We start from the raw sequence: 56939 nt of genomic DNA, 5'->3' as shown, positions 1-56939 counted from the left end.
AGCCACGCGGAGGCGCAGCGGTAGGTGAGTTCGTCCAGGTAGATGATGTGCCGTTTGCCGGGGCGCCGGACGATGAGGCGCTCACGGGACAGGTCGAGGTCGGTGAGCAGCAGGTGGCGGATGTCGGTGCCGCTGAGCGCATGGACGCAGACCAGCACCATCATGAAGCGCTGGAGGTCGTTCTGCGCATGGCTGAGGACGTCGGCCAGTCGGTCTGAGGGCACGGAAGGCGGGATCTTGTTGATCCCGGCGAAGACGAGGCCGCGGGTGGGATCGCGGAAGGTCACGCCCTCTTGCCGAAGGGCCCGGAAGACATTCCGCAGGACGATGTGGATTGAGCGGGCCGGCGTCCCCTTGCGGGTGGCGATGGCCCTTTTGACGTCGTCACGGGTGATCTCGCGCAGGCTCTCGACGCCGTCCGCGAGCCAGTCCTTGAGGATCGGGTCGAGGACATGCCAGTAGCGGGCGATGCTCCGATAGGTGCGGCCGGTGTGCTCCCACTTGCCCTCTCCGCGCACGACCTTGATCCAGACCGAGAGTTCCTGTGCGATTGTCTCGGGCAGTGCGGCGAGCTCCGCATCGAGTCGCTTCTGATGCGCGTCCCGGCGGAACTCGGCATCCGGGATCAGCAGCCCTCGGGTTTCGAGGAACTGTGTAACCCGCCTTCCGCTGAACTTCCGGGGACGGTTGTCGACGAGCGCCCGGATGTCGGTCTCCAGCAGCGGGGCATCGGCGCCGAGCCAGGACACCAAGACGGTCAACGTGTGCCGGGTCTTGGTTCTGGTGACCGTGGACCACATCTCCTGCTTCATCACGCTGTCGAGGTCGGCGAGCAGCTGCCGGGCCGAGTCCGTGAGCGTCGGCAAATCCTGCCGCGCCAACTCGGCCACCGGGCGCCAGTCTCGCCGGAGCTCGAACAGCCTCTCCTGCCCAGGGGCCGCCACGTGCTCCGAGACAGGGAGGCGCGGGGTAGGCGGGGCCACGTTTGAGTGACGCAGGCTTGTGGGTGCCGGGACCGGTGCACCGAGCCACAGCTGCGTTCCGAACCGGGCGAAGTCCCCTGGGCCATGGTCGGCCACGTGCCAGCGGCATCCGCGGCAGTGTCCGCCGGCGAGTGGCAGGTCGACACGGTGGCAGCGGTCGCACGCTCCCGTGGATACCGGGAGGTTTCCTCTCTTCCGGAAGGCGAAGGAGGAGCAGGGCTCGCAGGTGACTCTCGTCTTCGCAGTGAACCAGCAGCCGCACTGCCGGCAGGATCTCGGTGTCATGGTCCGGGGCGGCCAGAGACGGCGCGTAGTCCGCGACGCCCGTGGCCGCCGGGGGCGGTCAGGTTCGCGGGGCTCTGGCAGGAGCCTGAGCATTTCTGCCCGCAGCAGGATCGCTCGGACGGACCGGCCGTAGTTGGGGATGTCGTCAAGGACCAGCTCATCGACGAGGTCGTCGCCGTCTGCGTCGCGCACGGCGAGCGCGAGGCGCAGCATCTCGTGCAGCTTGCGCTGCATGGGCTTGCCGATGCCGGTCTCCGCCGCGAACGCCGCGGTGTGCTCGACGACGTCGCTATAGCCGACGAGTGGCCTCTGCAGAATGCGCCGGCAGACGTCGATGGACAGCATCCGGCGGACCGGGAAGAGCGGCAGCTGCCCCGGGACAGTGGGTGGGAGGACCGCAGGATCGTCCCGCGTCGGGGCGGCGGCCGCGCGTATGTGTTCCACCCAGTGCAGCCGCTCGCGCTGATCGACGCCGGTGCGGCCGGTGCGCCTGCCGTACTTCTTCAGACCCCACGTCCGGATTCCAACTCTCTGACTCGGTTCTACGACGATGTGTCACCGATGCCAAGAGTTGACGTTGGGCGTGACGTGTGCGTGCCGACCGTTGGCAACGCCACGCCAGAAGGCAATCCGCCGAAGAGCCGTAGCCCAAGCAAGTGCCTGTCTCTCCTCTGAGAGCGCAGGCGCCTTGGAGAGATACCAGATCCGTCAAGGCGACATCCTCATCGTGCGGACTGGTTCAGTCGGCCCCACGGCGCTCGTCACGGCGGCTGAAACAGGGTGGCTCCCGTCCACCAATCTCATGCGACTGCGCCCTGCCGACAGCGTCGACCCTCGTTACCTACTGGCGCTTCTGTCGTCGCCGACCGCCCAAGAATGGATCAAAGGACGAAGCGAGTCCGCGAGCGCCATTCCCTCTATCAGCGCTACAACACTCGGAACCATGCCGGTGATGCTGCCCCCGCTCGAAGAACAGCGCCGCATTGGCCTCGTCGTCGACGCCCTTGACACACAGATCACAGCACATCGTGCCCTTGCGAAGGCCGCCGGAGACACCCGCGCCGGGCTCACCGACGATCTTGTCAACGGCCTCCTGACCGTCAACCACCCTTCGGAAGGAGCGTCATGAACAATCCCCAACCCCAAGGAGCGCGAACCATCCGCACGCTGCTCGCTACAATCGCCCTCCTCCTCGGCGTCATCGCCGCACTGGTCGGCGGCATCCTGCAACGCCTCGACGGCAACTCCATCCCAGTCCGAGGACTGAGCGCCACCGGACGCACATGGCCCACTGCTATACCCAGCCCCATACACCGGATCCATGTAGCCTGACGGCTTGCCCTCCGACATACACGGTAAGCCCATGGCCCTCAGTACGCCGTCGGTGAAGAGCCGGCGGCGGGCTGAGCACCTCGGGTCCTGATGCGCCGAGGTGCTGGGCCTGGGGTCGGTACGGCGAGTGCGGGAGGGGCGGTCGGCACCGGCGACGGACATGGCGTTCAGGATGCCCGCGCCTCACACGAGTGGCCGGCCTGGCGTTGGAAGGACCGCAACCCGGCTTCCGGACCCCGCCTCACCTTGCAGAGCGCGGTGTGCGCCCTGGTCACGTGGCCGGGGTACCCGTGTCACCGAGTGGTCGCCGCCGCAGCGCCCACTCGTGAGCGGGCGGAGGCGCCCTGAGGGCGGGCGGAGGGGCCAGTGACTGGTTCTGCTCTACGCGAAGCCAACAGGACTCGAACGTGAGGTCTCCCTATGGTGTAGGCATGGCCTCCTCCATCCCGCCGCTGCGTCCGGCGATCGATCGGACCGCCCCCGAGTTCTCTCCGGTTCGCGAGCGGCTGTGGAGGCAGGTGCTCGGTGAGTGTCTGCGAGGCATTCGTCACGAGCGAGGCGAGAAGTTGAGCGAGACGGCGAGTCGCGCCGGAGTCTCACCGCAATATCTCTCCGAGATAGAACGAGGGCTCAAAGAGCCGTCGAGCGAGATGATCGCTGCGGTCGCCGGAGCGCTGGATGTGACCCTGGTCGATCTGACCCTTGCCGTGGCCGAGAGCCTGCGCCCCGCTCAGCACAGCGTGTCGAGAGGCGCTACCTGCTCGGCGGCGACGGCGTACGCACTGGCCGCATAGCGCGGCTTGCCGGGGTGTCCACGGGGTTAGGAGTGCTCCTCGATGATCTGGTCGAGGAGCCCGTACTCCAAGGCCGCGGTCGCGGTGAACACGCGATCGTGATCGGTGTCGGCGCGTAGGGTCTCGATCGTCTGGCCGGTGTGGCGTGACAGGATGCGCTCAATGTCCGCCCGGACACGTACGACCTCGTCAGCCTGCAAGATGAGATCGGGGATCGTTCCGCGCCCTTGAGCGGCCGGTTGGTGCAAGATCACCCGTGCGTGTGGGAGAGCGGCACGTTTTCCCTCGGCGCCTGCGGCGAGAAGAACAGCGCCCACGGCGACGGCCTGTCCGACGCAGGTGGTCGAGACCCGCGGGCGGATATGACGCATCGTGTCGTAGATCGCGAGCATCGCGCTCGGGTCGCCGCCTTCGCAGTTGATATAGAACTGGATCTCGGCATCGGGGTTGTCCGACTCCAGAAAGATCAGCTGCGCGATGAGCGCGTTCGCGACGCCCGCGTCAATGGCGGTGCCCAGATAAACGATTCGCTCGGTGAGCAGGTGCGAATAGACATCCATGATCCGCTCGCCGCGAGGATTCTGGGCGATTACGTTCGGGATCGTATATGAGGTCACTTGCCGACTCCTTCGGTGATGCCGAATCCGGGCCGCGGGCGATGGTGGGGCGCGATTTCGCCGAAGTTCTGCACGATCGCATCGATGAAGCCGTAGTCGAGTGCTTCTTGCGCTGTATACCAACGATCGTGCAGGGAATCCTCGAATATGCGCCCGACGGGTTGTCCCGTGTCCTCGGCGATGAGGCCGAGCACCGTGTCGCGCGTATGCCGAAGGTCGTTGGCCTGCAGTTCGATGTCAACCGCGGTGCCGCCGATTCCCGCCGAGCCCTGGTGCATCAGGACGCGTGAGTGCGGCAGGGCGCGGCGCTTCCCGCGGGCTCCCGAGGACAGCAGGAATTGCCCTGCGCTGTAGGCGATGCCCAACACGAGGGTCGATACGTCGCAGGGAATGAGTCGAATGACGTCGCGGATCGCCAGCATCGAGGGAACCGAGCCGCCCGGGGAGTGGATCCACAATGCGATGTCGGTCGACGCGTCCTGTGTGGCGAGTGTCATCAATTGCGTGGCCAGCAGCGTCCCGTTGTCATCGTCGAGAGGGCCGTCGAGAACGAGAACACGCTGCTCATAAAGCTCGCGTCTTACCTGCGCGTTCAACAGGGGAAGTTTTGATTCTTCGCTCATGCGTCCATCATGTGCAGCGATTCGGACCAGGGGTGACGCGATCTGCCTGGGGCAGATCTGCTGTGAGCTGATCGATCTCCTGAGCTGGGACGACTCGGCGGCCAACGGGTTGGGGAAGGTGGCGACGGTCAGCGGGGTTCAACTTGGTCGCGATCTTGGAACCCGGCGCCGCCGCACAGTGCGACCACCTGCGCGAAGGTCTCCAACCTGATCCGTCACGGACATCGTCAGGCCACATGAATGCGATGTACGGGAATAGAAATGTCGGCAGGGCATGGCGACCGGTGGTGCTCGCTCGGACACAGGAGTACCCCATGAAACCCCGCCCTGAGAGGTGGGCTCTTCTGTGTTGAGCTCAGTTACGATACGCCGTTGTACGGCATCGCCGAAGCTGCCGGCTACCTCGCGATCCCCGCCTCTACCTTCACCAATTGGGCCTTCGGTTACCAACGCCGTCAGCGCGACGGCCGTGCGATCCGCGCCAAGCCGATGATCACCGCCACCCGGGCAGAGCAGCCGAACGAGGCATCCGTACCCTTCATCGGGTTGGCCGAGGGATACGCCCTGGCCGCATTCCGGCAGGCAGGCGTACCACTGCAGCGCATCCGACCGGCGATCGACGCACTCCAGCGCGAACTCGGCCTGGAACACGCCCTGGCCAGCCGTCGGCTCTTCACCGACGGCGCCGAAGTCCTCTACGACTACGCCGAGCACGTCGGCGACGACTCGGCCCGCGAACTGGTCGTCGTCCGCAACAACCAACGCGTCTTCACCGAGATCGTGCAGAACTACCTGCGCCGCGTGGACTTCGCACACGACGGATACGCCGAAGTGATCACCCTTCCGCAATACCGCGTCGCCGAGGTCACGATAGATGCCCGCCACGCCTTCGGCCGGCCCCGATTCGCCCGCGGGGGCGCCAAGATCGAGGATGTCCTGCGTGTCGCCACCCGAACAGCCGCGTAGGTTCTTCGTCGATCGCAGTCTCGGCCGGGTCGCCGTACCCAAACTGCTGCGCGAAGCCGGGTGAGACCTGATCACCCTGGCCGAACACTACGGCGTCCCCAAGACGAGACCATCGAAGACACCCGCTGGATCGAGGACAGCGCCCTGCCCTGACGAAGGGCGACTCCTCTCCCGCCTTTGCGATCAGAATTCGCCACTAACGCCTGGTGATACGCCGCGCTGAGGCACCGTGCTTTCACCGCGCCCGCGGCTGGGCGCGCGATTCCGCAGTACCGTTCAGGAAGCAGGCCGCTCGGCCCGCACCATCCTGCTTGCCTCATCCGAAGGACCGGGGTCAAGGGCGTGTGTCCGGGTGGAGGGCTCGGGCGCACAGCGTGAGCGCTTCCGTGAGTGTCGTGCGGTCCGGGTCGTCGATCTCGGCGAGCATGACGGCTTCGATGCTGTCGAGGGAGCGGTCGCATCGCCGGAGGGTGCTCAAACCTTTCGGGGTAAGGCGGGTGCGCAGAGCGCGGCCGCCGCAGGGATGTGGATCGCGGCGGATCAGGCCGCGTTGTTCGAGATCGCGGATGACCAGGTTCATCGCCTGCGGAGTGACGAAGGCGATGCGGGCCAGATCGGCCGAGGATGGGGCGTCGCGCAGGCGCAGCTCGCTGAGCGCCATGTATCCGGTGGTCGTCATGCCGTGCCGGGCGAGCGCTTCATCCAGGCAGGCGCGGATGCGGCGTTCCAGCCGGAACACTAGGTAGCTCACACGGGGCGGCGGTGCGTCCGGCGCAGCGGCCGCGGGGACACCCGGATCGGTCACCAGGAGACGATATCGCGCCCCGTCAGGACGGGCTCCAATGTAAGTTTCTCACACCGTTATCAAGGACCTTGATAACAAGTTACTTGATAACCAGGGGAAACGGCTCATTGCCAGGTGAACTGGCGGGCATGCGCACCAAGCGTGCATTGACGGTGGATCGTGGCCCTTCTATTTTCCAGCGACCGACGTCAATACGCGGCGGACCTATCCGTGGCGCGCCGCGGATATGGAGAGGAGGAGCGCGAATGAGACGATTGACCACGGTGCTGGCTAGTGCCTGCGCCGCGGCGCTCTTTGCCGTCATGACCGTTGTACTCGGATCGCCGGCCGTCGCCGCCACCCTGGTGGAGGTGACCAGCTTCGGCAACAACCCGGGCAACATGCGGATGCACGTCTATGTGCCGGACTCGCGCCCGGCCTCGCCGGCGATCGTGGTTGCGATGCATGGCTGCGGCGGCTCCGGTCCCGGCTTCTACCAGGGCAGTGAGTTCGCCTCGCTGGCGGATCGATATGGCTTCATCGTCATCTACCCGACCGCCACCCAGTCGGCAGGGTTCGGCAACTGCTTCGACACCTGGTCGGACGCGGCCAAGCAGCGCGGCGGCGGCAGCGATCCGGTCTCGATCGCCTCGATGATCGACTACGTCGAGCGGAACCATCAGGGAGATCCGAACCGGGTCTACGCCACTGGAAGCTCGTCCGGCGGCATGATGACCCAGCACATGCTCGCCGTCTACCCGGACATGTTCAAGGCAGGGGCCTCCTTCATGGGTGTGCCCTTCAACTGCTTCGCCGGCGCCTCCGACTACCCGCCCGGAAGCAGCAGGTGCACCGGCGGGAGCATGGACCGAACACCCCAGCAGTGGGGCGATGCGGTCCGCCAGGCGTACCCGGGATATTCCGGCTCCCGCCCGCGCATGCAGCTGTGGCACGGCACCAACGACACCCTCGTGCCCTACTCGCTGCTGCGGGAGTCGATCGAGCAGTGGACCAATGTGTTCGGGCTGAGCCAGACCCCGACCAGCACCGACACCCCGCAGGCAAGCTGGAACCGCAGCCGGTACGCCAATCCGTCCGGCACCGTGCAGGTGGAGGCGTACAGCATCCAGGGCGCCGGGCATGCTCTTCCGCAGAGCGGTATGGCCCTCTACGCCATCGAGTTCTTCGGTTTGACCACCAGTCCGACCGACACCACGCCACCGACCCTGCCAGGCACGCCGGTCGCGTCCAACGTGACCGCCGCCAGTGCCACGCTGACCTGGACCGCGTCCACCGACCAGGGCGGCTCCGGCTTGGCCGGCTACAACGTCTATCGGGAGCAGGGCGCCACCGACCCGCAGCTCGGCCAGTCCACCACCACCTCGATCACCCTGACCGGGCTGAGTGCCAACACCCAATACCAGGTGTACGTACGGGCGCGTGACGGCGCGGGTAACCTGTCGGGCAACTCCGCGCCGGCCACCTTCACCACGGCCGCCACCGGAGGTGACACCATGCCGCCGACCGCCCCGGCCGGGCTCACCGCCTCGGGCACCACCACAACCGGCACCAGCCTGACCTGGGCGGCCTCCACTGACGACACCGGTGTGACCGGCTATGAGATCCTGCGCGCTCCCGGCGCGATGGGCGGCACGTTCACCCAGGTCGACACCTCGGCCACGACCTCGTTCACCGACACGGGCCTGTCCCCGGACACCACCTACCGCTACCAGGTCCGGGCGCGCGATGCCGCTGGTAACGTCTCGCCGGTCTCCAACACCGTCCAGATCACCACTCAGGGAGGTACGACCGGTGCCTGCTCGGCCACCCCGACCGTACAGTCCCAGTGGGGGAGCGGGTATGTGATCCAGCCGCTGACCATCACCAACACCAGCACCTCGACGATCAGCAGCTGGACCGTCACCTTTACCCTGCCGGCCGGGCACACCCTGACCGGCTCGTGGAACGCCACCATCACCACCAGCGGCCAGACCGTCACGGTCAGAAGCGTCAGCCACAACGGCACGCTCGCGCCGGGAGCCGGCACCACCAGCTTCGGCTTCCAAGCGAGCAGGCCCAACGGCGACACCGCCCTGCCGTCCGGCTACACCTGCGCCTGACCGTCAGCCTCACGCGGTATGGAGAACGTCATCAACGATGACCGGCTGGGTGAGCTTGCCGAGAGACCGGACGTCCTCACCCGCTGGGACTCGGCAAGGCCGGAACGCCTGGTGTGAACCCGTCGCCTTCGGCACTCGCAGGCGGCCGTCCCGTGAGCCCCAGCCGTGACATTCGTTGTGCATGCCCCGGTTGTTCAACTGGGCGATGACAGGTCACACTCGCGCACCGCCCACCCTGACGGGCGGGTCAGCACCTGGACCGGCTGCGGGTGGGTGACGTGCTGTGTTCGCCCGGGCTGGCGCGTACGGCTTCGACATCTCCACCACGCCTTCCGTCGCCGCAGGTCATCGTGGCGTAGCTAGCGCACCAGCACGGGGTCAGTGCGCAGCGGCGGTCAAGGTGCGCAGTTGGGCGAACGACCGGCGGATGGTGTCGCGGAGGTCGAGTTCGTCGGCGGCGTCCACCCATCGCTGGAAGGCCACGCGGTACACCGCGGAGCCGGTCTCGGCTGCCAGGCTGGCCTCCGTGTCGCCGATGCCGCGCCGTCGTAGCCCGTCGGCGACCGCGGCCGACATCTGTTCGAGTTTGATCAATTCGCGTTCCCGGAGCTCGGCGTTGGCCCTGATCACCGTGTGCCTCTGCCGGGCGAGGCCACGGTCGTGTCCGATGATGTCGGCCATGGCGTCGAGCGCCGCAGCGACGAGATCCAGCGCTGTCGCCGTGGTGGGCGCGGCCTCCAGCGCGGCCAGTGCCTTCTCCTCCAGCTCGGCCGCGGCATCGAAGAGGACCTCGCGCTTGTCGGCGAAGTGGCGGAAGAAGGTACGGGCGGTCACGCCGGCCCGCTCGGCGATGTCGGCCACCATGGTCTGCTCGAAGCCCCGTTCGAGATACAGGGCCAGCGCGGCCTCCTGCAGTCGACCACTGACTCCCGGCTCCCAACGTCCCATACGGCGAGTTTAGTGCCGCCCTGTGCCGAATCTCGTAGTGATGTCATCAGGTGACATCACCGTGCTACAGTGATGTCATCAGATGACATCACTGAGGGGTGTGTGCCATGACGACGAAGCGCATCCAGTACCACCGGTACGGCGGGCCGGAGGTGCTGCGGCTGGAGGATTTCGCGCCGGCGCCGCCCGGCCCGGGTCAGGTGCTGGTCCGCGTGAAGGCGGCAGCCGCCAACCCAATGGACTGGAAGATCCGCAGCGGGGAGATGAAGGTCATGACGGGCCGGAAGTTCCCGCGCGGCGTGGGGCACGACTTCGCGGGCGTCGTGACGGCGGTCGGCGCAGGCGTCACCCGGCTCGGCGTCGGCGACGAGGTGCTCGGCGGGACGGGCCTGAAGGCGGCGGGGGCGTTCGCCGAGATGGTCGTCGCCGAGGAGAACGCGGTCGCGTCGAAGCCGGCGAGTCTCTCCTGGGAGGAAGCCGCCGCGCTGCCCGTCGTCGGGCTCACCGCCTTCCAGGCCATGGTCGGCATCGGCGACCTACGCGCCGGGCGCGCCGTGTTCATCCACGGCTGCCTCGGCGGAGTCGGCCGATCCGCCGCGCAGATCGCCCTGGCGCACGGCGCGTCCGTGGCGGGCAGCTGCCGCGACACCGCCATACATGAGGCACGGGAGCTGGGTATCGACCCGGTCGTCGGATTCGACGTCGATACCAGGAAACACCTGCGGCGATTCGACGTCGTTTTCGACACCGCCGGCACGCTGCCGATCGGAACGGCGAAAGCGTTGCTCAAGCCCGGTGGCCGCATCATCGACATCAATCCCACACCGGCGAGATTCCTTCGCAGCGCTCTACCGGGACCGTACCGAGTGCTGATGGGCAAAGCCAATGTCGCGGACCTCGACGCGGTCGTGCAAGCTGCCGGAGAGGGTCAACTGCGAATTCCGGTTGCCCGCTCCGTGCCGCTCGGCGAGGCGATCGCGGCGCTCACCGAGCTGGAACAGCACCGCGCACCCAGGGGCGGCAAGCTCGTCATCACGACCGACTGACCATCACATCGTTCGAAATCCCGAATCGAAAGGACAAGGCCACGTCACCGACATTCACGGTGGTGGGAATCCTTCACGGGGACACGAACTTCACTGAATTCGCAGCACTTCGAGATGCCGAAGAGAAGCAGCTGCCGGACCAGGCGGAGACCGCCCATCAGGCGCGAACCTGGGTCGGACATTCACCCGAGGGAGAATAGGGTGTCAGATCGCAACCGCAGGAAGTTCCCGTTGGGGAAGGTGCTCATCTCCTTGTCCGCGGTGGGAACCGCAGTCGGCGCGTACATCGCCGACTGGAACGAGTCGCACATCTACAATCCGGCGTGGCCACCGCACGCGAAGTTCCATAACGCGCAGACCATGAGCATGGGCGTCGCACTGTCGTTGGCGGTCCTCTATTACCTGTGGAAACCAGACCAGACGCGCGCGTCGCTGGCAACTGCCGCCATCATTGCGAGCATGTACGGCGTCACCCAACTGTCCGTCGCGTTCTATCCGGGAATAGCCAGCGTCGACCCGCCCGGTGGAGACACCTGGCCGCAACTCATGACCACCCTGCCCAGCCTCGGGTTCGTCCTCGCCGGCTATCTGATCGAGCGCCGCCGCATCACCCGGAATTAGCACTCAGAGCAACCGTGCGTCACCGCCACGCCCTCCACGTCAGACAGGAGCGCCGTAGCAAGTAGAGCGACTTACGATCGCAGTGATGTCATGCCATGACATTACCGAAACCTCCCAGAATTTGGAGCGATGACCATGATCCTCGGAATCGCCGAGATGAGCGTAAAGCCAGGCAGCGAGAAGGAATTCGCGGAAGCACACGCCGCGGCCAGTGAGGCGTTCAGGCCGACCGAGGGAATGCTCTCGGCACGCCTCACCCAGGGGGTCGAGACCCCAACAAAGTTCGTACTTCTCGTGGAATGGACTGATATCGCGGCCCACGAGCGCTACCGCGACACCGAGCAGTACGCTCGTTGGCGCGCGGCGATCGGCCCGTACGTCGCCGGGCCCGCTGCCGTCCAGCACACCCGCGTCGTCGCCTGACCCGAGCGGACTGGCCGGCAGCCTGCCGCCGATAGGCGCGTACGAGTGCTCACGCGGACGAGGCCTGCCGCCATCAGCCCGGTTAAGGTCACCGGCAGCATCCGAGAGGGGGCTGGATCCCAGGACCGGCGGGAGAAATCATGGGAGGGTGCGTGAAGCTTTCGTCCACGAGGCGACGATCGTCATGGAAGCGCGCGGTGATGTGCGTGTCCCTGGGGCGGCGATCACGGTGGCTCTGTGCGGGGGCTGGGAGCACGAGCCGCCCTGCCCGATCGCTCCGCACCATACGGCTGCCGACCGTCGGGGCGGCACGGTGCGGGTGCGCGTCCTGTTCGCCGCGGAGCCAGAGGCGGAGAAGGAGGTGCGGGGTCGCATCGACGCCGCGCTCGCGCTGGGGACGCTCGACGGCCCGGACGGGACGACGACTCGATGGCGGCTTCTGGACGCCCGGCCCGGTCAGCTGCGCGCCGGGGAGTTGCCGCATGCCGCGCGCCTCAGGTGCGGCTGAATACGAGACCCGGGGCCCCGGCAGCGGGCGCGCACACCATGGCGAACCGCGTCACCTTCCGGTGTCCGGGGCGGGCAGGTGGGGTGGTTGCCAGCGCCAGGTGGCGTTGCCGTCGGGTGCCAGGCCCTTGCGCCACAGCGCGGCCGGCATCAGTCGCACCATGGTCGTCATCCATCGGTGGGCGGCGGGGGAGGCGGTGCGGCGGCCGTCGGCGCGGGCGCCTCGCACGGTGGCTTGGGTGCGGGGGCGGCGTTCGGTGTCGTAGCGGCGTAGCGCGGTCTCGATCGCGGGCTGCCCGGCAAGGGCGGCGGCCAGGACGACGGCGTCCTCGATGGACTGGCCGGCGCCTTGGCCGCGGTCGGGGCTCATGGCGTGCGCGGCGTCGCCGAGCAGCGCCACCCGCCCGTTGACGTAGGACGGCAGGGGGTCGAGGTCGTGGATGTCGAGGTGGATCACGGCCTCGTCCGGGGTGGCGGCGATGAGCTCCGGGATCGGATCGTGCCAGTCCCGTACGTGGTCGAGGACCGTGGCCTTCTCGTCGTCATGGCGGACGCCGGGCTGGGGGCAGGTGGTGACATAGGCCCAGTAGGCGCGGTCCCGGCTCACCGGATGGATGAGGAAGTAGGCGCCGGAGCCCATGGTGACGCTGCCCGGCAGCCCGCCGGTGGGGGCGATGCCCAGCCAGGCGGTCCGGCCGAGGTAGCGGGGTGGGGGTGCGTCCGGCCACAGCAGCCGGCGCACGGTGCTGCGGATGCCGTCGGCGCCGATCACCAGGTCGGCGGTGGCCCCACCGCCTGTCCAGGTGACCGTCACCTGGTCCCGGTCCTGGTGGAGGGCGGTGACTTCCGCGCCGGTGCGCACCCATCCGGCGGGCACCGCCTCCAGCAGCAGCCGGTGCAGGTCGGCGCGGTGGAAGGCGAGTAGCGGTGTCGGGTCGCCTGGGCGGGCCCGTTGCAGGTGGCGGCCGTTCGGCAGGCGCAGATTACCGGTCGAGTAGGTAGGCACCCCGGCCGCGCGGGCCTGGTCGCCGACGCCGAGTGTGTCCAGGCAGCGCATCGCGTTCGGCGCCTGGGACATGCCGGCGCCGATCTCACCCAGCTCGGCCGCCCGCTCAAGCACCACCGCCTGCCAGCCGATCCGATGCAGCGCCACGGCGGTGGCCAGCCCGCCGATGCCGCCGCCGACCACGATCGCCCGCCCGCTACTCATGAGTTCTCCTCGTCGTCGTCGGCGCGCAGGGGCGGCGCCTTGTCGAACACGTCGGCCATCCAGGCGAAGGTGGTGTGCGCCTGCTGGATGCGCGCGGAGCGGTCGTCGTCCGGGCCGACCAGGTCGAGGCCGTCGCGGGTGATGGCCAGGAACGAGGTGATCCCGGCGACCTGCTGCCGGACCACGACGGCCCACGCATCCTCGGCCATCCGGTAGTAGACGGTCCGCTCGCCCGGCCGGGTCCGCCATGTCAAGAACCCCATACTGGTCAGCAGGCGCAGGTTCGAGGTCAGCGAGGCCCGGCTGGCGCCGATGGCCTCGCTGATCTGCCCGGCCGACTGCTCCGGCGGATCGCACACCATCAGCCAGCCCAGCACCCGCCCGGCAATCGGCGGCACCCCGTCGCGGGCCAGGTACATGGCCACGCGCTCCACCCACTCCAGCAACGCTTCCTGCTCGTCCACAAGGTTCAATATACAGTTATTTCAGTATGAGCTGAAGCCCGTGTAATGAGGCGAGGCGTGTGGCGGTCCGCATTGCGGTAGCCCACCGGGCTTGGCCCTCTCCGCGGCCTGCGCGAACCGCCGGTCGGGCGCCTGCTCGGGGTCGTCCACGCGAAGGTAGTTGGCGATCGTGGCGAGCTCCGGTGGCGGGGTGCCGAGGAACGGCTCGCGGTGCCCGCGCGCCAGCTCATGGAGACCGCGTCCCGTGCTGGAGTCAGACGGCCAGGTCCCGGCGGCGGAGCCCGTACAGGCCGGCGGCTGTGAAACCGGCGGCGACGAGCGTGAGCCCGAGCAGGGTGCCCGGTCCCGGGTTGGCCAGCGTGGAGTAATGGACGTGTGCGAACGGGGAAATCATGAACACCGAGTCGCTCACCAGCCCGACTTCCCAGCTGACCTCCAGGGCGATGGCCAGCGCGAGGACGGCCCACACCATGACCGCGCCGGCCCGCCGGAACAGCCCGAACGCCGCCACGGCGATCCCGGCCATCACCCACACGCCGGGCAGGATGACCGTGGTGAGGGCCAGCGTGCCGGCGAAGTCGCCACTGCCGAGGCCCAGCCCGAGACCGGCGACCACCAGGACGACGACCGGTACCGTCACCGCGAAAGCGAGATGGCTGAGCGCCCAGCGCGTCCGGCTGACCGGGCCCGACAGGAAGAGCTCGGTGCCCTCCGCGCCACGCAGGCGCAGCACGGTCATGATCGCGTACAGGGAGACGGAGAACACCGACAGCTCGTACACGACGAGCCGGAAGAAGATCTCCACGGGGTCTGCGGCTCCGGTCCGCTCGGCCCAGAAGTCCAGCCCTCCGCTCTGACCGAACTGTTCGAGCGCGCCCTGCCCGGCCAGCCCGAGCGCCACGCCGATGAAGGCGGCGCCCGTGACCCACGCCAGCGCCATGCCCCGGTGCATCCGCCACGCCAGCCCGAGCGGCCCGCTCAGGCCGGGCGGCGCCTGGGCGGGGCCCGGCCGCGACGGCACGAGCCCGGCGCCGACGTCCCGCCGGGCCGACAGCGCGTAGGCCGCCCAGAGCAGGGCCACGACGAACACCGCGACCACCGGGAACACCCACCACTGCTCGCCGCCGAAGGCGCGGGCGCGCAGGATCCAGCCGTTCGGCACGAGCCAGCCCAGCCATTCCAGCCCCGGGCCGCCCAGGTCGCTGAACCCGCGGATCAGGTACGCGGTGAAGAACACCGTGAAGGCCAAGGATCCGGCCAGGCGGGCGCGCTGGGTGAGCTGCACGGCCACCGCGGCCAGCGCGGCCCCGACCCAGCCGGCCGAGGCGGCCGTCAGGCCCCAGGCGAGCGACCCTGCCAGGGGGAGCCCGGCGCTCACGCCGACCACGGTGATCGTCGCGGCCAGCACCAGGTTCGCGCCCAGCACGACGGTGAGGGCGGCGGTCAGCGGCGCGTGCCGCCCCACGGCGGCCGAGCCGACGAGCTCGCGACGCCCTTGCTCCTCGTCGGAGCGGGTGTGCTTGACCAGGAGGATGATGCTGGCCAGGGCGGCGAAAATCGTGGTGGCGGCGCCCCGCTGCTGTGCGGCGGCCGCGCCCACGCTGTCGCCGTACGCCGGCCCTTGCAGCAGCAAGATGGCCGGATTGTCGGCGATCTCGTCGACGTAGCGCCGGAGGGCGTCCGGTGTCGGGAGCAGCTCCCGGATGGTGGCCACCGTGGTCGCGACGAAGAGGGTGACCGACAGGATCCACAGTGGCTGCCAGACGCGGTCGCGGCGCAGGATCAGCCGGATCAGTGCTGTCCTGTTCACCGGTAGTGCCTCATGAACAGCTCTTGGAGGGTGGGGGGCTGGGCGGTGATGTCGCGGACGCCGTACTCGGCGAGCCGGGCCAGCACGTCACCGATGTGCTCGGTGTCCGCCTGGAATCGCACCCGGTCACCATCCGTGCTGAGCTCGTGGACATGGGGCAGGCGGTCGTCCGGAACTCTGGTCAGCTCCGCCGTGACCGAGATACGGGTCAGATGGCGCAGCTGTGCGAGTGTGCCGGCCTCCACGATCCGGCCGTCGCGGATGATGCTCACCCGGTCGCAGAGCGCCTCGACCTCGGCGAGGATGTGGCTGGAGAGCAGGACCGTACGGCCGGCGCGCCGCTCCTCGATGACGGCCTCGCGGAAGACCGCCTCCATCAGCGGGTCGAGGCCCGAGGTCGGCTCGTCCAGCAGCAGTAACTCCACCTCGGAGGCGAGCGCGGCGATCAGCGCGACCTTCTGCCGGTTGCCCTTGGAGTACGTCCGGGCCTTCTTGCGCGGATCAAGGGCGAAACGCTCGATCAGTTCGTCGCGCCGCTTGGCGTCGGCGCCGCCGCGCAGCCGGCCGAGCAGGTCGATCACCTCGCCGCCGGTCAGGCTCGGCCAGAGGGTGACGTCGCCGGGGACGTACGCGAGCCGCCGGTGCAGCTCGACGGCATCGGCCCAGGGATCGCCGCCCAGCAGCCGGGCCTCGCCGCCGTCCTTGCGCAGCAGGCCGAGGAGGATACGCAGGGTCGTGCTCTTGCCGGCGCCGTTGGGGCCGAGGAATCCGTGCACCTCTCCTTCCCGCACGGTCATGTCCAGGCCGTCCAGCGCGCGGACCCGGCCGAAGTTCTTGATCAGTTGATGGATCCGGATCGCATCAGGCATCGGGGGGCTCTTTCAGGTGAAAGTCGGTGACGGCCTGACGGAGCTGGTCCCCCTGCTCGGCTGCGATCCACTTCCCCATGTGTGCGTAGACATCGGCCAGGGCCGCGCCGATCAGACTGGAGTTCGCGCGCTGCAAGACGTCGATGCCGAGTCGCCGGGACAGGTGTTCGTGGAGCACGATCGTGCCCAGGTGCATCGCCGCCATCACGACGGCGCGTTCGCGTACCTTCGCTTCGCCCGGCGAGAACTCGTCCGGCCAGGTCTCCGCGAAGAACCGCTCGGCGGCTTCGGCGCCTTCGTCGAACAACGCCGCCGCCGCCGGCGAGCCCTCGACCAAGGCCCGAGCGAGATAGCGGACGCTGAGCTCGCTCGCGTCGTACATCCCTTTCATGAACTCGGCGTTGACGTCGGCGCCGTCCTGGACCTGGCCGGCGGCGCCCAGCACGGTGTCGCGGACGTGCATGTCGCAGGCTTCACGCAGCGCGTCCTTGGAGCCGAAGTGGTGCTGGACCAAGCCGACAGAGACGCCGGCGGCGTCGGCGATGTCCTTCAGCGTGGCCGCTTTGACGCCCCGGGCGGCGAACTGATCGAGGGCGGCGTCGCGGATGCGGGCACGCGCGGTCAGGTCTTCGGGCGGACGATCACCGGCACTCGACGGTATTGGCATACCGGGAACAATATATTCATATTGGAAGCCATATCAATATATTGGCGTCAGTGTTGCCTGAGCGGTGTCGTGCGGACGGGGAGCGCGTTCAGGGCCCGTGCCATGCCCGGTCGCCAGCCGATCTCTGACGGCGGCACGGCGAGCGCGAGGTCGGGGAAGCGGGTCAGCAGGCCGTGCAGGGCGATCTGGGTCTCGGCGCGGGCCAGGGCGGCTCCGAGGCAGTAGTGGATGCCGTGGCCGAAGCCCAGGTGCGCGTTGTCGGCGCGGGTGGCGTCCAGCAGGGCGGGGCGTTCGAAGCGGCGCGGGTCGCGGTTGGCCGCCGCGTACACCACCTGCACCGGCTCGCCCGCCGGGATGCTCACGCCGCCGAGCTCCACCGGCTGGAGCGTGTAGCGCATGACCGCGATCTCGGCCGGCCCGGTCACGCGCAGGAACTCCTCCACGGCCGCCGGGACGGCGTCCGGATCGGCGCGCAGGCGCGCCGCCAGGTCCGGGCGGGTGAGCAGGAGCCGGACGCTCTGGCTGATGAGGGCGACGGTGGTCTCGTGGCCGGCGATCAGCATGCTGATCGACAGTGCGATCAGCTCCTCGTCGGCCAGCCGGTCACCGTCGTCCTCCTGGACGCCGACCAGCGCCGACAGCAGGTCGTCCGCGCCGCTCGCGCGCTTGGCCCCGACCAGCTCGGCCATGTACGCGACCAGTCCCCGGGCTCCCGACGCGATTCGGCCCGGGTCGGGGGCGGTCAGGTCGGCGGCCCACGTACGCCAGGTGTCGCGGTCACGCGCCGGCACGCCGAGCAGCTCGCAGATGACCTGGATGGGCAGCGGGTACGCGAACCGCTCGATCAGGTCGAACTCGCCCGGCAGGCCGTCCAGCAGCTCATCGGTGATCTCCTGGATGCGCGGGCGCAGCGACTCCACGCGGCGGGCGGTGAACTCGCGCGACACCAGCCGCCGCAGCCGCGTGTGGTCCGGCGGGTCGTAGACGCCCAGGGTGCGCATCAGGTACGGGGCCACGTCGGCGGGCAGCCCGGCCGCCGACGCCACGTCCAGCTTCGACTGCTTGGTGACGTCGCTGCTGAACCGGGGATCGGTCAGCACGGCCACGCTCTCGTCATAGCCGGTGACCAGCCAGATCGGGGTGCCGTCCACGTACCGGCCACGACGGACCGGCCCGTCCTCGGCCAGGCCGGCCAGGAACACGTCCCGGTCGGACGCTGCCAGCAGGCCGAAGATCTCCGGCTCGGTGATGCTCATACTCGTGACTCCCAGACGGGGAAGATGACGGCCGACGGCCGTGCGGGATCGTGATGGATGAGGTGGTCGACCGGGCGCATGGCGGTCGCCGCGCCGGGAGGCTGTCCGGTGCCGAGGTTGCGGTCCCAGCGAGGGAAGGCGCCGCCGGTGATCTGCACACGGATGCGGTGCCCGCGCCTGAACCGGTAGGCGGTGGGCCACAGGTCAACCTCGACAGAGGAAGGCATGGGGGTGTAGCGCCTGAGCCCGTCGGACACGTACGTGGCCTGGCCGGAGGGCGCCAGATCGCATACCCGCACGTAACAGTCGGCGGCGGCGGCCGTCGACGTGACGTGCAGGCGTGCCTGAGGGATGCCGACGACGTCGAGGTCGGCGGGCAACGGGTCGCTGGTGTAGGTGAGCACGTCGGGGCGGCCGCGCAGGACCCGGTCGCCGTAGGCGCGCCCGGTGCCCATCAGCCGGGGCGGGCGTTCGGGGTCAGGGGTGGGATCAGTGGGATCGTAGGCGAGCCGGTCCGGGTCGCTCTCCGGCGGGACTCCGGCCGCCAAAGTGCCGCCCGGATGCAGGTGCATGGGGCGGGGCCGGACGCCGGGGGGCGGGTACCGGTCCAGGTCGAGCCACTCGCCGGCGCCTCCCAGGTGGATGTGGACGCGGGAGTCGCGTAGACGGGTCCGGTCGCCGAGCAGATGCGCGCGCAGCCAGATCAGCCCTTCGCGGGTCGCGGTGAGCGAGGCTTGGGTGTCCCAGTGGCTCCAGGGGCCGATCGTCAGGTACGGATCCCGGCCGGCGCGCTGGAGCTCCTGATAGTCGCGGATCAGAGCGGGCAGCATGAAGTCGCGCCACCCGCCGATCAGATGGTTCGGCGCGGTCACCTCCGCCACCCGGGTTCGGTGGTCACTGCGCGTCCACCAGGGATCGTCGGCCCGGTCGTGGGTCAGCCACTGCCGCCAGTGCGGTACCGCGGTACCGAGCGCGATCTCGTCGGCCTGAGCGAGCGGAAGGTGCCTGGCGGCGGCCGCACGCCGTTCGGCACCGCGCACCAGAGAGACGAGGTAGGGCAGCACCGGGCGTTCTTGATGGTGGACCATACTCGTCCAGCCCAGGAAGATCTCCAGGGCGAGCGCATCACCCGGATACACCATGCTGCGGAAATCCGAGCTGGTGAGCTGGGTGGACATGGCCTGCAGCATCGGTCCGGCCTCGGCGGCGACGGCCCACTGGGTGAAGCCGAGATAGCTGGCGCCGGTGGTGCCGAGCACGCCGGTGAACCAGGGTTGCCGCTTCAACCAGTCCAGCACCGTCAGGCCGTCGTCGCGCTCACCGGCGAACGGATCGAAGTCGCCGCCCGACCCGCAGGTGCCGCGGCCGCTCACGACCAGGACGTGGAACCCGCGCTCGGCGATCAGCCTGGACATCGCGGCGCCCTTCGTGCGGTCGGTGTAGACCGAACGGGTCATCACCGTGGGCCGGTCGCCGATCCCGTGCGGCGCGTAGTGATCGGCCAGCAGCACCGCGCCGTCCGGCATGGCGATGGGCAGGTCCTTGTCCACCGTGACGGTGCGGGTCTCAGCAGGTGGCAACTTGGCCTGACGTGCCAGGAGGTATCCGATGATGCTCACAACAGCTCCTCCACCAATTCGACCGCGCGATGGACGCCGCCCTCGGCGCGGATCCGCTCGCCGGTCTCGGCGGCGGCACGGGCCATGGTCCGGTCGGTGGCAGCCCGGCGGATGGCGGCGGCCAGCCCGTGCGCGGTGAGGCGGCGCTGCGGTTGCGGCTCGGGGGCCACGCCGGCGGCGTGCGCGCGAGCGGCCCAGAACGGCTGGTCGGCCACGAACGGGCAGACGACCTGTGGCTTGCCGGCGGCCAGCGCGGCTCCTGTGGTGCCGCTGCCACCGTGGTGGACGATGGCCGCCATCCTCGGGAACAGCCAGTCGTGCGGAGCTTGGTCGAGCGAGAACACCGTGTCCGGCAGGTCGCCGATCCTCATCCCGCCCCAGCCGGACGCCAGCACGGCCCGCACCCCGGCCAGCCGTACGGCTTCGGCGACGACGCGGCCGACCCGGGCTGGATCGGTGCCCGCCATGCTGCCGAAGCCCACGTACACCGGAGGGTCCCCGCCCGCCAGGAAGGCGGCCAGCTCCGGCGGCGGCGACCAGCCGGAGGCGGCGGGCAGGTACCAGAAGCCGGTGGTGTGCACCCACGCCGGATAGTCGAGCCCGGCGGGCAGTAGGTGAGCGCTGAACGCCTGGAGCACCGTCGCAGGCCTGCCGTCCGGGCGGCGCAGGATGTCGTGCCGCCCACGGCGGCGTGGCAGCCCCAGCCGTCCGGCGCGCAGCTTGTCGGCGATGCCGCCGAACGAGCGGAGCATCAGCTTGATCGGCAGGTAGGAGGCCCGGTTCAGCGCTCTGGGCACAGGCAGCGGAAGCATCGGGTTGCGGAACGCGCCGGTCGGTACCCACACCGGCTGTAACGCCGCGGGCACCGCCGGCACGCCGAGCCATTCGGCGAAGTGCTGGCCCGGCATGCCCGGCGCGTGCACCACCAGGTCGGCGCCGCCCTCCGCCGCGCCGGCCATGTCGTCGAGCACCCGCGCCATGAGCGGCTTGCTGCGCCGCATGACCTGCAGCGCGACCCGCTTGCCGCGCAGCCCCCGGTAGTTGGTCTCGATGGCCTCGCGGATCTCGGGGTCGTCGATGAGCGTGTTCGGCCCGTCGTGCAGCGGCGCGAACGGCAGCCCGTACGGCTCGGCCAGTGACGCCATCGCCGCCGGCGCGGCCAGGACCGGCTGGTGCCCGGCCTGATGCAGGGCCAGCGCCAGGGCGACGTACGGCTGGACGTCACCGCGCGTGCCGTGGGTCAGGATGAGCACTCTCACCGCGAACCCCGCTCCTTGCGGACCCCGTCCCACGCGTCCAGGACCCGATCATCGGCGAACAGGCCGCGGGTGAAGATCTCGATCCCGGCGCGGGAGGAACGCAGCGTCCGATCCGTCTCCGACAGGCCGCCCGACGGCAGCACCCGCGACAGGTGCTCACCGAACGCCAGCGGCGCCAGCAGCCACGTCACATAGACGGCGGCGCGAGCTCGCGGATCATCGCTCGGATGCACCCAGCCCGCCCGCACGCCCTCCTCCAGCCAGCGTTCCGTCGCCTCGACGATCTCGTCGAACAACGCCGCCGCCTCCGGCGTACCGTCCAGGAACGCGCGCCCCAGATAGAGCCGCACCGCCGAACCCGCCTCCAGCATCGCGGCCAGCCCGCTGACGTCGTCCAGATCCGCCTCAGGGCCACCGCGCACCAGCTCGACCACGTACGCGTCACACGCCTTGCGCAACCCCTCCTTCGAGCCGAAGTGATGCAACACCAACGCCGCCGACACACCCGCACGCGCCGCGATGGCCCGCACGCTCACCCGATTGACCCCCTCGGCGCCGAACAACTCCAGCGCCGCATCCCGGATCCGGGCCCGCCCGGTCAAATCACTGTCTGAACGCATGAACAGCATACTAAACAAACGTTCAGCCCTTTGGGAAGCCTACGCGACAGCTCGGGCCGGCGAGGTCGTCTTGCCGACGCCGTGCAAGCGCGCACCACGCCAGGAAAGAGAGCCCTCGGCAGGGGGCTGCCACTCACCCTGGTGATCATTCGTCATGGTCTTCCTGGCGATCGCCGCCGGGTCGGACGACCTGCACCTCGGCGAGCTGGGGTCGGAGCTGGGCCTGGGCATCGTGATCGGGGTGGCGGTGCCGTGGTTGGCCATCGAACTGGAGCAGACGCGCTGGTTCGCCGCCTCCACCCAGTACGAGCCGCTCAACGCGCTGGCGATCGGGCTGCTGGTGCTGGCCCTCGGCAAGGCCACCCACGGCAACCTGTTCCTGGCCGCGTTCGCCGCCGGCATCACGGTGGCCACCTTCGGCGAGCGGCGGCGGACAGGTCGCGCGGGCTTCGACGACGAGCGCGACATCCCTGCCTGGTTCGGGAGGGCGCGCCGGGCTCGTAAGCCCTCGCAGGAGAACGGGCGGGACTGAAGCGGCGGTGCGTGCCATGGACTCATGGCGAACACCGCACCGCGGCGCGGCGTGGCGGGCCCAGCGCCGGCCCCGGGGTCGGCGCTGGGCCGGGCTCTCAGGCCGGGTGTGGGGCCATGCTGCCGTAGGTCTTGAGGTGCTGGAACTCGCTCATGGCGGACGGCCCGCACAGCATGCCGTAGCCGCTCTGCTTCATGCCGCCCTGCTCGAAGTGTTCGGACATCGTGCCCCAGGTGTTGAACCAGATGCCACCGAAGCGCAGGTCGCGTGCGACGCGGCGGGCCCGCAAGTCGTCGAGGGTGAACACGGAGGCGGCCAAGCCGAACTCGGTGGCGTTCGCTCGCTGGATCGCGTCGGTCTCGTCGTCGAAGACTTCGAAGGTCTGGACCGGGCCGAACACTTCCTGCTGGACGACGGGGACGTCGACCTGGTCGACTTCGATCAGGGCGGGCCTGAAGAACGCGCCACCGGCCAGGTCGGGGTCGGTGACCGGGCCACCCCGGACGATGATCTTGGCGTAGTCGGCGGCGTCCTCGACGATGCGGTCGACCCTGGTGACGCTGGCCTTGTCGATCAGCGGGCCCATATGGCTGGTGGGGTCGAGTGCGGGGCCGACCTTGACCCCTTCCAGCGCTGCCGCGAGCCGGGTGCGTAGTTCGTCGGCAATGCCGCGCTGGGCGAGGATCCGGGAGCCGGTGCAGCAGAACTCGCCGTTCATAAGGATGCTGCTCATCACGAGCGTGGGGACCACGATGTCCAGGTCGGCGTCGTCGAAGACGATCAGCGGGGTCTTGCCGCCCAGCTCGAGTCCGAGCCGCTTGAGCGTGGGGGCGGCCGCGGCCGCGATGGCGCGCCCGACGTGGGTGCTGCCGGTGTAGCTGATCACGTCGATGTCGGGTGAGGCGACCAGCATCGGCGCCACCTCGTTACCGGACTCGGTGAGGATGTTGACGACACCGGCGGGAAGCGACGTCGTGGCGGCGACGGCCTCGGCGAACAACGCGTTGGTCAGCGCGGTCTGGCCGGGCATCTTGGCCACGGTGGTGCAGCCGGCTCCGATGGCCGGGCCCAGAGCGCGGACCAGCAGGACCACCGGGGAGTTCCACGGGGCGATGATGCCCGCGACGCCTGCCGCCTCGGGGACCGAGTGGTAGTAGGACCCCGGCGTGGGCTCGGCGGCGCGCCCGGCGATGTGGACGAGCGCGGAGGCGGCGCTGTAGCGCAGCCATTCGACCGAGGTCAGCAGCTCCCAGGTTGTCTGGGCGAGCAGCTTGCCGTTCTCCCGAGCCAGCATCCGGGCGATGGCGGGCACCCGTTCGGCGAGCCGGTCGGCCAGTTCGTTCAGCGCCCGCGAGCGCAGGGACGGATCGCGCGACCAGCCGGTGGTGTCGAAGGTGGAGCGAGCGGCGGCGATCGCGGCCTCGGCCTCGGCGCGGCCCGCGGAAACGTAGGCTCCGACGACCTCACCGGTCGAAGGGTCGATCGACTCGTGGACCGAGCCGGTGTCGCTCCACTCGCCGTTGATGAGATTGCGGGCGGTGCTGGTGGTCGACATTGTCGTCCTCTCGATTCTTCTCAGACAGGGGTGTCGGTCAGGCGGTATGTGCCGAGGTCCGGCGGCCACGGGTTCCGGCCGGGTAGTGCTTGCGCAGGTCGGAGGTCGTCATCCGGTCGAGCATCCGGTTGGGCAGGAAACGGGAGGCGCCGATGAGGAAGGTGGCCGTGGCGCCGATGGTGTACCGCGTGCGGGGCCTGCGGTCGGTCACCGCCTTGGCGATCGTCTTCGCTGCGACGTCCGCGGTCACACCGGCCTTGGTGAACGCGGCGATGTGGGAGGGCAGCGCCTGCATCAGGTCGCCGTAGCGCCCGTTCTGCTCCGGCGTCATCCGGGCGCCGAGCTCGCTCAAGCCGGTGGTTCCGTGGCCGGCCATCTCGGTCTTGACGCCGCCCGGCTCGACCACCACCACCTGCACGTCGTGCGGGGCCAGCTCGTTGCGCAGCGCGTCACTCATCGCTTCCATCGCGAACTTGCTGCTGGCGTACGGTCCGTAGCCGGCCATGGAGAGCTTGCCGAGCATCGAGGTGATGTTGACGACGCGGCCCTTGCCGCGTACGAGTGCGGGAAGCAGGGCCTGGGTGACGGCGACGTGGCCGAAGACATTGACCTCGAAGATGCGCCGCCATTCGCTGAGCGGCGTCACTTCGACCGGGCCGGCGCCGGGGATGCCGGCGTTGTTGACCACCGCCCGCAGCGGCCGCGGGTTCCGCTCGACGCGTGCGGCGAGCGCGGCGATGTGGTCGGGGTCGGTGATGTCGAGGATCACCGGCTCGACGCCCGCGGCGCGCAGGGGATCACCGTCGCTGTCGCGCCGCACGCCGGCGAGGACGTGGAAGCCGCGGCGGGCCAGTTCTCGCACGGTGGCCGCGCCCATGCCAGTGGACGCTCCGGTCACGACCACGAGTCCTTGTATTCCAGATGACGTTGTCATCTTCCCGAGTGTGGGACACTCGGATGACACTGTCAACTGGCTCAAGTGACTTAGTCATCACATGGACGCTAGAATCGTCCGCATGACCAGCCGCGCCGAATCAGCCGCCGCCACGCGCCGCGCCCTCCTCGACGCGGCCGCTGACCTGCTTGATTCCGGTGGCCTCGACGCCGTGACGTTGCGCGCGGTGGGAGCACGCGCCGGAGTGACTCGCGGGGCTCCCTACCGGCACTTCCCCGACAAGGAGAGCCTGCTGATCGCCGTCGGGACCCAGGCCTGGGACAGGCTCGGAGACCGCATGCAGGCCCTTCGCGCGGATCCCGGCCTGTCGGCCGCCGAGAAAATGCGCGATGGCCTCATCGCGCTCATCGACATCGGCCGCTCTCAGCCGCACCTCTACAAGCTCATGTTCAGCAACCCACCCGGCGACCCCGCGGCACTCGCCCGTGCCGCCCAGCGCAGCCAGACCGAGTTCCTGGCCGTCGTCGCCGACCTGGTCGGCGAGCCGGACGCCCGCCGATACGCGGCCCTGCTGATCAGCAGCGCGAACGGGATCGCCGGCCTGGAGGCCAGCGGCCAGCTCGCCGACCCCAAGTGGGGCGGCGTCTCCGCCGAAGACCTCACCGACACCCTCGTTGACATGATCGCCGGCAAGAGCCGGCACGCATGACTGTGCGTCACCCTTGCGTTGATCGCTCGCATCCGCCCGCGCCATCCCGCATCGATCGCGCGGGCAGGTGCTGAGCGCTTCTCATGAGTACAGCTTGACGGTCTCGGTCACCTCGTCCGCCTTGACGCACTGCCCGTGCGAGTTGACGTCGCCGAACTCCTGGACGTCCTGGCAGTGCCACGTCGCGCCACCGACCTTGACCACGATGGGGACTTCACCCGTCCGCGGTGACGCAGTCACGCCGGGCGAACCCGCCATAGCGCACGTACAGCGGGCCCGCCCCGATCCGCACGTCGCTGAGAATGTACGGCCCATGCTCACCCGCCAGCGCGGCACCCAGTTCGCCGCAGACGCGCTCCAATTCGGCGACGTCACACGGATAGATCGTCACGACCTTTCCGCTGCCCGCGCGGGGGGCGTACTTCGCATTGCGCTGGAATACGGCATGCGGCCCGCGCAGGAATTTGAAGGCGATTCCGCGCGGCACACAATACCGATGCACCAGGCCGATCAGCCGCTCCGCGTTGTCGGGACATCCAGAGACGTGGATCTTCCAGCCTTGCGCCGGCAGGCCTGCGCACTTCGGGGCACGGGATCGCCACTCGTGATCGTCCACACATCGCCAATCGGCCGGCGGCGGTACGGTGGCGAAATCGTTCATGGGGGAGGGCAAGTCGTAGAAGAATGGATCGGCCTGGCAGAAGAGGTGGTACTCCCTGTGCATGGTTTATCTCGGAGGATAGGCAGTGTCATGGAAAGTTTCCCCTTCTGACAACTACTGAAATGCGGCCGCCTGGCTCAGGACGGCACGCACACCGTCCGGAAGGGCTCGCCGGGTAGGTACTGCTCCCATTCCTGGGCGCTGAGCGTACGGCCGGCGCGAGCGCAGGCGGCGGCCACCAGGTCCGCGGGTTCGGCCACACCCCACACCCGGAATGTGTCGTCATCGTTCACCGTGGCCAGCACGCCATCGCCGAACGCCACCTCGGAGACCCTGCTGCGGCCGGGAAGAGCGGCGCCGACCTGTTCGTGCGTGGCCACGTCCCACAGCCGGACGCTCTTGTCGTCGCTCGCGGTGGCGAGGGTGGCGCCGTCGGCGCTGAAGGCCACCGCGGTGATCACGCCGGAGTGCCCGCCCAGGTCCCGGCCGAGCTGCTTGCGGGAGGCCAGGTCGATCAGCCGCGTTCCCGCGGTGCCGGCCACGGCCAGGGTCCTGACGTCCGGGGAGAAGGCGACGCTTCGCGCTCTGGTGATGGGCGGGCCAACCTTGACCCGGGTGGACAGCTCCCACAGCTGGGCGTTCCCCCCGATGTCCACCACGGTCAGGTATCTGCCGTCGGGGCTGATGACCAGCTGCATGATGTGTTCGGTGTGGACGATCCGGCCGATCCGGCGATGGGTGCGCGTGTCGAAGAGCCACACCTCGGGCTTCGCATCGGTCTGCGTGTCCGGTGTGAGCGCGATGGCCACGACCCGTCCGTCCGGGCTGTAGGCCGCCGACCTGATGACGTGGCGGGGTGTTCTCACCGAGCTCACCTGACGTCGGGTGGCGACATCCCACCAGGTCAGCTCGGACTCCAGCCCGATCGCCAGCGTGCCACCGTCCGGGCTCGCCACCACGGTGTTGATGTCGCGCCCCGGCTTGATGGTGAAGATGGGCGTTCGTGAGCCGAGGTCCCAGAGCCTGACCTGCCGAGCGTCGGAGGTCAGGATGCTCCGCCCATCCCCGCCGAACGTCGCAGCGCGCGCGGTGGTGCCCGCCGTGGGCAGGTGTGGTCCCAGCTGCCGGTGTGTGAACGGGCTCCACAGCCACAGCCCGTCGATGCCGCCGGTGGCCAGCAATTTCCCGTCAGGGCTGAAAGCCACGCTGTACAGGGCGATCGTGTGACTGGCGAGTTTGGGACCGAGCTCCTGGCGCGTGGCCACATCCCAGAGCCGGGCTCGGCCGCCGTCGCTCGTGGCCGCCAGGACCGCGCCGTCCGGGCTGAAGGCCACGCGGATGCCGACGATCTGCCTGTTCATGAGCGGCTTGCCGATCGGCCGCCACGTGGCGACGTTCCACAGGCGCAACGCGTGGCTGCCGGTGACCAGCATCTTCCCGTCGGGGCTGAAGGCGACGTGGCTGGTGCCGGCGGGCGAGGTGTGCGCTTCGAGCGAGGCGACCTGCCTGCGCGAGGCCACGTCCCAGACCCGGGCCTCGGTGTCGCGGGAGGAGTGGGTCGCCAGGAGCTTGCCGTCGGGGCTGAAGGCGATGGCGTTGGCTCCGGGCAGCGCGTCACCGACCTGTTCGCGCGTGGCCACGTCCCACAACCGCACCCTGTCGCCGCCCGTGGCCAGGAGCGTGCCGTCCGGGCTGAACGCGATGGTCTCGCCGCCCTTGATCGGCTCCCCGAGCTGCTCGCGTGTGGCGACGTCCCAGATCCGCACGTCCTCGGCCACCGCCGCGACGAGCCGGCCGTCGCTGCTGAACGCCACCTCGGTGACCATCTGCTTCTGGCCGGTCAGGGAGCCGGTCGGACGGTGTGTGACGGGGTCCCGGAGTGTCACCACGCCTTCGTCCCCGTTGGTCGCGAGGACCCTGCCGTCGGGGCTGAACGCCAGCGCGACCGCCGCGCCGGGCCGAGTGAGGACGGCGGGCTCGGCGAGGGCGTTACGGAGGCTGTGGCGGGCCTCCTTGGTCGGCGCCAGCCGCCAGGCCGTGACCGCCAGCAGGTTCCCGACCGTCGGCTCGGTGCCGACCAGCCGGACGCTCTGCGTCGCCAGTTGCCTGGACAACGCCTGCCGCTTCTGTGCCTCCGCCCGCTGCCGCTCGCTGTTGGCTTCGCCCGCGGCGTACACGGCCGAGGCCGCGCCGGCGAGAGCGACGACGAGCAACATGACAAGCGTGACCATCGCGCCTCGCCGTACCCTGCGGGACCGGACCAGCGCCTGGCGGCTGGAGTCGAGGAAATCACGTTCCAGCCTGGTGAGCGTCATATGGCGGCGCTCGGAGTCGGCCCAGCTTTCGACAGCCTGCAGCCGGCTGCCGCGCAGCAGGTCGCCGTCGCCGCGGCCGCTGTCCTCCCAGTGGCGGGCGGCCTGGCCGAGCTGCGCGACGACCGCCAGGCCCGCCTTCTCCTCGCTCACCCAACCGCGCAGGCGAGGCCACGCGCGCAGGACGGCGGGGCGGGTCAGGACCATCTGGCCGTCACGCTCGGAAAGCACGTAGGAGAACGCCCCGAGAATCTCCTTCAGGTCCTGCCCGCCGTAATCCAGCTCGGCCACGGACACCGGGCGGGTCATCTCCACGTCGTACTCGTCCAGGGTGAGCAGCCGTAGGAACACTCCGGGCACCAGTCGCCGCTGCGCCTCCGGGAGTGCGGCGTAGGCATCCTCGGCGATCGTCCCCAACCCCGGGTCCCTGCCCTGGTCCGATGCGATCTGCCCCGCCCTCTCACTGCCCGCGCGCAACAGCCCGGCCGCCTCGCCCTCCCCGCTGACCAGGGCGAGCAGCAACTCCCGGGCCGTCGGCCGCGACTCCGGCTCCTTGGCCAGCGCCGCCGCCACCAGCGGGCGCAGCACGGGCGGCAACCCGCCCACGTCGGGTATGACCGACAGCACCTGGTGGATCACCGCGGCGGCGTTGTCCCCGGCGAAGGCATCCCTTCCCTGCGCGGCGAAGAGCACCACGGCGCCCCACGCGAACACGTCGCCCGGCGCGCCCGCCCGCCGCCCGCTGAACGACTCGGGCCCCATGTAGGCAGGTGTGCCGGCGATGAGTCCGGTGGACGTCAGCGACATCTCCTCGGTACGCGCGATACCGAAGTCGATCACCCGTGGGCCGTCCGGACCGAGCAGGACGTTGTCGGGCTTCAGATCGCGGTGGATCACCCCCGCCTCATGAACGGCGGCCAGCGCGGTGGCGATCGCCGTAGCCAGCCGGTGCAGGTCATCCCCCGCGAACGATCGCCCATCCCGTACGGCTGTGCGCAGGCTGGGCCCGCTGACGTACTCACTGATGATGTACGGCCGTGGGCCGGCCAGATCGGCGTCCAGCACCCGAGCCGTACAGAAAGAGGCCACCCTTCGCGCGGCCTCGACCTCCCGGGCGAACCGGTCCAGCTGCGTGCGGGTGGCGTCCGCGTGCAGAAGCTTGAGCGCCACCCGGGCGCCCTCACCGTCGTAAGCCTCGTAAACGACGCCCTGGCCACCCTGCCCCAGACGGCCGGCCAGCCAGTAGCCGCCGATCGTGTGCGGGTCCTCTCCCCGTAACGCACTCATGATCGATGGGACGCGCACATGCGGCGAATGGTTCGGCCGCGCGCCCGGTCGATCCTTAGCCGTCGTCGAGCTGCGCCGACCAGAACCTCGACACCGCCGGGGCCTGGTCGGCGCTTGTGGGCACCGAGACTGCTACGACAGGTCGATGAGAAGGCCGGCCGCCTCGGCGGCTGTCAGGACGGGCGGCAACCGATGGGAACGCTGCGCAGGACAACGATCATCGGCAGGCCCTCGGGCAGCTTGATCGGCTGCCCGGCCAGGACGAAGCGCACCCACTGCGGCCGGTCACCGGCGACGGTGGCGGTCGCTGAGGCCAGTCGCCGAGCCGGTACGTAGTTCGGGTTCGACGGTGAATGCCACCTGGACCCGATGATCGCCCGCTTGATCCGGGACCGTCCAGCCGAGGTGATCATCACCTGCCTCGGCATCAACGTCTACGGCGCCGGTACGTTCACCAAACGCTCGTACCTGCCCGCGGTCCTGGGGTTCGTCAGCACGATCCGGGACGGCCACCCCCGGGTGCCCATCCTGGTCATGTCGCCGATCTTCTCACCCAGCCGCGAGGAGCAGGCCGGGCCGACCGGGATGAGCCTGGCCGAGATGCGTGCCGACATCGCCGAGGCCGTGCATCTGCTGCGCGAACACGGCGACGCGGATGTGCACCTGATCGACGGGCTCGACGTGTTCGGGCCCGCCCAGGAGCACCTACTGGCGGACGGCCTGCACCCGGACGCCGAGGGCTACGCCCACATGGCCACCTCGATCACCCCGCTCGTACGCGCACACCTCCTCCCGAACCACCAAGCCTGAACGACATACCGCCCTCAAGGCCACGTGCGGGCACCGGCATTCAGGTGGGAATCACGACCTGATAATTCGGAACGTCGTCCGCCTGCTCCTTACTGATCCGTTCGGCGCCCTCGGGGATGTCGGTTCGGCAGAGAAAGATCCCCCGATTGCAGTTGGAGCACCAGAAAAGGGGGCGTCCCTTCTCCGGCTGTCCGGCGTCCACCACGAACATCAGATGAAGGCAGCGCTCACCGCAGCCCGCACATGCCTGTGTGTGAACGGCTGAAGGGTTGTCGTACGCCTTGTCATACTCGGCCTCCCACAGGGCGTAGGCGCCGTCCGCTGCTCCGGTCATCGCTCCATTGATTCACGTTTCTCATGGGCCGTCCTGACGTCGGCGAGTGCGGAGGTCATGACTCCATGCCGGCCAGGTCGAGGTGGGCCAGCCGGTCGGGGTCGGACAGGATGTCGATCGTGGCGATCTTGCCGTCGGAGATGGTGAAGCTCATGACGGAGATCAGCTGGTCGTCGAGGGTGTTGACCAGGCCGGCGAGGCCGTTGACGAGCGCTGGGTGGGTGGCGGCGCTGGTGGCCATGCGCCGGAAGGTGCCGGCCTGTCCGGCCACGGCCGCGGCGCCGCGGATGACCTTCATGCCGTTGGTGAGCACCCCGCCGTCGGCGCGCAGCACCACGTCGGGGTCGAGGATGGAGACCAGCGCCTCGAAGTCGCCGCCACGCGCGGCGGTCAGGAACGCGTTCACCACCCGGCGCTGATCGGCCAGGTCGGGGTCGGGGTTCGGGGCCGCGCCGCGGACCCGCTGGCGGGCCCGGCTGGCGAGCTTCTTGGCCGTGGCCGGGGTGCGGTCCACGATGGGCGCGATCTGCTCGAACGGCAGGCCGAACATGTCGTGCAGCACGAACGCCAGCCGTTCGGCCGGGGTCAGCGATTCCAGCACCACGAGCAGCGCCAGCCCCACCGAGTCGGCCAGCAGGACTTCCTGCTCCGGATCGGTGACCTCCGCACGGCTGATCACCGGATCCGGCAGGCGGTCCTCCAGCGACTCCTCGCGCCGGGCCTTGCGGGTGCGGAGCATGTCCAGGCAGACCCGGCCGACCACGGTGGTCAGCCAGCCGCCCAGGTTGTCGATGTCACCGGAGTTCGAGCGCGCCAGCCGCAGCCATGCCTCCTGGACCGCGTCCTCGGCCTCACTCAGCGAGCCGAGCATCCGGTAAGCGACCGCCCTCAGATGGGGGCGATGCCCCTCGAACTGGATAGCCAGAAAGTCATGGGGTGCCACGGTCGCGTTCCTCTCCTTCGACTACGTCATACCGCTGACGTATCGAACCAGTGAAAGGTGACCGCGGACGCACCGGTCACCTCTTCCCCGCGCCAGCCGTCATGCCGGCGACCGACACGGACCGACACGTACGAAAGGTTGCTGACGACGATGAGTGGCACGGATGTTCACGGGACGGTGGCGGATGGCTTCGAGCAGGTGCGAGAGGCGTTCGCCGCGACGGTGGCCGAGCAGGACGGCCAGGTGGGCGCGCAGCTGACCGCCTACGCGCACGGCCGCCAGGTGGTGGACCTGTGGGCCGGGGACGAGGTGAGCGGCGACACGCTGACCGGCGTCTACTCCGCCACGAAGGGCGCCGCGACGCTGGTGACGGCGCTGCTGGTGCAGGAGGGGGTCCTCGGCCTCGACGAGCCCGTGGCCCGGCGCTGGCCGGAGTTCGCCGCCGCCGGCAAGGACACGATCACGCTGCGGGACGTGCTCACCCACCGCTCCGGCGTCATCGGCGTCGACGGCGGCCTGTCCGCGGCCGAGCTCGCCGACGACGCGGTGATCGCGGGCCGCCTCGCGGCGCAGCGCCCGTACTGGCGGCCGGGCTCCGCTTACGGCTACGGCGGATTCGTCACGTTCGCGCTGGTGAACGAGGTGATCCGGCGCACGACCGGCCGGTCGCTCCAGCTGGTCTACGAGGAGCGGATCCGGGCTCCGTACGAGCTGGACCTCTACCTGGGGCTGCCCGAGGCCGAGGAGGGCCGGTTCCGGCCGATCCAGTGGTGGCAGGCGACGCCTGAGCAGGAGACCGCGTTCTGGGCGAACGTGCCGGGGCCGCACAGCATCCTGGGCATCGGGTACGGGCTCAACAGCACGCCGCCGCTGGACCAGGTGGCGTTCGTCAACACCCGCGAGGTGCGTGCGAACGGTCAGGCGTCGGCCGGCGGGGTGGGCAGCGCACGCGGCCTGGCCGGCCTGTACGCGGCGGCCGTCTGGGGCCTCGGCGGGCGACCTCCGCTGCTCAAGCCGGACGTCATCGCGGAGTTCGCCCAGCTGCACTCCATCGGCGCCGACCTGGTACGCGGCGACCAGGGCAACTACGCGGTCGGCTTCCAGGCCAAGGGGCTGCGCTATCCGTTCCTCAGCGCGAACGCGTTCGGCCACGACGGTTCGGCGGGCGCGGAAGCCTTCGCCGACCCGCTCAGCGGCATCGCCTTCGGCTACACGCGCCGCCGCTACGGATTCGGCTGGTCCTACCCCGAACACGACCGGCTCACCGCCGCGGTGCACCGCGCCGTCACCTCCTGAGGACCTCACATGAGAACGCGTTCTGAGAGAAGCGGTCTTGCCCTGCTGGTGATAGCCGCCGCGCAGCTGCTGATGGTGATGGACGGCACCATCGTGACCGTGGGCCTGCCCGTCATCGGAGCCGGTCTGCGGATCGCCGAGGCGGACCTGGACTGGGTCCTCACCTCCTACGCCCTCGCCTTCGGCGGCCTGCTGCTGGCCGGCGGCCGAGCCGGTGACCTGTTCGGCCGGCGCAGGCTGTTCCGCGCCGGGCTGGTCGTCTTCCTGGCCGCCTCCCTGCTGGGCGGCGTGGCCGGCAACGGGACCGTGCTGATCATCGCCCGCGTCCTGCAGGGCGTCGGCGCCGCGATCGTCGCCCCGGCCGCGCTGTCCCTGCTCGCCGACACCTTTCCCGCCGGGCCCCGGCGTAACAAGGCGCTCGGCGTCTACGGGGCCATGGGCGGCCTGGGCTCGGTCGTCGGCCTCCTGCTGGGCGGCGCGCTCACCGAGTATCTGGGCTGGAGATGGATCATGTTCGTCAACATCCCCATCGCGCTCCTGGTCCTGGCCGGCACGTTCGCACTGCGGCCCGGCACCCGCGAGCGCGGCGGGCTCGACCTGCCCGGCGCGGTCGCCGTGACCCTGGCCCTCGGCTCATCGGTCTACGCGATCAACCGCGCCGGGTCCCACGGCGTCGGCGACGGGCTCACCCTGACCTTCGGCGCGACCGCCGTCGCGCTGTTCGCCGCCTTCCTGGTCATCCAGCGCACCGCGCGCAGCCCCATGCTGCCCCCAGGCGTGCCGGCCGACCGCGGCAGGCTCGGCGCCAACCTGGTCATGCTCCTCATGGGCGCCGGGCAGCTGGCCACCTTCTATTTCCTCACCCTTTACATGCAGACGATCAAGCACTACTCGCCGATGATCACCGGGCTCGCCTATCTGCCGTTCGCGATCGGCATCGGCCTCGGCTCCGGGGTCATCGGCCCCCAACTGCAGGCCCGCACCTCCACCCGGACCGTGCTGGCGATCGGCCTGGCGGTGGCCGCCGCGGCGATGGGCTGGTTCAGCCTGCTGACCCCGGACCAGAATCCCCTGCTCGTACTCCTGCCCGCGCAGCTCGCCGGCGGCATCGGGCTCGGCATCGGCTTCGTCGCCGCCACCATCGGCGGCGTCCAGGGCGTCGCACCACGCGACTCGGGCATCGCCTCCGGCCTCGTCAACACCAGCCAGCAGATCGGCGGCGCCCTCGGCCTGGCGGTGCTGGCCGGCATCGCCGTCGCCGCCACCACGAGCCGGCCACCGGGCACACCCCTGCACGACGCGCTCACCAGCGGCTACACCGCCGGCATGCTCGGCGCGGGCGCGTTCTACCTGGCCGCCATCCTCACCGCCGTCCTGCTCCTGCGGCCGCGCCCCCTGAGCCGGGACGCTGAGCCACTCGGCAGAACCTCTGGATGAGAATCCGTCACCTCCACCCGAGGCGATCCGTCATAGCAGCGAAACACCGTACAGAAAGGACCCCATCACCATGACCACCACCGAGAACCGCCAGTCGCGCCTCCCCAACCCCGCCGTGCTCGTCCCCGAGCTCAAGGACATCGGCGGCGCCCTGTACAGGGCGACCGGGAACGGCACGATCCCGCGGACCACCATCAGCTTGGTCCAGCTTCGCGCCGGGCAGATCGCCGGCAGCACGTACCTGACGGTCCTGCACACCGGCAACCTCCGCGAGGCCGGCGCGAGCGAGGAGAGCATCAGCGCCGTGGTCTCGTGGCGGGACGCGCCCCACTTCACCGACGCCGAACGGGTCGCGCTGGAACTGGTCGAATCCGTCCTGACCCCGAACCCGGCGGGCGAGCGCGTCTCCGATGAGCTGTACGCCAGGGCGTCGCGGCACTACGACGACAAGGCGCTCGCCACGCTCGTCATGGCGATCGGCCAGGTCTGCTTCTTCCTCCCGCTGGCCCTCATCGGCAAGCCGCTGCCCGGTGTGTCCCCGGCCGAGCAGTGGACGAAGTAGCGGCCACCAGGGGATCTCGCTCAGGGTGAGGACACATGGCCTGTGCCTCACCCTGGGCACCGCCTGATGTCCCGGTTCGGACATCACGAGATCAGGCCGTAGTGCTGACGGCGCAGGTGTCCACTCCCGCGCCGGGGGAATCGAAGGGCCGGGCGAGAAGGGTCACCATTGTTTCTCGCCCAGTGGACCACGGAGACAGGCCGTCCAGGTTTACAGTGCCTCCAGCCAAGGGAGCACGATGAAGTTTGGGATACTGGGCCCGCTTACGGTGTGGCGAGAGGATCAGCAGGTCGATCTCGGCACGCCTAAAGCGCGGGTGCTGTTAGCGGTTCTGCTGTGCCAAGCGGGTAACCCTGTCTCGGAAGATCAACTGGCTGTGGCCCTGTGGGGGGACACCCCGCCGAAGAGCGCCACCAAGAATGTGCAGACCTACGTCCACCGGCTCCGGCGCCACCTGGGTGACCCGGCTCGCGTCGTGCGGCAGGGCGCCGGCTATCTGGTGCCGGTGATCCAGGACGAGCTGGATGCGGCGAGGTTCGAGGGCCTGGCCCGATCAGGGCAGGCGCTGGAGGCTGCCGGTGAGCCGGAGGAGGCGACCCATCGGCTGCGCGAGGCGCTGAATCTGTGGCGCGGGCCCGCGTTCGTCAGCATGACCGATGTCCCGATGCTGGCCGCGGAGGCCGCGCGGCTGGACGAGGTCCGCCTGTCGGTCTTGCAGTCGCGGATCGCCGTGGATCTGAGGCTGGGACGCCATGCCGGGCTGCTGGGCGAGCTGGCCGCGCTCATCAGCGAGTATCCCCTGCGGGAGCGGCTGCGCGCGCAGTTGATGCTGGCGCTGTACCGCTGCGGCCGGCGGGCGGACGCGCTCGCCGAATACGCGCGTGCCCGCAAGACCCTGGTCGAGGAGACCGGTCTGGATCCGGCCGACGAGCTGCACGACTTGCACCAGCGAATCCTCACCCAGGATCCCTCACTCGACCTCGGTCCTCTCGTCAGGACGACGGGCGCTGCTGTGAGGCCGGGCCCGTACACGCAGGTCCATCGTCCGCGCCGGTCGGACGGATCGGGCATCGAGCCGAGCGGGACAGTGCGGCACCCGCACCCGCACCCGCACCCGCGTGCCCGGTCCGGCGACCGTCCCGGCCATGCCACGGCCCTCACCCCCGCCGAGTTGCCGCCGGACATCGCGGATTTCACGGGCAGGGAAGGCGAGGTGGCGGACCTCACCGAGGTCATCACCCAGCCACGGCCGGGCACCGTCGCCATGGCCAGCATCGCGGGTCTGGGAGGCCTGGGTAAGACCACGCTCGCCGTGCACGTCGCGCACCGGGTCGCGGATCGCTTTCCCGACGGCCAGCTCTATGCGGACCTGCGCGGCGTCTCCGCCGAGCCTGCCCGCCCGGAGGACGTGCTCAGCCGGTTCCTGTTCGCGCTGGGCATCAGCGCCACCGGTATCCCCGAATCCCTGGAAGAACGCGTGGCGCTGTACCGGAGCTGCCTGGCCGGACGCAGAATCCTCATTCTGCTCGACAATGTCGCCGGGGAGGAGCAGGTGCGGCCGCTCCTGCCCGGGGCCCCCGGCACGGCCGTGCTCCTCACCGGACGTGTCCGGCTGGTCGGTCTCGAAGGCGCGAGCCTGCTGGAACTCGACGTCCTGCCGTCGGCCCAGGCCATGCACCTGCTGGGCAGGATCGCCGGCGACGAACGCGTCCGGGACGACCCGGCCGCGGCTCTGGAGATCACCCGGTTGTGCGGCCGGGTCCCGCTGGCGGTCCGCATCTCGGCGGCCCGGCTCCTCGGCAGAAAGCAGTGGAGTCTGTCCCACCTCGCCGGCGTCCTCGGGGAGGAGCGGCACCGGCTGGACGAGCTCGTGGCGGGCGACCTCGACATCCGCGCGGGCTTCGAGATGAGCTACCGGACGCTTCCGGCGGGCGCGCAGCGGGCCTTCCGGCTGGCCGGGCTGCTCGACGCGCCCGATTTCGCCTCGTGGGCGGTGGCGGCCCTCCTGGACGTGCCGGAGCGGCAGGCGGAACGCGAGATCGAAAGCCTGGTCGACGCTCATCTGCTGAACCTCACCGGGACGGACGAGACGGGCAGGCTCAGGTATCGGTTCCACGACCTGATCCGGTTGTACGCGCGTGAGCGGGCGCAGCGCGAGGATCCCGAACCCGAACGCCAGGCCGCGCTCCAGCGGGCCCTGGGTGCGTGGCTGGCGCTGGCGGAAATCGCGGCGGCGCACGTCCCGGGCCCCTGCTACGCGCACATGCACAGCGGTGCGCCGCGCTGGCGGCTGCCCGCGGCGGTCTCCGGCCCGTTGCTGGCCGACCCGATGGCCTGGTTCGGCGCGGAGCACGCCGCCCTGATAGCGGGGGTCGCCCAAGCGTGCGAGGCACGCCTGACCCAACTCGCCTGGGACCTCGCGGGGTCCACCGAGACCTACCTCAACGTACGCGGCCTGTACGACGGCTGGCAGCGCATGCACGAGCAGGCGCTCGCGCTCTGCCGGGAGACCGGCGACAAGCGCGGCGAGGCCGTGCTGATGCGCGGCCTCCTGGAGGTCACCACCTGGAGCTCACCGGCGGGTCCCGGACCGGCGATGACGCGGATGCGGGCCGACGCTTCGCAGCTCCTCGACCTGTTCACCATGCTGGACGATCCGGTCGGGATGGCCGACGCCCTGGCGACCCTGGCCTGGAGCATGACGGCCGACGGGAACGGTGGTGCACAAGCGCTCGCCCTGGCGGAGCGCGCTCTGCGCCTGGCCGCCGACGTGGGCTATCTCGGCGGCCAGGCGCGGGCCTATCACGTGATGGCGATCATCCACGGCGAGGACGACCCTCAAGCGGCGCTCATGGTCCTGGAGCAGGCGACGAAGGTGGCCGAGGCGCTCGGCAACGCTCACTACACCACGACGATCACCCAGTTCCTCGGCGCGGCGAAATCGTTCTGCGGTGACATCACGGGCGGCCAGGAGCTGCTGGAGAGCTCCTTGGAGATGGCACGACGGTTGAACTACCGCTATCTGGAGACGTTCTCCCTGCTCTACCTCTCGAAGCTGTTCGCCGCAGTCGGGGACGAGCGGGCCAGGGCGACCGCCGAACTGACGCTGGCCCACAGCGAGAACGGCAACTTCGGCCATTATCTCGCCGACGCGCTCAGCGTTCTCGGGCAGCTGAACCTGGCCGAGGGAGACCTGCCCGCCGCCATCGCCACCCTCGAACGCTCGGTCCAGGTGTGGCGGACCCGCGGCTCGATCCCCTACCTGGCGCGGACGCTCCGCGCCCTCGGCGACGCCCACTGCGCCGCCGGCGACCACCGCATGGCCAAAGCCGTCTGGGAAGAGGCCCGCGAACTCTTCCGCGGGATCTCGCACGAGAATGGCATGAGAACGCTGGACGCCCGGCTCACAAGACCCACTCCCTGACCGTCCCTGCCGACGCGACCGGCCGTTTCCGTGGCGTCGCGGTCGATGCCTGGCCTAAAACCATTTGAACGAGTGAGTACTCGCTCATTAGAGTGAGTCGCATGACCAGAAGGCGAAGGGTGCCGGCCATGGCACCAGAAGACCGCCGTGCCGCGCTCATCGCCGCCACGCTCCCCTTGCTGCGCGAGCACGGCACCGCGGTGAGCACCCGGCAGATCGCCGAGGCCGCGGGCGTGGCCGAGGGAACGATCTTCGGGGTCTTCCCCGACAAGGCCTCGCTGCTCCGGGCGGCACTGATGAGCGCGTTCGACCCACAACCGACGGTGGACGCGCTGGCGGCCATCGACACGCGGATCGAGCTGCGCGCGCGGCTGCGCGAGGCGGTCACGATGTTGCGGGCGGGAATGAACGCCAACGTCAACCTCATCACCGCGCCCAAGGAGCTGATGGCCGAAGACGCCGAGTTCCGCGAGCGGATGATGGACGGCCGGCGTCGGATGTCGGCCGGGCTCGCCCTTCTGGTCGAGCCCGATCGCGACCGGCTGCGCCGCTCTCCCGAAGCCACGGCGCAGCTGCTGCTCATGCTGATCGCGGTGAGCGTGCACCGTGGATTCGGCCAGGGCGGCGAGTTCGGAGACATGGACGACGAGGAGATCGTCTCCGTTCTGCTCGACGGGCTGCTCGTGCGACCCTCCTCGATCCCTCCCACAGAAAGCCCCTCTTGATGCTGCTCCGCCTTCTGCGGGCCCAGCTCAGGCCGTACGGGAAAGAGATCACGCTCGTCGTCCTCTTCCAGTTCGTCCAGACCCTGGCCACGCTCTATCTCCCCACACTGAACGCCGACATCATCGACGACGGCGTCGTCAAGGGCGACACCGGTTACATCACCCGCATCGGGCTGGTGATGCTCGGTGTGACGCTCATCCAGATCGCCTGCTCGTTCGTGGCCGTCTACTACAGCGCCCTGATCTCGATGGCGCTGGGCAGGGACCTGCGGGCCGCGATCTTCCACCGGGTGCAGGACTTCTCCGCCCAGGAGGTCAACAGGTTCGGCGCGCCGTCGCTGATCACCCGTACCACCAATGACGTTCAGCAGGTCCAGGTGCTCGTGCTGATGGCGTTCACGATGATGGTGGCCGCGCCGATCATGTGCGTCGGCGGCATCGTGCTGGCGCTGCGTCAGGACGTGGCGCTGTCGTCGCTGCTGCTCGTCGCGCTGCCCGTGATGATCCTCGTCGTGGGCGTGATCGTGGTGCGGATGCGCCCGCACTTCCGCGCGATGCAGGAGCGCATCGACCGGATCAACCAGGTGTTACGCGAGCAGATCACCGGCATCCGGGTGATCAGGGCCTTCGTTCGCGACAGGCACGAGCGCGAGCGCTTCGCCGTGGCCAACGAGCAGCTGACCGATGTGTCGCTCCGGGTCGGGCGGCTGATGGCGCTGATGTTCCCCGCGGTCATGCTGGTGGTGAACGTGTCCAGTGTCGCCGTGGTGTGGTTCGGCGGCCACCGCATCGCCGACGGATCCATGCAGGTGGGCGCGCTGACCGCGGTCATCTCCTACCTGATGCAGATTCTCATGTCGGTGATGATGGCGATGTTCATGTTCATGATGATCCCGCGGGCCGAGGTCTGCGCCGAGCGCATCGAGGAAGTGCTCGACTCCGAGCCGACCGTCCACCCGCCGGCGACCCCCGTCATCCCGGACAGACGCCTCGGCGAGCTGGAGTTGCGGTCCGTGGACTTCCGTTACCCGGGCGCCGAGGAGCCGGTGTTGTCCGAGGTGAGCTTCGTGGCGCGGCCTGGCCGTACCACCGCGATCATCGGCAGCACGGGCAGCGGTAAGACGACGCTGCTCAACCTCATTCCCCGCCTGTTCGACGCGACCGAGGGCGAGGTGCTGGTCGACGGCGTCAACGTACGCGATCTCGATCCGGTCGTGCTCTCCCGGGCGGTCGGCCTGGTCCCGCAGTCGCCCTACCTCTTCTCCGGCACCGTCGCCTCCAACCTGAGGTACGGCAGGCCGGACGCGACCGACGAGGAGCTGTGGCAGGCCCTGGAGGTGGCCCAGGCCCGTGGGTTCGTCGAGGAGATGCCCGGTGGTCTGGACGAGCCGATCTCCCAAGGCGGCACGAACGTCTCCGGCGGTCAGCGCCAGCGCCTGGCCATCGCCAGGACCCTGGTGCACCGGCCCGAGATCTACCTGTTCGACGACTCCTTCTCCGCCCTCGACTACGCCACCGACGCCCGGCTGCGCGCCGCGCTGGCGGCGGAGATGACCGACGCCACGCTCGTCATCGTGGCCCAGCGCGTGAACACGATCCGCGACGCCGACCGCATCCTCGTGCTCGACGAGGGCCGCGTGGTCGGCTCCGGTGACCACGCCGAGCTCATGACCACCTGCCCGACCTATCGCGAGATCGTGCTGTCCCAGCTCACCGAACAGGAGGCCGCAGCATGACCACCCAGGCGCCCCCGCGCCGTCCCCAGGGCGGTATCGGCCCGGGCGCGATGATGTCCGGACCCGCCGAGAAGGCACTCGACTTCGGCGGTTCACTCCGCCGCCTGCTGCTCCTGCTGCGTCCCGAGCGCGCGCTGCTGATCGTCGTCCTGGCCTTCGGCACGGCCAGCGTCGCGCTGACCGTGACGGGCCCCAAGCTCCTCGGTCACGCCACGGACCTGATCTTCGCCGGCATCATCGGGGGCCGGCTGCCCGCGGGGAGCACCAAGGAGCAGGCCGTGGCGGGGCTGCGCGCCGACGGCCAGGGCACCTTCGCCGACATGGTGTCGTCGATGAGCGTGGTGCCCGGCCGCGGCATCGACTTCACCGCGCTGGCCCAGGTGCTGGGCTGGGTGCTGGCGATCTACCTGCTCGCGGCGCTGCTCGGGATCATGCAGTTCCGGCTGACCACGACCATCGTGCAGCGGGCGGCGTCCCGGCTGCGCGAGCGGATCGAGGCCAAGCTGGCGCGGCTGCCGCTGAGCCACTTCGACGGCCAGTCACGCGGTGAGATCCTCAGCCGCGCCACCAACGACACCGACAACATCGCGCAGACGCTGCAGCAGACGATGAGCCAGCTCATCTCGTCGGTGCTGACGGTCGTGGCGGTGCTGGCGGTGATGTTCTGGATCTCGCCGCTCCTGGCGCTCATCGCGCTGGTCACGGTGCCGCTGTCGATCTACGTCACCGCGGTCATCGGCAAGCGGTCGCAGCCGCAGTTCATCGAGCAGTGGGCGACGACGGGCAAGCTCAACGGCCATATCGAGGAGATGTACGGCGGGCACACGCTGGTGAAGGTGTTCGGCAGGCAGCAGGAGGCCGCCGTGACCTTCGCCGAGCACAACCAGGCCCTGTTCACCTCCAGCTTCCGCGCCCAGTTCATCTCCGGCCTCATCCAGCCGGCGATGATGTTCATCGGCAACCTCAACTATGTGCTGGTCGCCGTGGTGGGCGGGCTCAAGGTGGCCTCGGGCTCGATCTCGCTGGGCGACGTGCAGGCCTTCATCCAGTACTCCCGCCAGTTCAGCCAGCCGCTGACCCAGGTGGCCGGCATGGCGAACCTGGTGCAGTCGGGCGTCGCCTCGGCCGAGCGGGTCTTCGAGCTGCTGGAGGCTCCGGAGCAGTCACCGGAGCCCGCCGAGCCCGCGCGGCCGGCGCAGGTCAGGGGCCGGGTGGCGTTCGAGAACGTGTCCTTCCGCTACGCGCCGGACCGGCCGCTGATCGAGGATCTGTCGCTGACCGTGGAGCCCGGCCAGACCGTCGCCATCGTCGGCCCCACGGGGGCGGGCAAGACGACGCTGGTCAACCTCATCATGCGCTTCTACGAGGTGACCGGCGGCCGCATCACCCTCGACGGCGTCGACATCGCCGAGATGTCCAGGGAAGAGCTGCGCGCCAACCTCGGCATGGTGCTGCAGGACACCTGGCTGTTCGGCGGCACGATCGCGGAGAACATCGGCTACGGCGCGGAAGGCGCCACGCTCGAACGGATCGAGGCCGCCGCGGAGGCCGCCCACGTGGACCGCATCGCGCACACGCTGCCCGACGGCTACGACACGGTGATCGACGAGGAGGGCGCGACGGTCAGCGCGGGCGAGAAGCAGCTGATCACGATCGCCCGGGCGTTCCTGTCCGAGCCGGCGATCCTGATCCTGGACGAGGCGACCAGCTCGGTCGACACCCGCACCGAGGTGCTCATCCAGCAGGCGATGAGCTCGCTACGCGAGGGCCGCACCAGCTTCGTCATCGCCCATCGGCTGTCCACGATCCGCGACGCCAGCCTGATCCTGGTCATGGAGAACGGGCGGATCGTCGAGCAGGGCACGCACGAGTCGCTGCTGGCCACGGGCGGCGCCTACGCCCGGCTGCACGCCGCCCAGTTCACCCAGCCCGTGGCCGAGGTGGACTAGCGCCCGTACCACGTCACGGCGCGTGTCCGGTACGGGTGGAGTACGGACAGCGCCGTGCCAGTGGCGATCCCTAACGTTCTGAGCAAGCCGCCATGACCTGTACGGGCCCGCGGCCGACAGCCGTGGACGTGCGGCAACGCCTGACTTCGCCCTTCCCACCTTCCTCGAAAGCGACAGGCCGCCAGGGGTTGCGAGTCTCGCCGATTCCACGACGACAGGAATCTCCACCATGAGAGGAAGCACGTGAAACCCAGAATCATGACGTTGCTCGTGGCCTTCGTCGTCTCGATCTCCGGTGCCGTCTTCGTGGCCGCGCCGCCTGCGTCCGCCGACGGGTTGAGCAACCCGAGCGGCACCCTCACCGTCGAATGCCCGGGTGCGAAGGCCTTCATTCAGGTCGACTGGAAGGCCGGCGACAGGGTGACCGTTCGCTGGCGTCTCGAGGACACCGGCACGGCGACCGCCATCTCCCCGGTGCTGCGGATCCAGGCCCACGACGCCGACCACGACGGGGCGCCCTTCATCTTCCCCAGCGGCGAGCCGTACTTCGTCCTCAGAGGCGGCAACGGCCACCACGAGGTCGGGCTCGAGTCCGACTGGAACCCCGGCAACATCCCCAACATCAACCACCTCAGGGTGCAGGTCCAGAACGGGACGACCGAGCAAGGAACCCACTGCACCGAGGTCCGGGAGATCTACAACTGGACCATGATCGCTCACAAGAACGCCATGGGCAAGCGCGGCATACCCTACGTCCTCGGGGGTGAGGACACCCCGGAGCGTCCGGGCCTCGACTGCTCCGGCTTGGTCATGACCTCCTACAACCCGATCGGCAACTTCCCCGGCTGGCCGGTCCGCCGCGCCGTCGACATGTGGAACTGGGCCAGGAACCACCAGACTCCGTCGAAGTTCTACGCCAAGTCGGTCGACTACGCGGACCTCAAGGTCGGTGACCTGATCTTCTACAAGACGACCGACGAAGCGGTCGGCCACGTCTCCTTCTGGGAGGGGGACGGCAACGTCCTCGACGCACTCGAGCCGGGCACCGAGGTCTCGGTCCATCCCGAAGGCGGTCTCCGCAACGTCCGCGTCGACGCCTTCCGCATCCTCGGTGTCGCGACCGTCCCCACCGGATGACATCGCTCCTGGATGTGCCGGCCGCGACATCCAGGACGGACGACCACTGATCTGACACGGGCCCCAACGTGCTTCCGCCGCACGCTGGGGTTCGTGGCGTCTCCTGGCCTAGGATCGTCTGGTGTCCCGGAGATCGCGGATCAACGGTCTGCTCACTCGGTGTGGGCGCGAGTGAGGGAGACGAGCTTCGGCGGGCTGCTTCGAGCCCATCGCCTCCGAGCCGGACTGACGCAACGGCAGCTCGCCGAGCGGGCGGGCGTGAGCGCGGGCACGATCCGCGATCTGGAACAGGGCCGGACTAGAAGCCCGAAGCGGGACTCGGTCCAGGCCATCGCCGCCGCACTCGGGCTGAGCGGGCCAGACGTCGAGCGACTGCACGCCGCCGCCGCCGAGACCCTGCGCACCCAGCGCGCCGACGCCGGTCCGATCCGTGGCGGCCCGCTGCGCATCCGTGTGCTCGGTCCGATCGAGGTCTGGCACGGCGATGTCCAGGCATCCCTCGGCTCCGACCTGCAACGTACGCTGCTCGCGCGGCTCGCGCTCGACGCCGGTGCGGCGGTCGGCCAGAACGAGCTGATCGACCTGCTGTGGCAGCACGGCGAAACCCAGCACCCGGTGAGCCTGCTGCATACGCTCGTCGCCAGGTTACGGCGGCTGCTGGACGCAGACGGCGTGCTCCTCGGCGGTCAGACCGGCTACCGGCTCGCGGTCACCGCCGACCAGCTGGACCTGCTCGCGTTCCGCGACCTCACCACACGGGCGGCGTACGACACACCGGAGGAGGCGTTCGGCCGGCTCGCCGAAGCCATCGCGCTGTGGCGCGGTGAGATAGGCGCGGAGCGGGTGGCGTCGAGCCCGCTGTACACCGCGCTGGCCACCGAGTACGCCACCACCGTCCAGACGTTCGCCACGCTGGCGCGCGATCTCGGCGAGCCGGAACGGGCCCTGAAACCGGTGCGGGAGCTGGTGAATCGGCGCGAGCTGGACGAGCCGCTGCACGTCGAGCTGATCCTGACCCTGGCCGCGAGCGGCCGGCAGGCGGAGGCGCTCGCGGCGTACGACCGGATCCGGTCCGCACTCGCCGACCAGCTCGGCATCGACCCCGGCGAACGGCTGCGGTCCGCCCAGCTGGCGGTGCTCCGGCAGCAGGAGCGGCGCGGCCGACGGACAAGAGGGCGGACCGCGATCCAGCAGGCGCCCGCCGCGCCGCCGGACTTCGTCGGCAGGGCGGACGAAATGGCCAGGATCGAGGCCGCGCTCGCCAGGACGGGCCAGGAGTCCGGACCGGCCTCGTCCAGAATCGTGCTGATCGACGGCATCGCCGGAGTCGGTAAGACCGCTCTCGCGCTCGCCACCGCGCACCGGTTGCGCGCGCAGTATCCCGACGGTCAGCTCTACGCCGACCTGCGCGGCACCACCGCGACCGCACTCGAACCGATGCTGGTGCTCGGCCGGTTCCTGCGCGCCCTCGGCGTGCCGAGCAGGCGGATCGGGACCGACGAGACCGAGGCGGCCGCGTTGTTCCGCAGTGAGCTCGCCGACCGGCGGATGCTGGTGCTGCTGGACAACGCGCATGACGCCGATCAGGCCCGGCCGCTGCTGCCGGGTGCGGGCGGCAGCGACCTGATCGTGACCAGCCGGCGCAGGATGCTCGGCCTCGCCGGTGCGTGCGCCGTCCATCTCGAACCGCTCAACCGGGAGGAGTCGATCACCCTGATCGCCGCGACCGCGGGATCACATCGGATCGACGCCGATCCCGACGCGGCCGGCGAGCTCGCCGAGGCGTGCGCACGGCTGCCGCTCGCGCTGCGCATCGCGAGCGCGCGACTGGCCACCCGGCAGGCGTGGACGATCGCCGACCTGACCCGCCGGCTGCGCGACGACAACCGCAGACTCACCGAGCTGTCCACCGGCGAGTCGAGCGTGCTCACCAGTTTCCAGCTCAGCTACGCCGATCTGAGCGCCGCCGCCCAGCGCGCGTTCCGGCTGTGCAGCCTGCACCCCGGTGACGACTTCGGCGCCGACAGCACCGGGGTCCTGCTGGCGATGCCGCCGACCGACGCCGACCGCGTGCTGGAGGACCTGCTTGAGACGAACATGCTGATGCAGTACGCGACGGACCGCTACCGGTTCCACGACCTGCTGGGCCTGTACGCCCGGCGGCTGCTCGCCGATGACGCCGAGGGCGAGAGCGCGCGTTCCCGGCTGTACACCTGGTACACCGACGCGGTGACGGCCGCGATGGAGTGGGTGTACCCGCAGCTCGTACGGCTCGACACGCATGCGGAGCGGGACACGTTCTTCGCCACCGAGGCCGACGCGCTCGCCTGGCTGGACGCCGAGCTGCCCGCGCTGGTCGCCGTCGTCAGGCACACGGCCGAGTCCGCCGACCGCGCGCTGTCCTGGCGGATCACCGACCAGCTCCGCGGCTACTTCCTGATCCGCCGGCACATCGACGGCTGGCTGCCCGCAGCGGAAGTCGGTCTGGACGCGGCCGCCAGAGCGGGCGACGACGTCGCGCGGACCGCGATGCTGATCAGCCGTGGCCAGGCGCTGTGGTCGGTCGGCCGGGACGAGGAGGCGCTGTCCGACTGCCTGGCCGGTGAACAGCTGGCGGTCACCACGGGCTGGACGACCGCCGCGGCGTACCTGTCCCATTCCATCGGGTGGCTCTATCTGGAGCAGGGCAAGCTCGCCGACGCGGAGGAGTGGCTGCACCGCGCGCTTGAGCTGACCGAGAACGACCGGCTCGGCCACGTGCGGGCGGTCGCGCTCAACGGGCTCGGGGTGATGCGGCTGTGCCAGGGCGAGCTGCGGGACGCCGCCGAGCTGCTCAAAGCGGCCCTGGAGATCAACGAGGCGACCGGCCGGGAGACGTCGGCGCTGGCCAACCGGGGCAATCTGGCGAGCGCGTTACGGCAGCTCGGAGCGCCGGCGCGCGCCGCCGACCTGCTCACCGACGTGCTCGTGGCGTACCGGAAGAGGTCGAACATGCGGGGCGAGCTGTCCACCTTGGACGAGTTGAGCCAGGTGCACAGACAGCGCGGGAACGCCGCCACCGCGCTGGAGGTGGCCAGGCGAGCGCACGACATGGCGATCGCGGTCCACGACAGGAAGGCCACGGCGCAGACCGCGGCCACCGCGGCGCAGGCGTACCTCGCGCTCGGCGACGCGACGGCCGCCGCCCAGTGGTTCGAGCGCTGCGTGACGATCGCGCACAACACCTATCCCTACGTGGAGGCACGGGCACTGGTCGGCCTCGCCACCGCCCGGCTCGCCGCCGGTGACCCGGCCTCGGCGAGCTACAACGCCGAGCAGGCCGTGGCGATCGCCGGATCCTGCGGTTTCCGCCTGCTCGAAAGGCAGGCCCTGACCGCGCTGCACGCGTCCAGACGATAGTGGCCACGGGCGCGGTCGGAGAGGTCGACGACCCGCACGCTCGTCCTGCATGAGGGGACGCGACTCGTCGTGATCGATGCGGCGGTCATGTCAGCAGCCACAGGAGTCGGCGAGAGGCGGGGCGGTCAGATCGTCCACCGGCCGGCGGATCAAGCCGTCCTCCGTCCGCACCGGAAAGCCTTCGCGCACCCAGTACTCGTAACCGCCGATCATCTCCTTGACCTCGTAGCCGAGTTCGGCGAACTCGAGAGCCGCCCGGGTGGCGCCGTTACAGCCGGGCCCCCAGCAGTAGGTGACGACGGCGGTGCCGGGCGGGATGACCTCCGCCGCCCGAACGGCGATCTCCCGGGTCGGCAGGTGCACAGCGCCGGGCAGGTGCCCCTGCTGCCATGCCTCGACGCTGCGCGAATCGACCACGACCAGCCCGGACGCGCCGGATTCCAGGTCGGCATGGACGTCGCTGACATCGGCTTCGAAGGCCAGCCGCGCGGCGAAGTGGGCGGCGGCCGCCGTCGGCGCGGCGGGAGGGGTTGAGAGGACGACCGAGATCACGTTTGTCATGCCCACGATCCTGGTCATGGCCACCGGCCGGCACCAGTGGCGGGAACGACGTCCCCCGCTAAGATCCCGCCATCTGTCACGTGGCGTAGATGACGCTGTTTGCTAAGTTTCCGCCATGCATCCACCAGCGCGGCGCGGCCCGAGCGTGTCCGTCCTGGCCTACGACGGCATGTCGGTCTTCGAGACCGGCATCGTCACCGAGGTGTTCGGCCTGCCCCGGCCGGAGTTCGACGTGCCCTGGTACGACCTCACCATGTGTGCCGAGGATCCCGGCCCGCTACGTGTCATCGGCGGCGCGAGCCTGTACACACCACACGGCCTGGACGCGTTCGCGACGGCGCAGACCGTGATCGTGCCCGGCGTGTCCGACATCACGGCAGACCCGTCGCCCGAGCTGGTCGCCGCGTTGCGCCAGGCTCATCGCCGGGGTGCGCGCATCATGTCGATCTGCTCGGGAGCATTCGCCCTCGCCGGCGCCGGACTGCTGGACGGCCGCCGGGCCACGACCCACTGGCGCTACGCCGACCAACTGCGCCGGCGCCATCCCGGCGTCGACGTCGACCCCGGCGTGCTCTACATCGACAACGGGGACGTGCTCACCAGCGCCGGGAGCGCCGCCGGCCTGGATCTGTGCCTGCACATCGTTCGACGGGACTTCGGGGCCGCGATCGCCAACGCGGTCGCCCGGCGGCTGGTGATCCAACCACACCGCGATGGCGGTCAGGCACAGTTCATCGAGGCCCCCATGTCCGCCCACTCCGACGACGACCGGGTCGCGCGGAGCATGGCATGGGCGCTGGCGAACCTCCCGAGCCCCATCACGGTGGACGCGCTCGCCCGGCAGGCGCGCATGTCGGCCCGCACCTACCTGCGGCACTTCACCCGCTCGACCGGCACCACACCGATCCGGTGGCTGATCGACCAACGGATCCAGGCAAGCCTGGCTCTGCTGGAGACCACCGGCACGCCGATCGAGGAGATCGCCAGGACGGTCGGCTTCGACACCGCGGTCACCTACCGCCACCACTTCGCCCAGGCGATGCGGACCTCCCCGTCCGCCTACCGCCGCGCCTTCCACCTGGGTTCAGGGAGATCCGCGCCGGCCACCAACTAGACGATACGGTCCGTCTTGACTCAGCGAAGAGGGAGCGGTACTGTCACGTCTCAAGCGAGACGAACCGTCTCGTACAAGGTAGGCAAACCAATGGAGTTCTGCATATGCGCACCCCGGAAACCGTCCCTTCCCGCACCTGGTTCATCACGGGAGCCAGCCGCGGCCTGGGCCGTGCGTTCGCTCTCGCCGCGCTGGAGCGCGGCGATCACGTGGCCGCCGCCGCCCGCACCATCACCCGACAGGACTTCGACGACCGGTACGGAGATCGGCTGCTCGCCCTTCCGCTGGACGTGACCGACCGCGACGCGGTGTTCACCGCCGTGAACACCGCCGTGGAGCACTTCGGCCGGCTCGACATCGTGGTGAACAATGCCGGGACCATGTCCTCGGGCATGATCGAGGAGTTCACCGAAGCCGAGGCGCGCGCCCAGCTGGAGGTCAATCTCTTCGGGGCGATGTGGGTCTGCCAGGCCGTCCTGCCGCACCTGCGCGCCCAGCGCTCCGGCCACATCGTGCAGGTCTCCAGCATCGCGGCCCTGGGCGGCTTCCCCAGCACCGGGATGTACAGCGCGAGCAAGTTCGCGCTGGAGGGCATGAGCGAGGCGCTGGCGATGGAAGCCGCGACGTTCGGCGTCAAGCTCAGCATCGTCCAGCCGGGCGGCTACTGGACCGACCTGTACACCAGCATGACGACGACGTCACCTTCGGCGGAGTACGGCCCGTTGCGCGCCGAGCTGGAGAAGCAGTGGGCCGAGGGGTCGGTCGACAGTGAGCCGCGGCTGGCCGCAGAGGCGCTGCTGAAGCTGGTCGACAGCGACGACCCGCCACTGCGGCTGCTGCTCGGCAGCATGGTCTATGACCTGGCCTTCGACATCTCCCGGCGGCGGATGGCGACCTGGGCCGCCTGGGAGCAGGTCAGCCGCGCCGCCGAACACGCCGTACCCGCCCCCGGAACCGCCGGATGAACGTCCCGCCGCCCACTTTCGGGCTCGTGGACGAGGTGGCGATGGACGTGGTGCCGGTGGTGTTCGGGTCGGGCAAACGCTACTTCGGCAGCATCGACGGGCAGCGTCTCCTGGAGGATCCCCACATGGTCATCCAGGGCGAACGGGTGCTGCATCTGAGGTTCACGGTACGCCGCTAGCCGCGCGCACTGTCCGGGCCGTCGGCCAGTGCCTTCAGCTGCGGCATGATGTCGGCCAATCCCACTTCGACGCGGCTGTACACCTCGCCGTTGAGGACGACGGTGCCGTCGAAGTCGCCCGCGTTGGCGTAGAAGCCGACCGGCGCGGTCGCGGCCTGGAAGAAGCCGAAGAGCGGCCGGAGCGCGTGCTCGATGACGAGCGCGTGCCGATCGCTTCCCCCGGTGGCCACCAGGATGACGGGCTTGTTGGCGAGGCCGTACTGGTCGACCAGGTCGAAGAAGTGCTTGAACATTCCGGAGTACGACGCCCGGAACACCGGTGTCGCCGCGATGACCACGTCGGCTTCTTCGACCAGGCGGATCTGCTGTTCGACCTCGGGCGACACGTCCTCGCGCACGGTGGCTCCGGTGAAGCTCGGCCCGAGCCGGTAGACATCGACCCGATGGAGTCCGACCGGCAGGGACTCGCTGAGCCGGGACGTGACGAGGCCGGCGAGCCCCATGGTCTTCGACCGCTCGTTGGGGCTGCCGTTGACGACGACGACTCTCAGGGGGTGGCTCATGCCAGGCTCCCGGCGGTGCGGCGCGCGGCGTACGACATCTGGTTTTCGACGCGCTCACCACGGAAGAGGTGGCTCAGCTCGGCGAGATCTTCCACCGGCTGCGGTCCCGCGCCGGCCTGTCAACCGAATGAACCGCCAGGGCGGCGACGAGGAGCGCCAGCAGCGGGAGGAGGAGCAACGTGAGTACGCTTCCCGTCGAGCCGTCCGCCGCCGCCCTGCCGTGCAGGAGGAGACCGACTGCGGCGCTGCCCGCCAACGAGCCGAACTGGAGCACGGTGCCGAGCACCCCGGAAGCGGTGCCGGCCACGTTCGGCGTGACCCGGCGCAGCGCGATACCGGTCAGCGGGGTGAAGAGCATCGAGTTGCCCGCACCGACGACCACCATCGACGCGATGATGCCGCCCCACGTCACCCCGGCGCCCAGGGACAGCGCCAGCGACGCCATGCCGACGGCTGACAAGACGAGCCCGGCCAGCAGCAGCCTTTTCGGGTCGACGCGGTCCGACAGCCGGCCGACGAAGGGCGCCAGGAGCATCGAGGTGAGTGAGGCAGGTGCGATGAGCGCCCCTGTTGCGAGCGGGGCGAGCCTGTGCCCGTCCTGAAGGACGAAGGACAGGATGAGGGTGAAGCTCAAGACGCTCATGGAGACGGACGCGCCCGCCAGGGTCATGAGCGCATAGTTGCGGTCACGGAAGAGCGCGAACGGTATCAGCGGCTCAGCGTGCTGCTTCCTGCTCTGCTGACGCACGAAGCAGCACATCAGGACGATCGCGCAGCAGGCGGTCGCCACGATCCAGCCGTTCCAGCGATGGGCGCTTCCCTGCGTCATGACCAGCACCGCGCAGAGCAGGGCAGGCGACAGGAGCAGCACCCCTATCGGATCCAGCCGGCGGACCTTCCCGGAGCGGAGATCGGGGATGAGCACCAGGGCGAGGAGCAGGAGCGACAGGCCGATGGGGACATTGATGAAGAAGACCGCCCTCCAGTCGTACGCGTGGACCAGCAGCCCGCCTATCACCGGCCCCGCGACCGCGGCACCTGCCCCGGCGGCCCCTCTGACGCCCAGCGCGGTGCCGCGTCGCTCAGGGGGAAAGACCACCATGATCAGCGCCAGGACCTGCGGCAGCAGAAGCGCCGCGCCCAGCCCCTGGAACGCTCGCGCCCCGATGAGCTGCCAAGGACTCTGCGCCAGGCCGCACATCAGACTGAAGACGGTGAACACCGCGAGCCCGCAGACGAACACGCGTTTCTGGCCCAGCACGTCACCCAGGCGCCCCGTGGTGATGAGACTGACGGCCACCGTCAGCACGTAGGCGTTCACCGCCCACAGCCCTTCCGGCACGGTGGCGCCGAGATCTCGGATGATGCTCGGGAGGGCGACCACGAGGACCGTCATGTCCAACTGCGCCATGAAGTAGCCGCCCACGAGCAAGGGGAGGATCGCCCGGCTCCGCACGCCTTTTCCAGCGCCCGGGGCAGGCGGGCTCATCCGGCCGCGGCTTTCACCCAGACGGCTGGGGGCACCTTGTTGGTTCTGTCCACCCGATGGAGCTGTGACACCCTCTCTATCGCGATCGCCTGAGGATGCTGCCGCAGCACCGTCCGAAAGCGCGTGAACTCCCTCATCAGCGCCGCCCGCAGGAGCGTGACGCTCGCCGTGCCGACGTACTTCACGGTGACGGCGCTCACCGCCATCCGGGCATCGCTCAGCCCCGCCAGCTCCAGCTGGGCTTCCCGTACCCCTCGCACCTGGTGGACGACGTCCAGGACCTCTCCGATGCCGAAGGTCGCCCCGTAGAACTTGACCGCGTCGTCGGCCCGCCCGAGCACCCTCAACCCGTCCGGACGGCCGCAGCGGCACTCAGCGGCGGCGATGCGATCGCCCAGCCGGTAGCGCACGACCGGGGCCGTCCAGCCGGATCCGATCCGCGTCAGCAGCGCGCCCCGGTCGTCCGGCTCGATGAGCTGATCCGGCATCAGGTGCAGGGTGGTCAGATCGCAGTCGGGCGTGTTCGTAGCGATCACATAGGTCTCCACCGAGCCGTAGTTGCCCCAGAACCGGGCCTGGGGGAACGCCTCCCGGACCATGTCGACGTTGCTCTGGTTCCATGGTTCGGCCATCCAGATGATGGTTTCGATCGGAAGACTCGTCTCCGTGTCGAGCACGCCCCGGGCGAGATCCGCCAAGCCGGTCGGCGTACCGGCGACCGCGTTGACGCCGACCTGAGCGAAAATCTGCGGCCATCGTCCCGCTTCCTGTGGGGCCAGCGGCCCGTGGGGGATGACGGTGCAGTGGCTGCGCTCGGCGAGCCGGTGCATGTAGTAGTGCGAGGCCCACAGTCGGCCCGCGTTGAAGAGGTTCAGCAGGACATCCCCTCGGGACAGGGGTCGCCACTCTTCCAGCAGCCGATCGATGGCCTGGTGGTAGGGGACGAAGGTGAGTTTGGGCGCGCCGGTCGTGCCACCGCTGGACATGAGCATCGCGCCGCTGTCACCTGCCATCGCCCGGGTCATGTCCAGCACGTCGGCCGGCCCGGTCACGTCGAGATCCGCCAGGCCGGTCGCCGACTCCGGCGCTCCTGCGCCGCGGGCGTGGCTCATCACCTCGTCTGTCGCGATCCGGCCTATCACGAGAGCCGTTCCGCCTTCCCGATCCAGGCGGCGTGCTCCCGTGAGTACGCCCGGAACCTGGCTTCGACGATGGCGCGGGCGATCGCCGCCTGCTCGGTGTTCTGGCTGAATCCCACCGCGCCGTCAGGTTCGATCTCCGACAGCCAGAACCGGTCGCCGTCGATGATGAAGTCGAGCGTGAAGTACGGCAACCGGAGCTTGTCGGCCACGTAGGACACGGTTTCGTCCAGTTCCGGCAGCGACTGCAGATATTCCCTCTCGTGACGGGCGCCGCTGGCCTTGGTGGCCATGAGGCAATAGCCGTCCTTCGAGCCCCGGAGAATGGTGTGCGGCTTTCCGTCGATGACGAAGATCCTGCATTCCCCGACACTCTCGAAGTACGGCTGCACCACCAGGGCGGTGTCGGAGCCACCTGCCAAGCCGATGACGCCGCGCAGGTCGTGGATGTTGTGTACGACGCTCACGCCCAGCCCCATCCCCCAGTAAGCAGGCTTGACGATCAGTGGGTAGGCGAGGTTGCTCAGCGCCGCGTCGTAGTGGCAGGTCGCCCCGGAGCGTCCGGTGCCCAGCCTGACCGTCGGCAGCGGGGCCACCGGGCTGCCGCTCAGGAACACCATCGTGGCCAGCTTGTCGCGCCCGATGTACGCGATCCTCGGTGGGATCGGCAGGTAGAAGCCCGCCTGCTCAAGAACGCTGTACAACGTCACCTGGCCGCAGGCGTCCTGGGTCTGGTGCGGAAGTATGTAGAAATGCGTGACGAAGATCGTGTCCTCGGGCGTCACCCGTTCCCCGTTGAGGAAGAACCGCACGTCGTCGATCCGGGTGGCGTCGACGGCGATCTCCTCCGGTTGGTGCAGGGACATCTCCAGCCCGAGGCCCTTCGCGACCTCTTGGTAGTGGCCCCAGACGTTGTCGTGCTCCAGACGCCGCTGCGTGGCCGTACCCCGATCCGGATAGATCCAGCACAGCCGACGCGCCGAGTTCACGCTGATGTCATCCATGTTCGCCAGGCCTTCCCGCGCTGAATTTCCGGAGTTCGGAGACGAATTTCTCGGTTTCCTCGATGAAGGGGAGATGGCCGCTGTCGGCGAAGGTGACGAGCGTGGCGTCGGCCATCGCGTTCGCCATCCACTTGCCGATGTCCGTGGGGAAGATCTGGCTCTTCGCCCCATGCATCAGCAAGGTCGGAACGGTGATCCGGGTGATCTGCGTCCGCCAGTCCTGGGCCAGGGCGTCTGTCCAGAGCGCCTGCAGTGCGGTCGCCGTGCAGCGTTTCGACTCGGCGATGAGCCCGTTCAGCAGGTTCTGGTCAGGTTCCGTGCCGACCGCGAAGCAGTTGCGGACCAAGCCCTCCAGAAAGGAATCGCGCTCCGCCACGACGCTCCGTCCCACGTCGCGGGCGCCCACGCGGTCCAGGCCGCCGAAGGCGGCGTGTTCCCAGCCGTCCTCGGACAGGAGGCGGGGCGACATCTCTATCGACACCAGCCTCGACACCCGGTCGGTTCCGAACCGGTGGAGATAGGAGTAGGCGACGCCGGCGCCCAGCGACCATCCGATCAGCGTGATCCCGTGCAGGTCTCGACGCTCGATGAGGTCGTGCACCTCCTCTGCCGCCTCGCCGATCGTCCAGTCCGGAGGAGCCGGCGGACCCGCCCCGTGGCCGCGCAGGTCCATGGTGATGACGTCGTGGTCGGTGCGCAGGTCGGCCACGGCCCGGTCGAAGTAACGGGCGGTCATCCCCCACCCGGGCACGATCACCATGGTTCCGGTGGCTGCGCGCCGCGAGCGGCGTACGAGGGGGCCTGACGCCACTCGTTCGCGCAGCAGCGCCTTGTCGGGCTTCCCCACGGCGGTGTACGGAATGGCGTCCACGATGTGGATGTCCCCCACGAGCCCGTGGTGGTCCAGCCGGCTCCCGACAGAGGCGACGGCGGCCGCGTCCGGCACATCTCGGGGTCGAGCGACCACCAGGACGTTCTCGTCGTACGCTCCCGGCCGGGTGGCGAGGCTGACGGATTCGGCCACCGGACAGTTCGCGACCAGGTCCGCATCGAGCATGGGAGTGCAGATGGGACCGTGCGAGGAGCGCAGTGTCTCCGATGCCCGGCCGAGGATCCGGTACCGTCCGTCGCCATCGCGGCGGGCGATGTCGCCGGTCCAGTACTCTCCGTCGCGAAAAGTACGCGCGTGGGCATCGAGATCGTTCAGGTATCCCTCGCTCGTCCAGGGCGAACGCAGCACCAGCTCCCCGATGTCGGCCGTGCCCGGGGAGAGAGGCACCAGCCGGGCGCCGACCCCCGGCACCAGGGGCATGGCGCCCTCGTCCTGGACGACGTCGTCCAGATTGACGGCCGCCAGGCCGAATTCGGTGGAGCCGTAGAGCTGACGGATGCGCACACCGAGTATGTCGGCGCAGTCGCGGACGACCGCCGGGCTGAGATAGGTACCGCCGCAGAACGGCAGCCGCAGACTCGTCAGATCGGGGCACGCCCCGGCACGGGCCGCCTGGGCGAGCTGCTCATAGTGACGGGGCAGGGCGCTCATCACGGTGGCTCCGCAGGCGGACAGGTGCGTGAGGAGTTCGTACGGGGTCGACTCGACGTCGGCCAGCACCAGCTCCGCGCCTGCGAGCAGAGCGGCGAACAGGTGCAGGTCGGTGGCGTGGGCGACATCCAGCGTGTGCCGGCAGAAGAACACGTCGGTGTCGCGCGGTCCCGTGTGCGCGATCCATCGCTGCCGCTCGGCCAGGAACTTGTCCTGCCGCCAGGACATGAGCTTGGGGAATCCGGTCGAGCCCGAGGTCCACAGGTATCGGAACACTCCTGGGAATGGGCGGTGCGGTTCCTCGTACGGCAGGGGATCGGCGGCCGCGAGCTCGTCCAGGCCTACGTGGGGGATGGCGGTGCGGAGCTCGGGCCTGCTCCCGTCCACCACCATGAGAGTGGCTCGGGTGAGAGCGAGGGCGGTTTCGACATCACCCTGACCGAACTCGCGGATCATCGGCACGTAGGAAGCGCCGATCCGGGCCGTCGCCAGGATGAGTGCCACGTAGCCGGGGCTGTTGCCCAGCGAAGTGGCGATGGTGTGCCCTTCTCGTACGCCTGCCCGCCGGAGGCCGCCCGCGATTCCACCGACGAGGGCGAGCAGTTTCGCGTAGCTGATGACGGCGCCGTCGGCCGTCCGGACCGCGCACTTGTCCAGCCGAGCCGACGCGGCTGAGTGGAAGGCGTCGTAGAGCACGGTCACGCCCGGGTCCAGCCGGCGTACGTGGCGAAGCGCCAGTTCTTGACCAGGCAGTCGACCTGGTCGAATCCGGCCTGCCGTAGCCAGCGAAGCTGGGTTTCCAGGTCGGCGCAGATGTCGTGCTTCATGCGTTCGCGTCCTGCGGCCCACTCGTCCG

At 69.6% G+C, this 56939-nt stretch carries 52 protein-coding genes (2 of these 52 running past the window's edge); 23 read left to right on the top strand and 29 right to left on the bottom strand.

Translation table 11 applies throughout. The annotated features are described in order from the left end of the window. A protein-coding gene (locus ACIBQX_RS39645; protein ID WP_397013870.1) for a hypothetical protein crosses the window boundary here: on the bottom strand, positions 1-1613 show its 5' portion. The gene continues 286 nt to the left of window position 1, outside the view; only the first 1613 of its 1899 coding nucleotides appear in the window; it begins with the start codon at positions 1611-1613; the stop codon falls past the left edge of the window. Between the two features lie 205 nt (positions 1614-1818). On the opposite strand from ACIBQX_RS39645, the gene ACIBQX_RS39640 reads away from it, so the two are divergent. Then, entirely contained in the window at positions 1819-2397 is a 579-nt protein-coding gene (locus tag ACIBQX_RS39640; protein WP_397013868.1) for a restriction endonuclease subunit S, read from the top strand. A gap of 634 nt (positions 2398-3031) precedes the next feature. After that, positions 3032-3394: a helix-turn-helix domain-containing protein gene (locus ACIBQX_RS39635; protein WP_091081204.1), complete on the top strand. Its 363-nt coding sequence runs from the start codon at positions 3032-3034 to the stop codon at positions 3392-3394. A 26-nt stretch (positions 3395-3420) separates the two neighbouring features. On the opposite strand, the gene ACIBQX_RS39630 is transcribed toward ACIBQX_RS39635, so the two are convergent. Then, positions 3421-4011, bottom strand: a complete 591-nt coding sequence (locus ACIBQX_RS39630; protein ID WP_091081201.1) for a ClpP family protease — start codon at positions 4009-4011, stop codon at positions 3421-3423. Further along, entirely contained in the window at positions 4008-4634 is a 627-nt protein-coding gene (locus tag ACIBQX_RS39625) for an ATP-dependent Clp protease proteolytic subunit (protein ID WP_355041006.1), read from the bottom strand. Before ACIBQX_RS39625 ends, ACIBQX_RS39630 begins: the two co-directional genes overlap by 4 nt. 372 nt (positions 4635-5006) lie before the next feature. Between ACIBQX_RS39625 and ACIBQX_RS39620 the strand changes: the two genes are divergently transcribed. Continuing rightward, positions 5007-5600 (top strand): hypothetical protein, encoded by a 594-nt coding sequence (locus tag ACIBQX_RS39620; protein ID WP_397013865.1) that lies wholly within the window; start codon positions 5007-5009, stop codon positions 5598-5600. A 334-nt stretch (positions 5601-5934) separates the two neighbouring features. Here ACIBQX_RS39620 and ACIBQX_RS39615 read toward each other — a convergent pair whose 3' ends face one another. Continuing rightward, positions 5935-6405, bottom strand: coding sequence for a MarR family winged helix-turn-helix transcriptional regulator (locus ACIBQX_RS39615; RefSeq protein ID WP_397013863.1), 471 nt, complete (start codon positions 6403-6405; stop codon positions 5935-5937). 245 nt (positions 6406-6650) lie between these two features. Here ACIBQX_RS39615 and ACIBQX_RS39610 point away from each other — a divergent pair, with 245 nt between their 5' ends. Further along, positions 6651-8504, top strand: coding sequence for a PHB depolymerase family esterase (locus ACIBQX_RS39610; protein WP_397013861.1), 1854 nt, complete (start codon positions 6651-6653; stop codon positions 8502-8504). A 378-nt stretch (positions 8505-8882) separates the two neighbouring features. On the opposite strand, the gene ACIBQX_RS39605 is transcribed toward ACIBQX_RS39610, so the two are convergent. Continuing rightward, the gene (locus ACIBQX_RS39605) at positions 8883-9452 is read right to left on the bottom strand and encodes a TetR family transcriptional regulator (RefSeq protein WP_397013859.1); all 570 of its coding nucleotides are present in this window, start codon (positions 9450-9452) and stop codon (positions 8883-8885) included. Between the two features lie 107 nt (positions 9453-9559). On the opposite strand from ACIBQX_RS39605, the gene ACIBQX_RS39600 reads away from it, so the two are divergent. From ACIBQX_RS39600 to ACIBQX_RS39585, 4 genes are all read left to right on the top strand, one after another. Further along, complete coding sequence (locus ACIBQX_RS39600) at positions 9560-10498, top strand: NADP-dependent oxidoreductase (RefSeq protein WP_397013857.1); 939 nt, start codon at positions 9560-9562, stop codon at positions 10496-10498. A 201-nt stretch (positions 10499-10699) separates the two neighbouring features. Next, a complete protein-coding gene (locus tag ACIBQX_RS39595; protein WP_397013855.1) occupies positions 10700-11119 on the top strand; it encodes a DUF6640 family protein in 420 nt (139 codons plus the stop codon). A gap of 129 nt (positions 11120-11248) precedes the next feature. Next, entirely contained in the window at positions 11249-11542 is a 294-nt protein-coding gene (locus ACIBQX_RS39590) for a putative quinol monooxygenase (protein ID WP_397013853.1), read from the top strand. Between the two features lie 148 nt (positions 11543-11690). Continuing rightward, positions 11691-12050 carry a hypothetical protein gene (locus tag ACIBQX_RS39585; RefSeq protein WP_397013851.1) on the top strand — a complete coding sequence of 120 codons (360 nt, stop codon included), beginning with the start codon at positions 11691-11693 and terminating at the stop codon, positions 12048-12050. A gap of 51 nt (positions 12051-12101) precedes the next feature. On the opposite strand, the gene ACIBQX_RS39580 is transcribed toward ACIBQX_RS39585, so the two are convergent. From ACIBQX_RS39580 to ACIBQX_RS39540, 9 genes are all read right to left on the bottom strand, one after another. After that, entirely contained in the window at positions 12102-13259 is a 1158-nt protein-coding gene (locus ACIBQX_RS39580) for an FAD-dependent monooxygenase (protein WP_397013849.1), read from the bottom strand. After that, a complete protein-coding gene (locus ACIBQX_RS39575; protein ID WP_397013847.1) occupies positions 13256-13723 on the bottom strand; it encodes a GbsR/MarR family transcriptional regulator in 468 nt (155 codons plus the stop codon). The genes ACIBQX_RS39580 and ACIBQX_RS39575 overlap by 4 nt, the downstream gene beginning before the upstream one ends. Positions 13724-13976: 253 nt before the next feature. Beyond that, positions 13977-15533 (bottom strand): ABC transporter permease, encoded by a 1557-nt coding sequence (locus ACIBQX_RS39570; protein WP_397013845.1) that lies wholly within the window; start codon positions 15531-15533, stop codon positions 13977-13979. Then, positions 15530-16402 carry an ATP-binding cassette domain-containing protein gene (locus ACIBQX_RS39565; protein WP_397013843.1) on the bottom strand — a complete coding sequence of 291 codons (873 nt, stop codon included), beginning with the start codon at positions 16400-16402 and terminating at the stop codon, positions 15530-15532. The genes ACIBQX_RS39570 and ACIBQX_RS39565 overlap by 4 nt, the downstream gene beginning before the upstream one ends. Further along, a complete protein-coding gene (locus ACIBQX_RS39560) occupies positions 16395-17069 on the bottom strand; it encodes a TetR/AcrR family transcriptional regulator (protein ID WP_397013841.1) in 675 nt (224 codons plus the stop codon). The genes ACIBQX_RS39565 and ACIBQX_RS39560 overlap by 8 nt, the downstream gene beginning before the upstream one ends. A 47-nt stretch (positions 17070-17116) precedes the next feature. Then, a complete protein-coding gene (locus ACIBQX_RS39555) occupies positions 17117-18325 on the bottom strand; it encodes a cytochrome P450 (RefSeq protein WP_397013839.1) in 1209 nt (402 codons plus the stop codon). Further along, the gene (locus tag ACIBQX_RS39550) at positions 18322-19944 is read right to left on the bottom strand and encodes a CocE/NonD family hydrolase (protein WP_397013837.1); all 1623 of its coding nucleotides are present in this window, start codon (positions 19942-19944) and stop codon (positions 18322-18324) included. The genes ACIBQX_RS39555 and ACIBQX_RS39550 overlap by 4 nt, the downstream gene beginning before the upstream one ends. After that, the gene (locus ACIBQX_RS39545) at positions 19941-21203 is read right to left on the bottom strand and encodes a glycosyltransferase (RefSeq protein WP_397013835.1); all 1263 of its coding nucleotides are present in this window, start codon (positions 21201-21203) and stop codon (positions 19941-19943) included. Before ACIBQX_RS39545 ends, ACIBQX_RS39550 begins: the two co-directional genes overlap by 4 nt. Then, positions 21200-21823: a TetR/AcrR family transcriptional regulator gene (locus ACIBQX_RS39540; protein ID WP_397013833.1), complete on the bottom strand. Its 624-nt coding sequence runs from the start codon at positions 21821-21823 to the stop codon at positions 21200-21202. Before ACIBQX_RS39540 ends, ACIBQX_RS39545 begins: the two co-directional genes overlap by 4 nt. 154 nt (positions 21824-21977) lie before the next feature. Here ACIBQX_RS39540 and ACIBQX_RS39535 point away from each other — a divergent pair, with 154 nt between their 5' ends. Continuing rightward, a complete protein-coding gene (locus ACIBQX_RS39535; RefSeq protein ID WP_397013831.1) occupies positions 21978-22355 on the top strand; it encodes a cation:proton antiporter in 378 nt (125 codons plus the stop codon). Positions 22356-22452: 97 nt separating this feature from the next. On the opposite strand, the gene ACIBQX_RS39530 is transcribed toward ACIBQX_RS39535, so the two are convergent. Then, positions 22453-23910 carry an aldehyde dehydrogenase family protein gene (locus ACIBQX_RS39530; protein ID WP_397013829.1) on the bottom strand — a complete coding sequence of 486 codons (1458 nt, stop codon included), beginning with the start codon at positions 23908-23910 and terminating at the stop codon, positions 22453-22455. 37 nt (positions 23911-23947) lie between these two features. Next, positions 23948-24844 (bottom strand): SDR family oxidoreductase, encoded by an 897-nt coding sequence (locus ACIBQX_RS39525; RefSeq protein WP_397013827.1) that lies wholly within the window; start codon positions 24842-24844, stop codon positions 23948-23950. Positions 24845-24926: 82 nt separating this feature from the next. Here ACIBQX_RS39525 and ACIBQX_RS39520 point away from each other — a divergent pair, with 82 nt between their 5' ends. Beyond that, entirely contained in the window at positions 24927-25514 is a 588-nt protein-coding gene (locus tag ACIBQX_RS39520) for a TetR/AcrR family transcriptional regulator (RefSeq protein ID WP_397013825.1), read from the top strand. A gap of 81 nt (positions 25515-25595) precedes the next feature. On the opposite strand, the gene ACIBQX_RS39515 is transcribed toward ACIBQX_RS39520, so the two are convergent. The 4 genes from ACIBQX_RS39515 to ACIBQX_RS39500 form a co-directional block, all read right to left on the bottom strand. Beyond that, complete coding sequence (locus tag ACIBQX_RS39515; protein WP_397013823.1) at positions 25596-25718, bottom strand: hypothetical protein; 123 nt, start codon at positions 25716-25718, stop codon at positions 25596-25598. 10 nt (positions 25719-25728) lie between these two features. After that, complete coding sequence (locus ACIBQX_RS39510) at positions 25729-26238, bottom strand: hypothetical protein (RefSeq protein ID WP_397013821.1); 510 nt, start codon at positions 26236-26238, stop codon at positions 25729-25731. A 74-nt stretch (positions 26239-26312) separates the two neighbouring features. Continuing rightward, positions 26313-29774, bottom strand: a complete 3462-nt coding sequence (locus ACIBQX_RS39505) for a protein kinase (protein ID WP_397013819.1) — start codon at positions 29772-29774, stop codon at positions 26313-26315. Positions 29775-29947: 173 nt separating this feature from the next. Next, positions 29948-30187, bottom strand: a complete 240-nt coding sequence (locus ACIBQX_RS39500) for a hypothetical protein (RefSeq protein ID WP_397014104.1) — start codon at positions 30185-30187, stop codon at positions 29948-29950. On the opposite strand from ACIBQX_RS39500, the gene ACIBQX_RS39495 reads away from it, so the two are divergent. Then, positions 30144-30584, top strand: a complete 441-nt coding sequence (locus tag ACIBQX_RS39495; protein ID WP_397013817.1) for a GDSL-type esterase/lipase family protein — start codon at positions 30144-30146, stop codon at positions 30582-30584. The two genes, ACIBQX_RS39500 and ACIBQX_RS39495, sit on opposite strands and share 44 nt — an antisense overlap. A 40-nt stretch (positions 30585-30624) precedes the next feature. Here the strand turns inward: ACIBQX_RS39495 and ACIBQX_RS39490 are convergent, their stop codons facing one another. Further along, positions 30625-30918 carry a hypothetical protein gene (locus tag ACIBQX_RS39490; protein ID WP_397013815.1) on the bottom strand — a complete coding sequence of 98 codons (294 nt, stop codon included), beginning with the start codon at positions 30916-30918 and terminating at the stop codon, positions 30625-30627. Between the two features lie 55 nt (positions 30919-30973). After that, positions 30974-31861: an RNA polymerase sigma factor SigJ gene (gene sigJ / locus ACIBQX_RS39485; protein ID WP_397013813.1), complete on the bottom strand. Its 888-nt coding sequence runs from the start codon at positions 31859-31861 to the stop codon at positions 30974-30976. Positions 31862-32011: 150 nt separating this feature from the next. Between sigJ and ACIBQX_RS39480 the strand changes: the two genes are divergently transcribed. From ACIBQX_RS39480 to ACIBQX_RS39440, 9 genes are all read left to right on the top strand, one after another. After that, positions 32012-33157 (top strand): serine hydrolase domain-containing protein, encoded by a 1146-nt coding sequence (locus tag ACIBQX_RS39480; protein WP_397013811.1) that lies wholly within the window; start codon positions 32012-32014, stop codon positions 33155-33157. 9 nt (positions 33158-33166) lie between these two features. Beyond that, the gene (locus ACIBQX_RS39475) at positions 33167-34594 is read left to right on the top strand and encodes an MFS transporter (RefSeq protein WP_397013809.1); all 1428 of its coding nucleotides are present in this window, start codon (positions 33167-33169) and stop codon (positions 34592-34594) included. Between the two features lie 70 nt (positions 34595-34664). After that, complete coding sequence (locus ACIBQX_RS39470; protein WP_397013807.1) at positions 34665-35156, top strand: carboxymuconolactone decarboxylase family protein; 492 nt, start codon at positions 34665-34667, stop codon at positions 35154-35156. A gap of 238 nt (positions 35157-35394) precedes the next feature. Continuing rightward, the gene (locus ACIBQX_RS39465; protein ID WP_397013805.1) at positions 35395-38580 is read left to right on the top strand and encodes an AfsR/SARP family transcriptional regulator; all 3186 of its coding nucleotides are present in this window, start codon (positions 35395-35397) and stop codon (positions 38578-38580) included. A gap of 101 nt (positions 38581-38681) precedes the next feature. Further along, entirely contained in the window at positions 38682-39305 is a 624-nt protein-coding gene (locus ACIBQX_RS39460) for a TetR/AcrR family transcriptional regulator (protein WP_397013803.1), read from the top strand. Then, positions 39305-41041 carry an ABC transporter ATP-binding protein gene (locus tag ACIBQX_RS39455; protein WP_397013801.1) on the top strand — a complete coding sequence of 579 codons (1737 nt, stop codon included), beginning with the start codon at positions 39305-39307 and terminating at the stop codon, positions 41039-41041. Before ACIBQX_RS39460 ends, ACIBQX_RS39455 begins: the two co-directional genes overlap by 1 nt. After that, complete coding sequence (locus tag ACIBQX_RS39450) at positions 41038-42990, top strand: ABC transporter ATP-binding protein (RefSeq protein ID WP_397013799.1); 1953 nt, start codon at positions 41038-41040, stop codon at positions 42988-42990. The genes ACIBQX_RS39455 and ACIBQX_RS39450 overlap by 4 nt, the downstream gene beginning before the upstream one ends. Before the next feature lie 258 nt (positions 42991-43248). Continuing rightward, positions 43249-44127: a C40 family peptidase gene (locus ACIBQX_RS39445; RefSeq protein WP_397013797.1), complete on the top strand. Its 879-nt coding sequence runs from the start codon at positions 43249-43251 to the stop codon at positions 44125-44127. Positions 44128-44286: 159 nt separating this feature from the next. Next, positions 44287-47526: a BTAD domain-containing putative transcriptional regulator gene (locus ACIBQX_RS39440; protein WP_397013795.1), complete on the top strand. Its 3240-nt coding sequence runs from the start codon at positions 44287-44289 to the stop codon at positions 47524-47526. A 90-nt stretch (positions 47527-47616) separates the two neighbouring features. Here ACIBQX_RS39440 and ACIBQX_RS39435 read toward each other — a convergent pair whose 3' ends face one another. Then, a complete protein-coding gene (locus ACIBQX_RS39435; RefSeq protein WP_397013793.1) occupies positions 47617-48087 on the bottom strand; it encodes a rhodanese-like domain-containing protein in 471 nt (156 codons plus the stop codon). A 115-nt stretch (positions 48088-48202) separates the two neighbouring features. Between ACIBQX_RS39435 and ftrA the strand changes: the two genes are divergently transcribed. From ftrA to ACIBQX_RS39420, 3 genes are all read left to right on the top strand, one after another. Beyond that, positions 48203-49201: a transcriptional regulator FtrA gene (gene ftrA, locus ACIBQX_RS39430; protein WP_397013791.1), complete on the top strand. Its 999-nt coding sequence runs from the start codon at positions 48203-48205 to the stop codon at positions 49199-49201. 104 nt (positions 49202-49305) lie between these two features. Then, positions 49306-50166, top strand: a complete 861-nt coding sequence (locus ACIBQX_RS39425; protein WP_397013789.1) for an SDR family oxidoreductase — start codon at positions 49306-49308, stop codon at positions 50164-50166. After that, the gene (locus ACIBQX_RS39420; RefSeq protein WP_397013787.1) at positions 50163-50345 is read left to right on the top strand and encodes a hypothetical protein; all 183 of its coding nucleotides are present in this window, start codon (positions 50163-50165) and stop codon (positions 50343-50345) included. Before ACIBQX_RS39425 ends, ACIBQX_RS39420 begins: the two co-directional genes overlap by 4 nt. On the opposite strand, the gene ACIBQX_RS39415 is transcribed toward ACIBQX_RS39420, so the two are convergent. The 6 genes from ACIBQX_RS39415 to ACIBQX_RS39390 all read right to left on the bottom strand — a co-directional run. Further along, positions 50342-50908 carry an NAD(P)H-dependent oxidoreductase gene (locus ACIBQX_RS39415; RefSeq protein WP_397013785.1) on the bottom strand — a complete coding sequence of 189 codons (567 nt, stop codon included), beginning with the start codon at positions 50906-50908 and terminating at the stop codon, positions 50342-50344. The genes ACIBQX_RS39420 and ACIBQX_RS39415 overlap by 4 nt on opposite strands. A gap of 73 nt (positions 50909-50981) precedes the next feature. Continuing rightward, the gene (locus ACIBQX_RS39410; protein ID WP_397013783.1) at positions 50982-52364 is read right to left on the bottom strand and encodes an MFS transporter; all 1383 of its coding nucleotides are present in this window, start codon (positions 52362-52364) and stop codon (positions 50982-50984) included. A 29-nt stretch (positions 52365-52393) separates the two neighbouring features. After that, positions 52394-53509 carry an AMP-binding protein gene (locus ACIBQX_RS39405; protein WP_397013781.1) on the bottom strand — a complete coding sequence of 372 codons (1116 nt, stop codon included), beginning with the start codon at positions 53507-53509 and terminating at the stop codon, positions 52394-52396. 26 nt (positions 53510-53535) lie between these two features. Next, positions 53536-54525: a RimK family alpha-L-glutamate ligase gene (locus ACIBQX_RS39400; RefSeq protein WP_397013779.1), complete on the bottom strand. Its 990-nt coding sequence runs from the start codon at positions 54523-54525 to the stop codon at positions 53536-53538. 7 nt (positions 54526-54532) lie between these two features. After that, positions 54533-56785 (bottom strand): alpha/beta fold hydrolase, encoded by a 2253-nt coding sequence (locus ACIBQX_RS39395; protein ID WP_397013777.1) that lies wholly within the window; start codon positions 56783-56785, stop codon positions 54533-54535. Continuing rightward, positions 56782-56939: the 3' portion of a class I SAM-dependent methyltransferase gene (locus ACIBQX_RS39390; protein WP_397013775.1), read on the bottom strand. The gene runs 526 nt beyond the window's last position; only the last 158 of its 684 coding nucleotides appear in the window; its start codon lies beyond the right edge, outside the window; its stop codon occupies positions 56782-56784. The genes ACIBQX_RS39395 and ACIBQX_RS39390 overlap by 4 nt, the downstream gene beginning before the upstream one ends.

It is taken from the genome of Nonomuraea sp. NPDC049714 (assembly GCF_044465295.1).
Lineage (GTDB): Bacteria > Actinomycetota > Actinomycetes > Streptosporangiales > Streptosporangiaceae > Nonomuraea.
The sequence above is the reverse complement of the archived record's forward strand: the minus strand, read 5'-3'. Positions and strand labels throughout refer to the sequence as shown.

Bases quoted from the DNA above. Each gene is read 5' to 3' on its own strand.
- ACIBQX_RS39405 (WP_397013781.1), bottom strand. From the start codon at position 53,509: ATGAGCCACGCCCGCGGCGCAGGAGCGCCGGAGTCGGCGACCGGCCTG.
- ACIBQX_RS39520 (WP_397013825.1), top strand. From the start codon at position 24,927: ATGACCAGCCGCGCCGAATCAGCCGCCGCCACGCGCCGCGCCCTCCTC.
- ACIBQX_RS39450 (WP_397013799.1), top strand. From the start codon at position 41,038: ATGACCACCCAGGCGCCCCCGCGCCGTCCCCAGGGCGGTATCGGCCCG.
- ACIBQX_RS39445 (WP_397013797.1), top strand. From the start codon at position 43,249: ATGACGTTGCTCGTGGCCTTCGTCGTCTCGATCTCCGGTGCCGTCTTC.
- ACIBQX_RS39470 (WP_397013807.1), top strand. From the start codon at position 34,665: ATGACCACCACCGAGAACCGCCAGTCGCGCCTCCCCAACCCCGCCGTG.
- ACIBQX_RS39465 (WP_397013805.1), top strand. From the start codon at position 35,395: ATGAAGTTTGGGATACTGGGCCCGCTTACGGTGTGGCGAGAGGATCAG.
- ftrA (WP_397013791.1), top strand. From the start codon at position 48,203: ATGCATCCACCAGCGCGGCGCGGCCCGAGCGTGTCCGTCCTGGCCTAC.
- ACIBQX_RS39495 (WP_397013817.1), top strand. From the start codon at position 30,144: ATGATCGCCCGCTTGATCCGGGACCGTCCAGCCGAGGTGATCATCACC.
- ACIBQX_RS39560 (WP_397013841.1), bottom strand. From the start codon at position 17,069: ATGCCAATACCGTCGAGTGCCGGTGATCGTCCGCCCGAAGACCTGACC.
- ACIBQX_RS39500 (WP_397014104.1), bottom strand. From the start codon at position 30,187: ATGATCACCTCGGCTGGACGGTCCCGGATCAAGCGGGCGATCATCGGG.
- ACIBQX_RS39475 (WP_397013809.1), top strand. From the start codon at position 33,167: ATGAGAACGCGTTCTGAGAGAAGCGGTCTTGCCCTGCTGGTGATAGCC.
- ACIBQX_RS39640 (WP_397013868.1), top strand. From the start codon at position 1,819: ATGTGTCACCGATGCCAAGAGTTGACGTTGGGCGTGACGTGTGCGTGC.
- ACIBQX_RS39625 (WP_355041006.1), bottom strand. From the start codon at position 4,634: ATGAGCGAAGAATCAAAACTTCCCCTGTTGAACGCGCAGGTAAGACGC.
- ACIBQX_RS39480 (WP_397013811.1), top strand. From the start codon at position 32,012: ATGAGTGGCACGGATGTTCACGGGACGGTGGCGGATGGCTTCGAGCAG.
- ACIBQX_RS39420 (WP_397013787.1), top strand. From the start codon at position 50,163: ATGAACGTCCCGCCGCCCACTTTCGGGCTCGTGGACGAGGTGGCGATG.
- ACIBQX_RS39610 (WP_397013861.1), top strand. From the start codon at position 6,651: ATGAGACGATTGACCACGGTGCTGGCTAGTGCCTGCGCCGCGGCGCTC.
- ACIBQX_RS39580 (WP_397013849.1), bottom strand. From the start codon at position 13,259: ATGAGTAGCGGGCGGGCGATCGTGGTCGGCGGCGGCATCGGCGGGCTG.
- ACIBQX_RS39490 (WP_397013815.1), bottom strand. From the start codon at position 30,918: ATGACCGGAGCAGCGGACGGCGCCTACGCCCTGTGGGAGGCCGAGTAT.
- ACIBQX_RS39565 (WP_397013843.1), bottom strand. From the start codon at position 16,402: ATGCCTGATGCGATCCGGATCCATCAACTGATCAAGAACTTCGGCCGG.
- ACIBQX_RS39525 (WP_397013827.1), bottom strand. From the start codon at position 24,844: ATGACAACGTCATCTGGAATACAAGGACTCGTGGTCGTGACCGGAGCG.
- ACIBQX_RS39540 (WP_397013833.1), bottom strand. From the start codon at position 21,823: ATGCGTTCAGACAGTGATTTGACCGGGCGGGCCCGGATCCGGGATGCG.
- ACIBQX_RS39415 (WP_397013785.1), bottom strand. From the start codon at position 50,908: ATGAGCCACCCCCTGAGAGTCGTCGTCGTCAACGGCAGCCCCAACGAG.
- ACIBQX_RS39605 (WP_397013859.1), bottom strand. From the start codon at position 9,452: ATGGGACGTTGGGAGCCGGGAGTCAGTGGTCGACTGCAGGAGGCCGCG.
- ACIBQX_RS39535 (WP_397013831.1), top strand. From the start codon at position 21,978: ATGGTCTTCCTGGCGATCGCCGCCGGGTCGGACGACCTGCACCTCGGC.
- ACIBQX_RS39635 (WP_091081204.1), top strand. From the start codon at position 3,032: ATGGCCTCCTCCATCCCGCCGCTGCGTCCGGCGATCGATCGGACCGCC.
- ACIBQX_RS39460 (WP_397013803.1), top strand. From the start codon at position 38,682: ATGACCAGAAGGCGAAGGGTGCCGGCCATGGCACCAGAAGACCGCCGT.
- ACIBQX_RS39590 (WP_397013853.1), top strand. From the start codon at position 11,249: ATGACCATGATCCTCGGAATCGCCGAGATGAGCGTAAAGCCAGGCAGC.
- ACIBQX_RS39425 (WP_397013789.1), top strand. From the start codon at position 49,306: ATGCGCACCCCGGAAACCGTCCCTTCCCGCACCTGGTTCATCACGGGA.
- ACIBQX_RS39435 (WP_397013793.1), bottom strand. From the start codon at position 48,087: ATGACAAACGTGATCTCGGTCGTCCTCTCAACCCCTCCCGCCGCGCCG.
- ACIBQX_RS39530 (WP_397013829.1), bottom strand. From the start codon at position 23,910: ATGTCGACCACCAGCACCGCCCGCAATCTCATCAACGGCGAGTGGAGC.
- ACIBQX_RS39455 (WP_397013801.1), top strand. From the start codon at position 39,305: ATGCTGCTCCGCCTTCTGCGGGCCCAGCTCAGGCCGTACGGGAAAGAG.
- ACIBQX_RS39555 (WP_397013839.1), bottom strand. From the start codon at position 18,325: ATGAGCATCACCGAGCCGGAGATCTTCGGCCTGCTGGCAGCGTCCGAC.
- ACIBQX_RS39600 (WP_397013857.1), top strand. From the start codon at position 9,560: ATGACGACGAAGCGCATCCAGTACCACCGGTACGGCGGGCCGGAGGTG.
- ACIBQX_RS39505 (WP_397013819.1), bottom strand. From the start codon at position 29,774: ATGAGTGCGTTACGGGGAGAGGACCCGCACACGATCGGCGGCTACTGG.
- ACIBQX_RS39510 (WP_397013821.1), bottom strand. From the start codon at position 26,238: ATGCACAGGGAGTACCACCTCTTCTGCCAGGCCGATCCATTCTTCTAC.